This is a genomic window from Xaviernesmea rhizosphaerae, from assembly GCF_001938945.1.
GTDB classification, from domain to species: domain Bacteria; phylum Pseudomonadota; class Alphaproteobacteria; order Rhizobiales; family Rhizobiaceae; genus Xaviernesmea; species Xaviernesmea rhizosphaerae.
The window spans coordinates 227,974-284,879 of the sequence record NZ_MKIO01000031.1; the positions used below are offsets into that span (position 1 = coordinate 227,974).

Annotated in this window: 54 protein-coding genes and 1 tRNA gene (2 of these 55 only partly in view); 34 read left to right on the forward strand and 21 right to left on the reverse strand. The window is 61.4% G+C overall.

Annotated features, from left to right (window positions below):
- The 7 genes from BJF92_RS14325 to BJF92_RS14355 form a co-directional block, all read left to right on the forward strand.
- A protein-coding gene (locus BJF92_RS14325; RefSeq protein WP_075635417.1) for a uracil-DNA glycosylase crosses the window boundary here: on the forward strand, positions 1–520 show its 3' portion. Its footprint begins 107 nt before the window's first position; the window shows 520 of its 627 coding nt (coding positions 108–627); the start codon falls outside the window, past its left edge; its stop codon occupies positions 518–520.
- Between the two features lie 18 nt (positions 521–538).
- The gene (locus tag BJF92_RS14330) at positions 539–1,726 is read left to right on the forward strand and encodes a TDT family transporter (RefSeq protein ID WP_280938384.1); all 1,188 of its coding nucleotides are present in this window, start codon (positions 539–541) and stop codon (positions 1,724–1,726) included.
- A gap of 65 nt (positions 1,727–1,791) precedes the next feature.
- Complete coding sequence (locus tag BJF92_RS14335) at positions 1,792–2,409, forward strand: DsbA family protein (protein WP_078058030.1); 618 nt, start codon at positions 1,792–1,794, stop codon at positions 2,407–2,409.
- Between the two features lie 125 nt (positions 2,410–2,534).
- Entirely contained in the window at positions 2,535–2,957 is a 423-nt protein-coding gene (locus BJF92_RS14340) for a DUF305 domain-containing protein (RefSeq protein WP_075635420.1), read from the forward strand.
- Positions 2,954–4,330 (forward strand): YncE family protein, encoded by a 1,377-nt coding sequence (locus BJF92_RS14345; protein ID WP_075635421.1) that lies wholly within the window; start codon positions 2,954–2,956, stop codon positions 4,328–4,330. Before BJF92_RS14340 ends, BJF92_RS14345 begins: the two co-directional genes overlap by 4 nt.
- 544 nt (positions 4,331–4,874) lie before the next feature.
- Positions 4,875–5,621: a S46 family peptidase gene (locus BJF92_RS14350; protein WP_143524032.1), complete on the forward strand. Its 747-nt coding sequence runs from the start codon at positions 4,875–4,877 to the stop codon at positions 5,619–5,621.
- 25 nt (positions 5,622–5,646) lie between these two features.
- Complete coding sequence (locus BJF92_RS14355) at positions 5,647–6,231, forward strand: hypothetical protein (RefSeq protein ID WP_075635423.1); 585 nt, start codon at positions 5,647–5,649, stop codon at positions 6,229–6,231.
- A gap of 24 nt (positions 6,232–6,255) precedes the next feature.
- Here the strand turns inward: BJF92_RS14355 and BJF92_RS14360 are convergent, their stop codons facing one another.
- The 4 genes from BJF92_RS14360 to BJF92_RS14375 form a co-directional block, all read right to left on the reverse strand.
- Entirely contained in the window at positions 6,256–9,021 is a 2,766-nt protein-coding gene (locus tag BJF92_RS14360) for a UvrD-helicase domain-containing protein (protein ID WP_245294759.1), read from the reverse strand.
- Between the two features lie 178 nt (positions 9,022–9,199).
- Positions 9,200–11,449, reverse strand: coding sequence for a hypothetical protein (locus tag BJF92_RS14365; protein WP_245294760.1), 2,250 nt, complete (start codon positions 11,447–11,449; stop codon positions 9,200–9,202).
- Positions 11,450–11,683: 234 nt separating this feature from the next.
- Positions 11,684–12,484 (reverse strand): NYN domain-containing protein, encoded by an 801-nt coding sequence (locus tag BJF92_RS14370; protein WP_075635424.1) that lies wholly within the window; start codon positions 12,482–12,484, stop codon positions 11,684–11,686.
- Positions 12,485–12,539: 55 nt separating this feature from the next.
- A complete protein-coding gene (locus BJF92_RS14375; RefSeq protein ID WP_075635425.1) occupies positions 12,540–13,622 on the reverse strand; it encodes a COG3904 family protein in 1,083 nt (360 codons plus the stop codon).
- Between the two features lie 114 nt (positions 13,623–13,736).
- Between BJF92_RS14375 and BJF92_RS14380 the strand changes: the two genes are divergently transcribed.
- The 4 genes from BJF92_RS14380 (at position 13,737) to BJF92_RS14395 (ending at position 18,025) form a co-directional block, all read left to right on the forward strand.
- Positions 13,737–14,642 carry a COG3904 family protein gene (locus BJF92_RS14380; protein WP_075635426.1) on the forward strand — a complete coding sequence of 302 codons (906 nt, stop codon included), beginning with the start codon at positions 13,737–13,739 and terminating at the stop codon, positions 14,640–14,642.
- A gap of 4 nt (positions 14,643–14,646) precedes the next feature.
- A complete protein-coding gene (locus tag BJF92_RS14385; protein ID WP_245294761.1) occupies positions 14,647–15,606 on the forward strand; it encodes a PD-(D/E)XK nuclease family protein in 960 nt (319 codons plus the stop codon).
- 375 nt (positions 15,607–15,981) lie between these two features.
- Positions 15,982–17,322, forward strand: coding sequence for a DNA cytosine methyltransferase (locus BJF92_RS14390; RefSeq protein WP_075635427.1), 1,341 nt, complete (start codon positions 15,982–15,984; stop codon positions 17,320–17,322).
- A 154-nt stretch (positions 17,323–17,476) separates the two neighbouring features.
- A complete protein-coding gene (locus tag BJF92_RS14395; protein ID WP_075635428.1) occupies positions 17,477–18,025 on the forward strand; it encodes a hypothetical protein in 549 nt (182 codons plus the stop codon).
- A gap of 9 nt (positions 18,026–18,034) precedes the next feature.
- Here BJF92_RS14395 and BJF92_RS25590 read toward each other — a convergent pair whose 3' ends face one another.
- The 9 genes from BJF92_RS25590 to BJF92_RS14435 form a co-directional block, all read right to left on the reverse strand.
- Positions 18,035–18,190, reverse strand: a complete 156-nt coding sequence (locus BJF92_RS25590) for a hypothetical protein (protein WP_158032228.1) — start codon at positions 18,188–18,190, stop codon at positions 18,035–18,037.
- Complete coding sequence (locus BJF92_RS14400; RefSeq protein ID WP_075635429.1) at positions 18,187–18,510, reverse strand: hypothetical protein; 324 nt, start codon at positions 18,508–18,510, stop codon at positions 18,187–18,189. Before BJF92_RS14400 ends, BJF92_RS25590 begins: the two co-directional genes overlap by 4 nt.
- Positions 18,511–18,605: 95 nt before the next feature.
- Complete coding sequence (locus BJF92_RS14405) at positions 18,606–19,403, reverse strand: metallophosphoesterase (protein ID WP_075635430.1); 798 nt, start codon at positions 19,401–19,403, stop codon at positions 18,606–18,608.
- A gap of 85 nt (positions 19,404–19,488) precedes the next feature.
- Positions 19,489–19,776, reverse strand: a complete 288-nt coding sequence (locus tag BJF92_RS14410) for a hypothetical protein (RefSeq protein WP_143524033.1) — start codon at positions 19,774–19,776, stop codon at positions 19,489–19,491.
- 18 nt (positions 19,777–19,794) lie between these two features.
- Complete coding sequence (locus BJF92_RS14415) at positions 19,795–21,072, reverse strand: Y-family DNA polymerase (RefSeq protein WP_075635432.1); 1,278 nt, start codon at positions 21,070–21,072, stop codon at positions 19,795–19,797.
- 7 nt (positions 21,073–21,079) lie between these two features.
- Positions 21,080–21,502 (reverse strand): LexA family protein, encoded by a 423-nt coding sequence (locus tag BJF92_RS14420; RefSeq protein ID WP_075635433.1) that lies wholly within the window; start codon positions 21,500–21,502, stop codon positions 21,080–21,082.
- A 57-nt stretch (positions 21,503–21,559) separates the two neighbouring features.
- Positions 21,560–22,246 carry a DUF2971 domain-containing protein gene (locus BJF92_RS14425; RefSeq protein WP_075635434.1) on the reverse strand — a complete coding sequence of 229 codons (687 nt, stop codon included), beginning with the start codon at positions 22,244–22,246 and terminating at the stop codon, positions 21,560–21,562.
- Positions 22,246–23,037 (reverse strand): hypothetical protein, encoded by a 792-nt coding sequence (locus BJF92_RS14430; RefSeq protein ID WP_143524034.1) that lies wholly within the window; start codon positions 23,035–23,037, stop codon positions 22,246–22,248. Before BJF92_RS14430 ends, BJF92_RS14425 begins: the two co-directional genes overlap by 1 nt.
- Positions 23,038–23,095: 58 nt before the next feature.
- Positions 23,096–23,548: a hypothetical protein gene (locus BJF92_RS14435; RefSeq protein ID WP_075635436.1), complete on the reverse strand. Its 453-nt coding sequence runs from the start codon at positions 23,546–23,548 to the stop codon at positions 23,096–23,098.
- 209 nt (positions 23,549–23,757) lie between these two features.
- Here BJF92_RS14435 and BJF92_RS14440 point away from each other — a divergent pair, with 209 nt between their 5' ends.
- The gene (locus BJF92_RS14440; protein WP_075635437.1) at positions 23,758–24,357 is read left to right on the forward strand and encodes a GIY-YIG nuclease family protein; all 600 of its coding nucleotides are present in this window, start codon (positions 23,758–23,760) and stop codon (positions 24,355–24,357) included.
- A 329-nt stretch (positions 24,358–24,686) separates the two neighbouring features.
- Here BJF92_RS14440 and BJF92_RS14445 read toward each other — a convergent pair.
- Positions 24,687–24,763, reverse strand: a tRNA-Pro gene (locus BJF92_RS14445).
- 231 nt (positions 24,764–24,994) lie between these two features.
- Here BJF92_RS14445 and BJF92_RS14450 point away from each other — a divergent pair.
- The 6 genes from BJF92_RS14450 (at position 24,995) to BJF92_RS14480 (ending at position 31,026) form a co-directional block, all read left to right on the forward strand.
- Entirely contained in the window at positions 24,995–25,375 is a 381-nt protein-coding gene (locus BJF92_RS14450) for a hypothetical protein (protein WP_075635438.1), read from the forward strand.
- Between the two features lie 202 nt (positions 25,376–25,577).
- The gene (locus BJF92_RS14455; RefSeq protein WP_075635439.1) at positions 25,578–26,312 is read left to right on the forward strand and encodes a BPL-N domain-containing protein; all 735 of its coding nucleotides are present in this window, start codon (positions 25,578–25,580) and stop codon (positions 26,310–26,312) included.
- Positions 26,313–26,940: 628 nt separating this feature from the next.
- Positions 26,941–27,201, forward strand: a complete 261-nt coding sequence (locus BJF92_RS14460) for a hypothetical protein (RefSeq protein WP_075635440.1) — start codon at positions 26,941–26,943, stop codon at positions 27,199–27,201.
- A 662-nt stretch (positions 27,202–27,863) separates the two neighbouring features.
- Positions 27,864–29,087, forward strand: a complete 1,224-nt coding sequence (zigA, locus tag BJF92_RS14465) for a zinc metallochaperone GTPase ZigA (RefSeq protein WP_075635441.1) — start codon at positions 27,864–27,866, stop codon at positions 29,085–29,087.
- Between the two features lie 247 nt (positions 29,088–29,334).
- Positions 29,335–29,745 carry a DUF2177 family protein gene (locus BJF92_RS14475; RefSeq protein WP_075635443.1) on the forward strand — a complete coding sequence of 137 codons (411 nt, stop codon included), beginning with the start codon at positions 29,335–29,337 and terminating at the stop codon, positions 29,743–29,745.
- A gap of 165 nt (positions 29,746–29,910) precedes the next feature.
- Positions 29,911–31,026: a pyridoxal phosphate-dependent aminotransferase gene (locus BJF92_RS14480; protein ID WP_075635444.1), complete on the forward strand. Its 1,116-nt coding sequence runs from the start codon at positions 29,911–29,913 to the stop codon at positions 31,024–31,026.
- Between the two features lie 37 nt (positions 31,027–31,063).
- Here the strand turns inward: BJF92_RS14480 and BJF92_RS14485 are convergent, their stop codons facing one another.
- Positions 31,064–31,330: an SEL1-like repeat protein gene (locus BJF92_RS14485; protein WP_075635445.1), complete on the reverse strand. Its 267-nt coding sequence runs from the start codon at positions 31,328–31,330 to the stop codon at positions 31,064–31,066.
- Between the two features lie 481 nt (positions 31,331–31,811).
- On the opposite strand from BJF92_RS14485, the gene BJF92_RS14490 reads away from it, so the two are divergent.
- The 5 genes from BJF92_RS14490 (at position 31,812) to BJF92_RS14505 (ending at position 35,693) form a co-directional block, all read left to right on the forward strand.
- Complete coding sequence (locus tag BJF92_RS14490; RefSeq protein WP_245294762.1) at positions 31,812–32,192, forward strand: DUF2147 domain-containing protein; 381 nt, start codon at positions 31,812–31,814, stop codon at positions 32,190–32,192.
- A gap of 506 nt (positions 32,193–32,698) precedes the next feature.
- A complete protein-coding gene (locus tag BJF92_RS26320; RefSeq protein WP_075635447.1) occupies positions 32,699–32,890 on the forward strand; it encodes a hypothetical protein in 192 nt (63 codons plus the stop codon).
- 120 nt (positions 32,891–33,010) lie between these two features.
- Positions 33,011–33,178: a hypothetical protein gene (locus BJF92_RS25770; RefSeq protein ID WP_176218698.1), complete on the forward strand. Its 168-nt coding sequence runs from the start codon at positions 33,011–33,013 to the stop codon at positions 33,176–33,178.
- A 127-nt stretch (positions 33,179–33,305) separates the two neighbouring features.
- Positions 33,306–34,808 (forward strand): AMP nucleosidase, encoded by a 1,503-nt coding sequence (locus BJF92_RS14500; protein ID WP_075635448.1) that lies wholly within the window; start codon positions 33,306–33,308, stop codon positions 34,806–34,808.
- 108 nt (positions 34,809–34,916) lie between these two features.
- A complete protein-coding gene (locus BJF92_RS14505) occupies positions 34,917–35,693 on the forward strand; it encodes a peptidoglycan-binding protein (RefSeq protein ID WP_075635449.1) in 777 nt (258 codons plus the stop codon).
- An 18-nt stretch (positions 35,694–35,711) separates the two neighbouring features.
- Here BJF92_RS14505 and BJF92_RS14510 read toward each other — a convergent pair whose 3' ends face one another.
- Positions 35,712–36,629, reverse strand: coding sequence for a diacylglycerol/lipid kinase family protein (locus tag BJF92_RS14510; protein WP_075635450.1), 918 nt, complete (start codon positions 36,627–36,629; stop codon positions 35,712–35,714).
- Positions 36,630–36,753: 124 nt separating this feature from the next.
- Positions 36,754–37,737, reverse strand: coding sequence for a lysylphosphatidylglycerol synthase domain-containing protein (locus BJF92_RS14515; RefSeq protein ID WP_075635550.1), 984 nt, complete (start codon positions 37,735–37,737; stop codon positions 36,754–36,756).
- 143 nt (positions 37,738–37,880) lie between these two features.
- Between BJF92_RS14515 and BJF92_RS14520 the strand changes: the two genes are divergently transcribed.
- The gene (locus tag BJF92_RS14520; RefSeq protein WP_425356471.1) at positions 37,881–38,879 is read left to right on the forward strand and encodes a glycosyltransferase family 2 protein; all 999 of its coding nucleotides are present in this window, start codon (positions 37,881–37,883) and stop codon (positions 38,877–38,879) included.
- 2 nt (positions 38,880–38,881) lie between these two features.
- The gene (locus BJF92_RS14525) at positions 38,882–40,405 is read left to right on the forward strand and encodes a glycosyltransferase family 39 protein (RefSeq protein WP_075635452.1); all 1,524 of its coding nucleotides are present in this window, start codon (positions 38,882–38,884) and stop codon (positions 40,403–40,405) included.
- A 21-nt stretch (positions 40,406–40,426) separates the two neighbouring features.
- Here BJF92_RS14525 and BJF92_RS14530 read toward each other — a convergent pair whose 3' ends face one another.
- Entirely contained in the window at positions 40,427–41,089 is a 663-nt protein-coding gene (locus tag BJF92_RS14530) for a L,D-transpeptidase (RefSeq protein ID WP_075635453.1), read from the reverse strand.
- Positions 41,090–41,379: 290 nt separating this feature from the next.
- Complete coding sequence (locus BJF92_RS14535) at positions 41,380–43,041, reverse strand: electron transfer flavoprotein-ubiquinone oxidoreductase (RefSeq protein WP_075635454.1); 1,662 nt, start codon at positions 43,039–43,041, stop codon at positions 41,380–41,382.
- A 237-nt stretch (positions 43,042–43,278) separates the two neighbouring features.
- On the opposite strand from BJF92_RS14535, the gene BJF92_RS14540 reads away from it, so the two are divergent.
- The 7 genes from BJF92_RS14540 (at position 43,279) to BJF92_RS14565 (ending at position 50,103) form a co-directional block, all read left to right on the forward strand.
- A complete protein-coding gene (locus tag BJF92_RS14540) occupies positions 43,279–43,758 on the forward strand; it encodes a GNAT family N-acetyltransferase (RefSeq protein ID WP_075635455.1) in 480 nt (159 codons plus the stop codon).
- Positions 43,759–43,910: 152 nt separating this feature from the next.
- Entirely contained in the window at positions 43,911–45,212 is a 1,302-nt protein-coding gene (locus BJF92_RS14545) for an Hsp70 family protein (RefSeq protein WP_075635456.1), read from the forward strand.
- A 68-nt stretch (positions 45,213–45,280) separates the two neighbouring features.
- Positions 45,281–46,165, forward strand: coding sequence for a uracil-DNA glycosylase (locus BJF92_RS14550; protein WP_075635457.1), 885 nt, complete (start codon positions 45,281–45,283; stop codon positions 46,163–46,165).
- Positions 46,166–46,415: 250 nt separating this feature from the next.
- The gene (locus BJF92_RS25775; protein ID WP_176218700.1) at positions 46,416–46,592 is read left to right on the forward strand and encodes a hypothetical protein; all 177 of its coding nucleotides are present in this window, start codon (positions 46,416–46,418) and stop codon (positions 46,590–46,592) included.
- Positions 46,593–46,685: 93 nt separating this feature from the next.
- The gene (locus BJF92_RS25595) at positions 46,686–46,835 is read left to right on the forward strand and encodes a hypothetical protein (protein WP_158032229.1); all 150 of its coding nucleotides are present in this window, start codon (positions 46,686–46,688) and stop codon (positions 46,833–46,835) included.
- Between the two features lie 881 nt (positions 46,836–47,716).
- On the forward strand, positions 47,717–48,400 hold the full coding sequence (gene bluB, locus BJF92_RS14560) for a 5,6-dimethylbenzimidazole synthase (RefSeq protein ID WP_075635459.1): 684 nt from the start codon (positions 47,717–47,719) through the stop codon (positions 48,398–48,400).
- Between the two features lie 425 nt (positions 48,401–48,825).
- The gene (locus tag BJF92_RS14565; RefSeq protein ID WP_075635460.1) at positions 48,826–50,103 is read left to right on the forward strand and encodes an MFS transporter; all 1,278 of its coding nucleotides are present in this window, start codon (positions 48,826–48,828) and stop codon (positions 50,101–50,103) included.
- Positions 50,104–50,151: 48 nt separating this feature from the next.
- Here the strand turns inward: BJF92_RS14565 and BJF92_RS14570 are convergent, their stop codons facing one another.
- Positions 50,152–51,075, reverse strand: a complete 924-nt coding sequence (locus BJF92_RS14570) for a DMT family transporter (protein ID WP_075635461.1) — start codon at positions 51,073–51,075, stop codon at positions 50,152–50,154.
- Between the two features lie 406 nt (positions 51,076–51,481).
- Between BJF92_RS14570 and pepN the strand changes: the two genes are divergently transcribed.
- Both pepN and BJF92_RS14580 read left to right on the forward strand, forming a co-directional pair.
- Positions 51,482–54,130 carry an aminopeptidase N gene (gene pepN / locus BJF92_RS14575; RefSeq protein WP_075635462.1) on the forward strand — a complete coding sequence of 883 codons (2,649 nt, stop codon included), beginning with the start codon at positions 51,482–51,484 and terminating at the stop codon, positions 54,128–54,130.
- Positions 54,131–54,337: 207 nt separating this feature from the next.
- Complete coding sequence (locus BJF92_RS14580; RefSeq protein ID WP_075635463.1) at positions 54,338–56,665, forward strand: PAS domain-containing sensor histidine kinase; 2,328 nt, start codon at positions 54,338–54,340, stop codon at positions 56,663–56,665.
- A 74-nt stretch (positions 56,666–56,739) separates the two neighbouring features.
- On the opposite strand, the gene BJF92_RS14585 is transcribed toward BJF92_RS14580, so the two are convergent.
- Positions 56,740–56,906, reverse strand: the 3' portion of a protein-coding gene (locus tag BJF92_RS14585; RefSeq protein WP_075635464.1) for a bifunctional [glutamine synthetase] adenylyltransferase/[glutamine synthetase]-adenylyl-L-tyrosine phosphorylase. Its footprint extends 2,800 nt past the window's final position; the window shows 167 of its 2,967 coding nt (coding positions 2,801–2,967); its start codon lies beyond the right edge, outside the window — the gene reads right to left on this strand; the stop codon is at positions 56,740–56,742.

The window sequence follows — 56,906 nt, forward strand, 5'->3', positions numbered from 1 at the left end:
CCTTCAGCTTGCATCCGGCCGGGATGTGCCGAACTTCGATCCATTCGATGGCGGCGTCCACGCGAGACTGCTGATCCTCCTCGAGACACCCGGGCCAAGTGAGGTCGAATGCCACCGCCGCTTCGTCTCAATCGATAACCCGACCGGCACGGCGAAGAACCTGCGACAGGCGCTGGCTGAGACCGGCATATCGAGAGATAACATCGTTCTGTGGAATGCAGTCCCGTGGGTCCGTGCGACGAGAAAGTCGATCACGGCCAGCGAACGGCGCGACGGCAAGGAGAAACTTTCTGGCCTCTTACCGCTGCTGCCGGACGTCGAGGTTGCCATTCTCGCTGGATCGGTGGCGAGTGCAGCGAGGGAACTGCTCGAGAATTTCGGTATCAAGGTGATCCTGTCGCCTCATCCGAGCCCGACGCTGATCAATACCTCGACGACGCAGCGTCACCGTCTGCAAGAGGCCCTCGAAACGTCGTCCGCAATCCTCAATCAATCGAAAATGTCGATAGAAACATCCTGAACTATGCGTTGGAACTGATTGACGTGGTCACGTATTTTCTCCTCAATGATCAGGAGAGAAGCCATGCAACAGGTTGTTGCCACCAATAAGCCCATCACACACGTCGCAGATGTGCCTATGCAGGGTAATATCATCCGCAACTTTACCCCGAACTGGTTCGCCACCACGATGGGCACCGGCATCCTTTCGGTCGCTCTCGCCCAGTTCCCGGGGCATTCGTGGCTATTCGCCACGGGTCAGGCGCTCTGGCTGTTCAACATCCTGCTGTTCGCCACCTGCACGGCGCTCTACGCTGCAAGGTGGACGCGCTATTTCCATGAGGCAAGCCGGGTCTTTTCCCATTCGGTCGTATCGATGTTCTTCGGCTGCATCCCTATGGGCCTCGCCACGATCATCAATGGCTTTCTGATTTACGGCATCCCGCATATCGGCGACACGGCGGTAGCGATCGCAACGACGCTGTGGTGGATTGACGTCTTGATGTCGCTTGCCTGCGGCCTCGCCATCCCGTTCATGATGTTCACCCGCCAGTCGCATTCGATCGACCAGATGACCGCAGTCTGGCTGCTGCCGATCGTGGCCAGCGAGGTGGCGGCCGTCAGCGGTGGTCTGCTTCTGCCCCATATCGCCGACGCCCAGACACAGTTGACGGTGCTGATGACCAGCCTGGTTTTGTGGGCCTGTTCGGTCCCGCTCGCCATGAGCGTCTTGGTCATCCTTTTCTTGCGCATGGCCGTCCACAAGCTTCCGCATGTCAACATGGCCGCCTCCAGCTGGCTGGCGCTTGGCCCGATCGGAACCGGAGCTCTCGGCCTTCTCGTCATGAGCCAAACCGGCCCCGCTGTTCTCTCGGCCAATGGATTGGCAGGCGTTGCTTCGGCCTTCGGCGGAGCCAGTTTCCTCGGCGCGATCCTTCTGTGGGGATATGGCATCTGGTGGCTGGCCACCGCGGTTCTGATCACCCTGCGCTACCTTCGCGAAGGCCTGCCATTCAACATCGGCTGGTGGGGCTACACCTTCCCGCTTGGCGTGTTTTCCGTGGCGACGCTTCGTCTGTCGACGATGGTGCCAATGTCGGCCATCGCAGTCTTCGGAGCGGTTCTGGTCGCTGGCCTTGCCTGCATGTGGCTGCTGGTTGCGGCCAAGACGATCAAGGGTGCCGTCGACCGCTCGCTCTTTGTCTCGCCCTGCCTCAAGGCCGACTGAATATCCAAGGCACTCGGGCATCCGACGATGCCGAAGTGCTCTTACTTAACCGAACAGGAGAAGACATGACGTTTCGTATGATGGCCGTGATCGTCAGTGGTATTGCGTTGGGATGTATAGGGTCCGCCAAGGCTGCGCCCGTGCAGGGCTTGATGAACCCGACCGTATTCCAGGACAGTTTCGTCGGAAAGAACACGGCTCCGGTTACGCTGGTCGTCTATTCCTCCCCGACCTGCAGCCACTGCATCGATTTCCATGAAAATGACTTGCCGAAGTTGCAGGAAACCTATGTCGCATCGGGCAAGCTGAAGATCGCCTATCGGCCCTTCGTGCGAAACTCCGTGGATGCCGTCATCTTCATGCTCGCGAACGCGCGGGGGCAGGACAAATTCGATGAGACGGTATCGACCTTCATGTCGAAGTTCGACGAGATCGCTGCCGCCTCCAACGCCGAGGATGTGCTGCGCGAGATCGCCGCCAGCATGGGGGTCGACCGTGCGGGCTTCGATCGCGCTATTGCCGATCAGACCTACCTGGACAAGCTGAATGCCGCGACGACCGAGGCCAGTCAGAAGTTTGGTGTGGCGGGCACGCCATCGTTCTTTGTCAACGGGGAGCGGGTCGAAGTGAAGCGCAGTTTCGACGAAGTCTCCGATGCTATCGCCGCCGCACAAGACGGCTGATCAGAAATGCCGGATGCAGAGCACTTGGAGCTCAGTAACGGGAACGTGAGCACGGATTGCCCGTCACGTGGGAATGAATCGCGCCTCCAGGGGTTCTAACCCACTCTTGTCGAAAGGAAGACCTTATGCGCGCCAGGATCACCGTTCTCATCGCGACGGCGTTCGGGATAGGCCTCGGTTCCCTTAGCCCCGCCTTGTCCGAGCAGCAGCACCAGCACCAGCATCACCAGCCCGAGCCGGCTGGCAAGAGCGAAGAAGCAAAGGCGTTCTCGGGAAGCATGAAGGCTGCAATGGAAAAGATGCATGCCGGCATGATGTCGGTTCCGGAGAGCGGAAATCCGGACAGGGATTTCCTGGCACAGATGATCCCGCATCATCAGGGCGCTGTCGATATGGCCAAGGCGGTTCTGGTCAGCACAAAGGACCAGCAAATTCGAAACCTCGCTCAATCGATCATCACCGAGCAGACCTACGAGATTCAACTGATGCACGCGATGCTCGACCAGTCGGGCAATCAACCTGCCGCAACTCCGGAGACCGTAAAATGAAACGTTCCATCCTGGTTCTGATGTCCGCACTCGCAGCATCCCCCGCCCTGGCTCTTCCAGAAGCCAAAGACCGGGTCTACGCCGCCGACCAGAACAGCAACACGGTCTCCGTTATCGATCCCTCGACGAACACGCTTCTGGGTTTGATCAAGCTGGGTGATCCAAGGCCGAACGTCCTGAGCCCTCTCTACAAGGGCGAGGTCAATGTTCACGGTCTCGGCTTCTCGCCGGACCATAAAACCATCGTGGCTGTCTCCACCGTCACAAATTCGGTGACCTTCATCGACACCGCGACCAACAAGGTGAAGGGGGTGACCTATATCGGCCGCAACCCGCATGAAGCCTTCTTCACGCCTGATGGCAAGCATGTCTGGGTGACGGTGCGCGGAGAAGACTACCTGTCGGTCATCGACGCCAGCACCTTTAAGGAAACCGATCGGATCAAGACGGAGAGCGGCCCGGGGATGACGATCTTCGCGCCCGACGGCAAGCGCGCCTTTGTCGCCAACAGCTTCAATCCCGTCGTTCAGGTCTTCGACGTGGCGTCGAAAAAGCTGTTGGCGGCCATCCCGGTCGTGTCACCCTTCTCACCGTTCATACAGGTCACGCCCGACGGTAAGGAGGCCTGGCTGACCCACAAGGACGTCGGCAAGGTAACGCGGATCGATACCAAAACGCTAAAGGTGAAGGGTGTCATCGATAGCGGCCCGATCACAAACCATTTGGCCTTTGCCAAGACACCCGCTGGCACCCTCGCTTACGTGACCATTGGCGGCGAGAATGTCGTGAAAGTCTATACGCTCGACGATGACGCCAAACTGGTCTCGACCATACCGGTCGGTGCGCTTCCGCATGGCATCTGGGCCTCCGGAGACGGCAGCCGCGTCTATGTCGGACTGGAGAACGGCGACGCGGTCGACGTCATCGACACCGAAAAGCAGGCGAAGATCGCCCATATCCCGTCTGGCCAAGCCCCACAGGCGCTGATCTATGTTCCCAACGCAGTCGCAAGCGGCGATGGCCGCCAGAACCTCGAGCCGCGGAAGGATATGCCCGAGAACGTCACCCTCATGCTCAAGCCCGCAGAGAATATGGAGGGCAGCGGCATGATCGTTTCGCGCAATCTCGGTTTGATCGATATCGTCGACGTCAGCGTTTCCAAGCTGAAGCCGGACACCACCTACACGCTGCTCTTCGAAGGCCAGCCGGAACCGATCGTCGCCTTCAAGACCGATGCCAAGGGGGCCGCGATGGCATCCGCAACCAGCCCCACACGCGCGATCGTCAAGGCGGGCGAAGCGTCAGCCTCTCCAGACGTCATCCTAGTCGAAGGTGCCGAAGCTTCCATGGATGCCGTTTTGAAGTCTCGATAGAATTGTCGGTTGGATAGCCGCAGGCGTAGTGCTGTTTCGTTAAACGCGCTGCGCCTGCCATTACTTGCTCAAGCAGACGTCCGCTTTGGGCCGATAGCGGTTCTCAAGCATTTAATGACAAACAAAATCTCGACGGCCCTTTGCCCAAAAAAGCTAACGATTGCTCGTCACGTAAACACATGACGGCGTCGTTGAAGTGGAGTGGCAATAACTACCAATCTCATTGATTACCGAAAACCGGCCTGACTACCGATAACATTCCTTATCGGAAACTAGCAATTTTCCCGCAGCTGGATTGCTACCTTCACCACTTTTGCGGCCACGATGCGCAGGGAAGCCGACATCACGTGCACTCTATCGCAGTGCGAACTGCCGTGGGCGAATAATCAGAAAGGTGTTGACGCGATGACAGCAGACCGCGCTGCATAACCCAAGGTGTAAACGACATTGGATTATTATCGCTAACGTGTCGCCGAAGCCGACGAAACACGCTAGAAACTCAGTGAGTATAATGCGCTGGAGTCCATTGCGAATGCGTCGATGCTTGCTTTCTGTACCTATCTTGTTCGCCCTTTCATCAGTAGCTTACGCTTTGACCGGCAGCGTCGATGGTAGTTCGAAGGAAAATTACGAAAAATCCTTGAAAGCCATGGCTGACCAGTTATCATCTGCCGACAAAGAAGTCTTCTCAAAAGGCCTCATCAATCTCATGATCACCCGCTACCCACCGGCAGCCGGGGCCGAGGGCCTGATGCTCTTGCAATTCATGCCGCAGGCCATTGAGGCTGCACCGGTCAACATGAATGGAGTGACGGCTGACGAAATCATGGCGCGTGGTCGGGAGCTGGTGGCGCAAGCCCGAGCAGCAGGGGCACTCACCACCCCCCCTGACGCTAACGGAACTTTGGCATGTGTTCGCAAAAAAGTGGCGATCGCTTCGGCGACCTTCGAGAAAGGTGACTATAGCTTAGGGTCTCGGTTCAGCGTAACCAACAACCTGCCGTATGCAATTGCCGGAATCTGGATCGACTACAAGATCAAGTCTGACAATCGCTCTGTGCCATGGGCCGAAGAAGACTTCGTCATGGCAATTTCCGGCGGCATCGAACCTGGTGAGACACGTCAGCTTAGCACCAGCTTCAGCTTGCTGTCGAGAGAGACGCCGATGACGGCGAAAGTCTTCATGACTGTTCGGGACGTCGCTGACCCCGATAAGAAGCTGGTAGTGAAGGCCGCCGGTGGTGTGTCAGGCTGGCCAACCGACCGCTCGCCGAAGGGCTGCCAACTCTAACCTTATTATCATGTAAGAGTTTCACATGTTCCTCTCTCGCAAGCCGAACTACGACAAAATCTTCTCGTCTACATCTTCCATCTTCGATCATCTCTATTCCGACCGTTCGAAAACGGCTTCGATCTTGGCCGACAAGGACTTCCTAGACGCTTGGCTCGAAAGCGCGCATGTTGGACAAATCACAGGCGTCATCCGTGGTGAAGCAGTTAAAGGTGATTTGCCATCGATCAAGCAGATGATTTGGGTGACTGACCTTTATTTCCAGAATGCGGACAGCTTTTCTAGCAATCCTGACGAACGCAAGAAGATGAAGACCCACTTTTTGCAAGAGCGAGTATTGTTCGCAGAGAAGGCCGTTTCCCTTGGTCTGAGAGATCGCTCTTATCAGGCTATGGTCGCGAGCGTTAATCTGTATCGCCTAATTTCCAGTCCGAGTTCGAAGCCAACGGACGTTGACATTCGAACTGCACTGAACGGGATTATCACTAACGCAAATACTTATCTTTCGTTGAAAGATGATGACGAAGGCATGAATGAAGATGCCAGGAACGTGCTTGAGGAATTCGGCAAGTATGTCGATATTATCAACGCATTTAATCGGTATAGCTAGTCTTCGAGTGGATTGCACTCAAACCTAGTGCAATTGAGCGACCTCGCCAGTTGAGGTTGTCTCCCGGCAAGACGGGAACCGGCTGCATCCGAGGAACTTGTTGTCGTTTTGCCCGCGGCGCTCGACCATGAACCCGGTTTCGCAACGCTTGCATTTTTGCAGCATCACACCATCGACGGTTTCGTAGCGTAGCCCGCCCGTGGCGACTTTCTCCAACTCTCCGATATAACGGGAAGGATTACCTTTGGAACTCAGGATGAATACGCCGCGGCTCGCGCGCGTCAACGCGACGTAAAACAACCGACGCTCTTCGGCGTAAGGGAAGATTTCCGGTCGTGGAACTACGAGATGGAGCAGCTCGTCGTCCTGAATCATGCTAGGCACACCGTACTCCCCCTCCGTGACATCAAGGAGTAAGGTGTAGTCCGCTTCAAGACCCTTGGACCTATGAAAGGTCAGCCCCTTTACTTCTATGTGGGAGAACTTCCAATCATCTATGATCCGGGGTATCGTCCTGTTGTAGCGAGCCAACAAGAGCACGGTCAGTTTCGGCTTCTCATTCGTCTGCCAATCTGCCGATCTCAGTTCGGCGAACTCATTCAACCGCGACAGCATCGTCAGACAGGCGTTCTGCAGGTCCGGCTTGTCGCGTCGAATGGTGATCGGGACGACCCTGATGGATTGCGGCAAAGCCGGGCGTGACGAGTGCACCGTCTTCTTCAATTGCGCTGGATTCTGCTGCACGAACCTGGCAGCAGCCTCCGCGATGAACTGATTGCTCCGATAGGTCTGTTCAAGTCTACCTACCCAGCTCGTGCCAAAGTTCTTCTCGAATTCGGTGAAGATCGTGACATCCGATCCCGAGAAGCGGTAGATCGACTGCCAGTCGTCTCCAACTGCAAAAACCTTCGTATGCTGCTTTTGATACCTCAGCGCCTTAATCAGCTTCGATCTGGATTCCGAGATGTCCTGAAACTCGTCAACGAGAATAAGCGAGTACGGACTCCTGTACCGTCCTAACTCGATGTCGGCGACGGCGTCCGCGATCATCGAGTCAAAATCGATGCGACCGGCCGCATCCAGGTCTCTCGAATAGCATTCCGTTATGTGCCAGATTACCTTAGCGAAGCGCTTCGCTCGATTTGGATCACGAAGGGTCTTTGCGCGTTCAAGGAGCATTTCGAGTGTGAGACCGCTTGCACGAATGTGCTTAATGCAGATTGAAACGATGTTGTGGTAGCGCTGAATCACCGTTGGTTCTAGCGCCTTTGCAATCTCCGCGTAGTCGCGCGGTCGCGGCTCCACGCCCCGACGGGTCAGCTGGTTTTCCAGCTCGTCCAACAGGATATCTTGGCTCTCCATAGCGGATGACGTCTCGAAGAATTTGGCCTGGGCTTCTTCCATCGCCTTTCGTTTTGCCACTGCAAGATCGACATATCCCTCAAACGGTGATGTCCCATCCTGATTGATCGCAAAGTGTTCGTGATAAGTGTCGATAGACGGATAGTAGAAGTCGGGGGTTAAGTATTTTGCCTCTTCGTTCTCATCGAGGTATTCAAACTGCTTCTCGTATTCGAAATCGATGGAATGCACCCATAGCCAGTTGGCGATCTTTCGCTCTTGAAGCGACCTCACCGTCTTCTTTGAAAGGCTTTGAAGTGTCGCTTTCGCACCACTGGCTCGCGCCTCCCGGTACCGTTGCTCGTCCTCGGCGGCGTCTATGATCTCGTCGCCAGAAGACGCTGTAGGAAACAGAGTGAGCATCTCGATCCACAGGCGTCTAAACTCTTCATCCTTCTCGATCTCGGCTTTTATCAGGGTATCCAGGAAGCGAGCCTCGGCCGATGCATTTTCGATCCATTCAGCAAGTTGCGGTGGTTTCCCGCGCACTTCCTTGATGATACTCAGTCCAAGGGCATGGAATGTTGTGACACGGCACCTCAGTTCACCCACCCCCACACCAAGCTGGCGTGCAAGCCTCTGGCGAAGCTCGGCCGCAGCATTGGCGTTGAAGGCGAGGACCAGAATTTCTTCGGGCGCATGTATTCGCTTGTCGAGGACATATGCGACCTTAGCCACCATTGTCGCCGTCTTGCCGGAACCGGCCGATGCCACAAGAAGGTTGCTGTCTTCAAGCCGAATGCAGGCTTCTCGTTGTTGCAGTGACAGTGATAGGCCAGCAAGCTCGCTGAAGAAGCGATCATAACCTGCCAGCTCCTTGACGACAAAATCCTCGTTGTACTGACGCCGCTTGTTGGGATCAGTCAACATTGACAGGTTCTTCGGAAGCAAGGCGGCGAGCTTCGGAGGAACTCTCGCTGGGTCAAATAGCGGATGCGCCAACGCATTTGCCGCAGGACCCGCCACCCGGTTGATTGCTGCGCCGATATCGGAGTGAGCGAGATACTGACGTGCTTCTGATGTCACGGCTGCAATGGCCTGGTCGACGGCAGATAATCGCTCTCGGTCTCCCTCGATTGTCGCTCCAAGATGTTTGTTTACGAAATCCAACAGACGGTTCGAAAGATCATCCGCCCCTCCTGCGGTGAGCCCTTCTAGCCTATGAGTCCGCGTCTTCGAACGCACTTCTATAGTATGCCAGAGCAGGCCTCTCGAGGTATGGATGCTCGTGAGATCGAAGCAGGGCAGGAGAACATCGATTTCGGTGGTTAGCTTGACAGCATCAGGGCGGGAAGCATCGATAACGAGACGCCATTGTGTTCGCAGAAAAAGACGCGCAAATAGATTGGGTCTGTATGTCTTTCCTCGCCCAAACACGCCGATCTCCAAAGTCTTTTCCAAAGCGAGATTGGGAGATACGGATTGATTATTCGTTACTTATCTGACGGTGCCGAGATTCCCGCGATCCAACAATGTGGCTAGCCAAATCTACCAATGATTCAGGGCGCAATGCAGAACGGCATCGACGGGCTCAATTTGGAACGGCACCACCTACTAAATTTAGCCGTCACGAACCGAAAGGCAGTTTAGCCTTCGCAGAAGTCCACGCCTTCTCCGCTCTCTTCCCCGCAGATTTCGCCTTGGGTGGCTCTGACGTCATGATCTCCAGCAGGTCGTGCAACTCCGCCTCCACGGCGAGAGGATGGACCTTGGCGGCGTCCATGGCGGAAAGATATGCCCTCGCGCGCTCGGGCTGGCGGAGGCCTGGGAGGACGACCTCGAGGTCGTATGCCACCTCCCGTAGGAAGAGTATGTCATCCGCAAAACGGGCATCAAGCCAGCCTCTAACGGTCGGTGCTGTATCAGGGACCTGAGCGCGCTTTCCCTCGAGCATCTCGATCTTCGACTGGATCGCCGCAATCGTCACAGTACGGAAACGTGCGGCAGCAGCGTCGAGGTCGGCAAGCCATTCCGAGGATAGTAGCCTGCTTGCCTGCTCACGAGCCCAGCCAGCGCCCGCCAACGCACCGACACCTCCTACGCCGCCAAGCACGAGCGCTCCAGCGGGTCCGAAGGCCATCAGGCCGATAAGCTTTCCCGACATGCCTCCGATCGCGGACAAGCCGCCCTTGACGGAGACATCCATTGCCACAGACAGCGGAAGGTCGGACATCGGCAACCGACCGCGCCAGACGCGATAGAGTGTTCGTGCCGATGACGCCGCGACGGCGAAATACGGAACGTTCATGTCGCCGAGTGCCTCTCCGGCTTCCACCGAGGTCGTCATGATCAGGTCGGCGATCTCGCGGTCGAATCCATCCACATAGAAAACCATCTTCTCCCAAGGCGCACCAATCTCCATGACCGTATCGGCGAGTTCCGAGTTGGCGTAGACGGGCATGTTGGGATACTTCTCGAAGTGCCTCCGTAAGCCATCTACGCTCATCAGGCACTTAACCTGGAACGGCATCCCGTCCACCAGCAGGTCGAACCCCGGGTTGTTTGCCGTCTCGGGAAACGAAACGACGTGACCGCTTCCGACCAGTCGCGCCGCAACGAGCTGCTCCGACACATACCCCCTGAGATTGTTCTCCGCTCCTGCCGCCGCCGTCGCTGCCATCGAGCCGACACGATCGGCGAAAGCACCGAACTGGAAGATCGTGCCGATATCTTCTGCACGTGAGAAGTCAGCCGCCGATACCACCATGGGATCAATGGAGGCCGCATTGTAAATGATATCGCCAGCGGTCAATGTGGCGACGGTAGCGATTTCCGCCGCGTCACCCTTGCTCCGGGACAGAACACCTTCGAGCAAAATGCGCCGTCGGTCGGCCGTAGAGTTGGAGACCGCGAGATCGCCGAAAGCAATCGGCATGCTGCCGCCCATTGTCTTCGCCACCTCGCGTTTCCGCGATAGCGCGGCAGCCACTAACCCGGACGGAAGCGAAGCGAAGTCGGCCTCTGTCGCTGTCCTGAAATCGTTGAGAACTACTGCCAGCCCTTCCCGCTCGGATGACAGGCCGCGCAGGGCCAGCTGGACGGCGACGACGCCCGCCAGCTTTGCGGCCTGCCCGCCGTTCACATGACGGTTAGCGAGATAGCCAATGCCCACGACAGCGGGAATACTGAACAGCGGGTTCGCGAGCATGAATAACGTCGAAACCACTGCTGGTCCGCTCATGAACGGGATGAATGCCGACGCCTGAGCGGCGAGGATGTAGGCGCTGAAGCCCGCGAGGTTCACGCCGACGCCGATGGAAAATGCTGTCGTCCCTGTCGCCAGCAGAGCGAGCGTCGCCTTGTCCGCCGATGTCAGGGCCTTCTGCATGGCCTCATCGCGAAGTTCAGGCGGCAGGCTCCTGATGTGATCGCGGATGCGCTCGTCGAGTGCGCTTTGCAGTTCCTCGGACATCTCGCCAGACTTCGCTGCCTCGGCGAGCTCCCTGGCAACCATCTCGGCCTGGTCAGCGACAAGAGCTGAGAAATCCTGATACTGTCGACCTCGGATCGCCTTGACTGTCTTCAATGCTCGCTGGAACGCGGTCTGCTCTGCGCTTTCTGTATCCTCCGCGATTGGGACGGCCATGATCGCCGCCGCCTTGAAAGCCGCGCCCGCGCCGACCGCGCTGGCCTTCCTCGTGGAAAGCGGGAGAACCGTATCGATATCGAGGGCGTCGGCCATTCTCGTCCACAGTCGAACGCGAAGCGCTCGATCCGTCGAGGTGGACGAGAACAAGGCGTCGGCAGTCTCCTCCAGGCGGCGAGCGAAGGCTTTGGTCTCGGTCTCCCGTGCGTCCTTCTGGAAACGGGCGACCATGTCGGAAACCCGAGCCATGGACATCGATAGCAGGGTCGTTGCCTCGAAGCTGGCGATGAGGTTGCAGAGCTCACGGCGATCTAAAGCCCCGAGACCCGCGAAAATCGTCCATGACGGTACGTACAACTCGATCCCCCATCCAGCACAGCAGGACACATGCCGCATAATCCGGTGTGTGTCGAACCTTTTCCATAGCTTGCGCGGTATGCTCGCATCAAAAGCGAATAGGCTCGATTAAAGGCTCTTGAGCTTTACGGTAACAACTTTGCTCTGCTCGCCGGCACGCTCTACCAGGAGAATGCCCGAGGCTTCAGCCAGATCGCTCAACCTGGCGTAACCATAATTTCGCGCATCGAAGTCAGCAGACTGTTTCGCGAGATGCGCGCCCACACGGGCGAGGTTAGCGCGGCCATCCTCTTCCTCGGACGCCTCCACGGCCTTGCGCAACATCACGAGTGCCGCTTGATCCAGCTTTCCGCTTGCCGCTCCCCCTTGGGTCGCCTGGCCTTTCTCCGGCTCAAGCTTAAACGTTTCCACGACAGTTTCCGCTTGTGACTTTCCCTTGGACGGAGAGGCCAGCGTCGTCTGGTCTGCTTCTTTCACGCCGCCCAGTACATCCACGTAAATGAATTTATCGCAGGCCGTGATAAATGGACGCGGAGTTTTCCGCTCTCCGAACCCGTAGACCGTGATGCCTTGTTCCCTGATGCGGGACGCCAGCCTGGCAAAGTCGCTGTCGCTGGAAACAATGCAGAACCCCGAGAACCGACCTGTATAAAGCAGGTCCATTGCGTCAATGATCATCGCACCGTCGGTAGCGTTTTTACCCGTTGTATACGCGAATTGCTGAACTGGCTGGATCGAGTGTTCGAGAAGGCATTCCTTCCAGCCGGCGAGATTTGGCTTCGTCCAATCACCGTAAATGCGACGTACACTGGCGGTTCCGTAGTTCGCGATCTCGGCAAGAAGGCCCGCGATGTTCTTGGGCGATGCGTTGTCACCGTCGATAAGGAGCGCAAGCGTATCCGTTGCCATATCTCAATCCCTCCCAATTACTTCTGTCTGACGTTTTCGACGCCATAAGACCGTATTATTGAAGACCCGATGCGACCCGCATGAAATCCGCGATCGCGGCGCGCGATCCAGCTAAACTGTACCGACCGACCTCGGCACCGAAGCTGTTGAAAATAGTCAACTGCGTCCCTGCGTTGAAAGCCGCCCAGAATGTCTTGGCTTCGACAGGATCGACAGGTAAATCGAACGCATAGGCGTTGGATTCGATGTCGGCGTTCACGTAAATGCTGAAGGGCTGATCTTTCCCATGCGCGAACCGAAGTTCCAGTTTCGTTGTTTTCCCCGAGATGCTCCCCTCGGGGACCATGATCTCTACGAAAGTCTGGGAGCGATGCGGGTAATGCGCGATGCGCAACAGAGGCTCCATGTTGCTGCTTTCCAAGGCTACGAAGGGCTGGTTCGTGTGAGTGTTAATGAAGACGCCGACGAGCCAACTCTGGCGCAACCACGTTTCGACAGCGAGAAGGTGGGGTATCCCGATGGCTTTGCTTGCGTCCCGGATGTTGATGGAGTTGCGCTCCAGTTCCTCCGGAGAGAAGACGTACATGTCGCTCGGAGGCGTTCGCAACATGCGAGATACGAGATAGCTCGGTGCATTGAAGGTCACCAGGTCTTCGTAGATGCGCCCGATCGCCGTCTGAGTGAGCGATGGATCGTTGACCCCTGACACCTGATGAACCCCAAGTTTCCCCTGTGCCACTCGCTCCTTGCCCGCCAAAAATATCAACGCGCAGGCGGAGTAGCATTCTTCTCCCGACGGTACCGAAGTCATCAGGCCGCTGGCATTGATCGTTCGCGCGATCTCTAGCGCCGGGAATACTCTTCCGCCTGGACTGTTCAGGCTAACGGTTTTCAGTTCGGGATGGCTCTTCATAAGCGCAGCGAACAGGTTCGCGGAATCCGAGGTGATTCCTCCGTCGATCCTTATTGCTGTGTCTGCGACAGTGACCGACGTGGATGATGCGTCCTGCGCTTCGGCCGCCGCCGCGGTGAAGAAAAGAGAAAACGCCAGAACCGTAGAAAGGCCGGCGAACGTTAATCGCCACCTCCTCAAGCAGCTGCCTGTCCAAGTCGATGCCTGCAAGATTACCCCCGTCATCACATTGTCTACTATGCCCACCGGGCGACACTACCATCTAACCAAGTATTTGCACGCGCGGACTTGCATCGAAATCGAGCTGATGCTCAAACGGACTGCGTTTGAGGGTCGACGATGCGGCACACTATTTTCGTAGCAGCCATGCTCTTATCGCTCCCCGCGAAAGCCGCCGATATCAGGCGGGACAGCGGCTCCGGAGGAATCGACCTGATTTCCGTCAGCGGAACTTTCACCGAAGGTGACGACAGCGCGTTTCGCAAACTGGCCGCCGCCACTGATCGCGCGGTGGTCGTATTGAACAGTGGCGGGGGAAACCTCCAAGCAGGACTGGAAATTGGGAAGGCGATCCGGTTACGAGGGTTCGCTACAGCCGTGCCACCCGACGCCCTATGCGCCTCGGCATGTGCCCTTACATGGCTGGCGGGGACACCGCGCCTGATGGATGCACGATCGAAACTTGGCTTCCACGCAGCCTATCGCCTCGTCAACGGCAGGGCCTCCGAGTCAGGAGCGGCCAACGCACTCGTCGGTGCATACCTCAATCAACTAGGCCTTAGCGACAAGGCCGTTGTCTATGTCACGTCGGCTCCTCCTGAGGGCGTCGAATGGCTGACCTCACAGACAGCGGCATCAGTCGGGATTGGATACGAGACCATTACCGTTAAAGCGCCTCGCGCCGTGGAAACTGAAAAATCCGTCCCCTACGACCCGATCTTTGCCGCCACGGCGTTCTATACAGCTTTGTCCGCCGCCGATGGAGAGGCTGCCGCCTCTCTCGTCGTGCCGGAGAAGCGAGGCAAGGGTCCGTTCAACGAGCAGTCGATCCACACGTTCTACGGAGCGATGTCTGCAAAACTGAAGCTCACGGGGACATCTCTGTCAGGTAAGGACACGGTGCGCGTCTCGTACGAATACAGAACGGACCAGGGACGACAATGCCGTGGGCGGGCGGACGTTCAGACCGTTTACACTTACGGCCGCACCTTGATTTCAAGGATCAAGGCGCTGGACGGGTGTTGAGATCATGAAGCCACACATAACCTACCTTACATTCGACACCATAACTCGCGTCGACGAGATCGTCACCGATGTCCTGGCGATGGACCTCCTCCACAGCTCCCGCGATTTTTTGGAGTTGGTTCTAAAGGTTACCGGAGAAGCAGAGAATGCTACCCCCGTCGCGATCCGGCGATCCGTTGCCGAAACCTCGCTCGGCGAGACTGATATCGAATTGGTGGTGGAAAGCGATGGAGGAAAATGCGGCATCCTTATCGAAAACAAGGTTCGCTCGCCATTGATGGACCGTCAGTTCGCCCGCTATCGCATGCGCGGCGAGGCAGGCGTCCGCAATGGCCAGTGGCAGTGGTTTAAGGTCATCCTCATGTCGCCACGGTCATACTTCGATACATTGGCGGTCGAGCATTCCTCCCATATCGACGCTAACCTGTCCTATGAGGCTGTAGTCGAGTTCCTAGCGGACCGCCCCGAGTTTGCCTTCAAGCGCCATGTCTTCGAAAGCGCAATAGCCGATTTCAGGAAGGGATACGTGAAGTCGCCAGATGTCGCGATGATGGAGTTCTACCAAAACTACTGGGCAGTCGCCTCGTCTCAGTTCCCGCAACTCCGCTTACTCAAACCGGACGTCGTCGGGAAGGACGGAAGCTGGATTTACTTCCCTCCCCTATATGGCGGCAACAGCGTCAAGCTGATCCACAAGTTCAAGGGCATCGGCTGCGAGCTTGCAGTCACGACCAAGAAACCGGAGGAGCTGGCTGAATCGTTGGGACCACTCCTGCAACCCGACATGATAGTTCGACCGATGAAATCTGTGGCGTTCATCAATGTGCAGACCCCTGCGATCAACCACCTTATCGACTTCGACTCGATTAAAAGCAACGTCGTGGCCAGCCTCCACACTCTCGAGCGCCTTCGGAAGTTTGCAATGGATGAGCAGGTGAGAAAAATTATTATGGCAGTATTTTAGAGCCTTACTGCGATGACGAGTTTCATATTCAGTTCAAGTTCCGGCTTGCCAACACGACAACGCCGATTGACGGCACTGAGATCGTATATCTTCATCAGGGTAAGATGTATCCACTGGCTGGAGTGGGGTCGCGGGCTTGCGATATGCTCAACCTGAGCCGGTCACAAGAACGTGCTTTGACCAAGCTCCTGAGGCTCAAGCTGGCGTCGATGCCTTTTCCGACGGGAGACGAGCCGGCTCAGACCTGGTCCTGAAACTGATGCAGGTGCGTAGGATCAACCTGATGTAGATTTTCTGTTTACCCACATCCTTATGTTTTCTCTCACAACTTGCCTGTTACCACATCACGTGAATTTAAGTGATCTGGGGGCTTTAATGCGGGTTGTTGAACTATTCTGTGGCGCGGGCGGCATGTCACTAGGCTTGTCGAGGTCTGGCATGAACGTTGTCGGCGCATTCGACTGGATGAAAGACGCGGTCAACACCTATCGTGCAAACCTGGGTGATCACGTTCAGAAGTTTGACTTGTCGGACGTGCTCGCAATCGTGCCTAAAGTAAGGTCTATGTCTCCCGATTTGATCGCCGGAGGTCCACCATGCCAAGACTATTCGGCGGCTGGTCAACGAATTGAAGGAAAGAATGCGAGACTTACACTCGCATTTGCAATGGTAATCGTGGGTGTCCGCCCAGAATGGCTCGTTATGGAAAATGTTGTGCAAGCAGCAACTTCCGACACGTGGGCAGAAGCAAAAGCGATTTTGAAGCATGCCGGTTACGGAATTTCTGAGAACAAGCTTTCATTCGACCAGTGGGGCGTTCCTCAAGCTAGGAGACGTCTCGTCGTCGTAGGCAGACTTGGCGAACGCGATAATTTCCTCAACAGTTCCTTAGCTGCAAAGGCTGGTGGGAGCATGCCGTTGAGAGAAACCTTTACTATTAGAAATGCAGGCAACATTGCCGGCTCCGAAATATGGTCGCCTGAAATCGCAAAGCTCATATCTGGCAGATTTGTCTTTTCGCGCCCACAGCGCGCCGGACGAGCCGTGCGTACGGTCGACGAACCATACACAACAATCGTTCGAACATCTGGTGAAAAGCCTTCCCCGAAGTTCCGAGCTAAGTATCAGGCGCATGCGCGAGACCCCGCAACTTTGGATGAAGCTAGCGTTCTCTCCCCGAAAATCCTTTCGATGATCCAGGGCTTCCCTGCCAGATGGAAGTGGGTTACGAGAAATAAACGTCAGAAGATGATCATGATCGCAAACGCAGTTCCCCCGCCAGCGGCGAAGCGGATAGGCGAGGTTATACTTGCACGGGCGAAGGGGCGCACGGCTCCGGCCATAGAAGGAAACTTCCGGACGTGGCTCCTGCGAGGCGGTGGTCGTAGCCGAGAAACAGCCAACAACATCGTTTCGAACGCCCGCCGAGCAAGAAAACTCCTTGGCGGACGTACATTTTCTGATCCAGCGATCGAAATGGCAACACTTCTCGCCAATCCGATTGTTGAAGCGATGCGGTCCAACACCAGGTCCGACCTTTGCCAAGCGCTGCGCCACTACGAGGCCTATCTTGATTACAAAAACAGCCTCAAGAAGAACCCCGATTGTGTTAAGGTGCGGCGCATCGTGATCGAACGGCCGCCGACGATCGATCTCGCCGAGCTCATGGCTAGACTTCCCGCACGACAGTCCGAGGCTGTTGAAGAATTGTATTGAGTAATTTCACGTGAGTTGCGGTCAGATCGATCCGCAACTTATTGTCACGCCGCATACGATAGGGTGAAGCAGCAGCGGCCAAACCCTATCGTCTTTTGTGGCTTGCTTTGCCCTGGCGAATGATCGACCTGCGACAACAACCGCGGGAACGAACATGAAGGGAATACTTGCCGCCATCGCGCGGGCTTTCCAGCTTATTGGGAAAGGAGCCGACTGGCTCATCGACCTGCCATTCGCCGCCGTGCGTAGCATCGCGGGAACGCCTCGATACGCGCCTGGACATACACTGCCGGATTTCACGCCCAAGACCGACTTCGCCGATCTCGAGGGGGTCTATGCTCAGACCAAAAAGAGCGCGGATGTCGTCGCACTCAACAAGTTCGCATTCGACACCGTGAAGGGCTACGTCAAAGCCGCCGAGCATGCGCGTCCCGACATCGACCTTTCGGCATTGCCGGATGAGGTGCGGATCACGCTCCTCTCGATGGATGACAACGAGTGCAAGGCGCTGCGGGACGCAGGTGACGCCGCGCTCCACAAGTTCGCGGGCGGACGCGACCACCGCGTCCATGGCGTGCCCGCCGTCGGCTCAGTCAGGCCGACACTCAAGTCCAAGGTTCGCCGCGAGAGGACAAATCACCATGCATGGCTCGAAGAGGCCAGGGCCTTGAAGCCTACACAATCGAGAGCCTTCGGTCTTTGACCGAGGGCTTCAATGCACCCGCAATTTGCGGACGATCTCGACCAGATGCTGGCAAATTTCGGGGGTTTCGAAAACGATATCCCCGAACCGATCCCTCAGTTCTCTGAACTCGTAGTCGGAGATCGTGGCCAATACCTTCGGGGGCTTGCTCTCAGACGTCTTCATGCCATCCGGCTCCGCAGGACCTGAATGACCTCCTGCCGCTGCGCGCATGCCGCCTGCAGGCTCGCAACCTTTGCCTCTAGCTCGGCGCAGTAGCGAACGGCCTCGACAGCGATCTCGCCCATACGGTCGGCATGATCTGTGGCCGCCGCCAGCGCATCTGCGTAGCGGTCGATCATCCGACCTTCGCGTGCTGCCGCAATGCCATCCAGACTGTCATTGATTGCCGTCATGAGACCGACAGCGCCGCCGGCGATAAGCATCATGCCGCCGAGATTTCCGAGCGCCGCGCTCATTGCCGGGTTGCTATTCGGATACGCCATGCCAACCTCCATCGTTCTCAGACACGAGGTATGCCGGGCTCAATCTATCCCGGCAAGCGGGCAGACGCGGATATCGCGATCGGATCGTTAACGCGTCAGATTTCAACGATTTTGCACATGTCGAATGCCGGATTTTCAACCGACCTGCCGCGATCGAAATTATCTCGGACATAGCCCCTCGGATTACAGACGACCCTCGTCTTGGTGTCCGGCACGACGTAATCGAAGCCGACGTGCGTGTGACCATGGACCCAGAGTTCTGGCTGGAACTCCTGGATTTCCGCGTCGAGGTCCGACGCGAAGGACGGCGTCAGGTCATCGTCGCGATACTTGTCCGCAACGGAGAGATGATGCGGACAGTGATGTGTTACCACGACCGTCGGGCCGTCGTGGGTCCGGCACAATGCCCCTCGGAGCCACGCTCGGCTCTCGTGGTGCAGCGAGCGTGTTCGCTCGGGCTTCCATGGCTGTAGATGACCGACCGCGTTCATGTCGCGGATATGAACGAAATCATTCATAGAATGATGCGCCACGTCCATCGCACGCTTCATGTCGCCGTAGAGTTCGTAATCCGTCCACAGGGTCGCGCCGAGGAACCGGACGCCGTCGATGACGACCTCGTCGTTTTCGAGAAAATGGATGTGGGGAAACTCTTCGGCAGCGCGGCGACCGCTTTCCATGCTCTCCGAATAGATTTGGCTGTAGTAGTCATGATTTCCGGCGACGTAGATCGTCGGCACCCCGGGAAACCGCTTGTGCAGCCATGCCATGCTTTTGCCGACGGGCGCACTGACATCGCCCGCGACGATCAGGACGTCGGTCCCGTCCGGCAGGTCGACCGGATCGGGAAAGCTGAATCCCAGGTGGAGATCGGAAAATACCACAGCTCTCATGTCCACCCTCCGACCTTAAAAGCCATGTATGCCGGGCTCGATCTTCGCCATCAAGCCAACGGACGCGGATATCGCGATCGGATCGTTAACGTCCCATCATCAGGAACGCGATGACCAGGACGACCGGTGCGCCGAGGACGAGGCCACACGTGCACCAAAACTGGTGAGCGCGATGGACAGCGTTGACGACAGCGATGTCCTTGGGCGTCTTGGCCTTCGCGATCTCGTAACGCATCCACCAGTAGTACCAGGGCCAGACGACCCTCGCGAGCGATCCCATTTGACTTGAGCCGAAGATCGCCTCGAATTCCTTCTGTGTCGGCTTCCGACCCTTTTGCGCTGCCATGCCTGCCTGCCTTTCGTCGGCAGCCATATACCGAGATTCGGGCGATCAGGCGATCGCTACAGGCAGTTCGTCGATCCTCGTCGTATAGCGCGGCGTCCTGTGATCGAACTTGGTCTCATGCTTCCGACGAAAACCCTCTGACGCGATAACCATGGTCTTCTTCCCGAACTTGTCGTTGACGGCGTCGAGCGCGGCCGACAGACGACCTTCCTTCACCAGCTCCTCGGCGAACAGGTCTTTGGGTGCCAACTCTTCGGCGACAAGGTCTTCGAGGATGACCCCAGCCTTCGTGTACGCGAACCCGTTCCCGGTGCGGGGTCCGCGATATCCCCGTTCGGCGGCCGACAGGGCGGCGCGTACCAAAGCGAACGTCGAGTTAGAGGGCGGCGACAGCGTGGCCGCTCGGGAGACGGAACTCTTGGCCGATCCGTTATGCGGGTTGGTATGGTAGAAGACCGACATGTGGCCAGCGACAAGGCCATGGTCGCGCAGCTTCTGCGCAGCGCGCGTTGCATGCGCCGTGAGCGCTGCCGTCAGCGTATCGAGATCGGTCATCGGCGTTCCCGAAGACCTCGTCACCGCGATCCCCTTGCGCTGAGGCTCGACGTCTTCGATTTCCATACACCTGACGCCCTGAAGTTCGGCGACCGTCCTTTCGAGGACAACGGTCCCTAACTCCCTCGCTAGTTCCCGCGGCATGTCGCGGAGCTGGGCGACCGTATTGATGCCGAGCGCCCTGACTTTGGCCTGTGTCGCGCTGCCGACGCGCCAGACTTCACCGACGTCGATCCGATCCATGCACCATTTGGCGATATCGGAATCCATGAAGTCAGCGACACCCGAGAACAGCGGGTTCTTTTTCGCGGCATGGTTCGCCAATTTCGCCAACGTCTTGGTCGGCGCAATCCCCACACATGTGGGAATGCCGGTGGCCTCTCTCACGGCAGCGCGCATGGCCGTCGCATGGCCGACCATTCGATCGCCGAAACCGCTGAGATCGACGAACGTCTCGTCAATACTGTAGACCTCAATCGAGGGGCTGAAGTCGTTGATCGTCGAGACGACGCGCCGCGACATGTCTCCGTACAAGCAGTAATTCGACGACAGGACGCGAACGCCCATGTCCTTCACCCTCGACCTGAAGAAGTGCGCCGGCTCGCCCATCTTGATCCCGAGAAGCTTGGCCTCCTCGCTCCTCGCCACCGCGCAGCCGTCATTGTTTGACAGGACGACCACGGGCTTGCCGACGAGCCGCGCGTCGAACGACCTCTCGCAGGATACGTAGAAATTGTTGCAGTCGATGAGCGCGATGGGGTCAGGCATGCCGACCTCAATCGATATCGGTTTTCCTGGCGACGCCCGCGAGGACGCCCCAGATTTCGGTGGCCTCGGTGCATACGATCGGAGGGTATTCTCGGAACGACCGGGCTTCCAGAATGAAGCGGCCGTCCTGTCGCTTTCCGAGAACCTTCAGCGTCACCTGGCCATCGTGCAGTGCGAGGACAACACGACCGAGCCTCTTCTTGGCCGTCCTGTCAATGGCGACCAGGTCACCGTCGAGGATGCCGATACCGGTGAGGCTGTCACCGCTGACCCGCCACCAGAACGTGGCCGCCTCATGCCTGACAATCCATGCGACCGGATCGATGACGTCCTCAAGGTCGTCACCTGCCGGGCTGGGAAAGCCGGCGGGGACTGGACAGGGCGCAAGGCGGACCTCGCGGCCGCTATAGACGACCTCGACATATTGCATCAGAGAACCTTTTTGGTTTTTGTTCTCTAATTGTTCTCATCTGGGCGGAGAGTCAAGTCACATTGCGTGTTCGGGGTCGAGGTCTTCAGTCTTCTTCCACATCGATTCTTGGTGTTGCTTCACGACCGCAAACCTCTGGAACGCGAGCCTCGCCTTCGTCAACTCGACATTCTGGAGGTCACCAATAGCCGCCGTCACCTGGTCTCGAGTGATGTCGCTCTCGGCTCCGACGACGACCTCCGCCAAGCGTAGAGCAGGTTCGAATCGGTGGAAATAGAGCCCGTTCTCCACTTCTTCCTGGTCGAGTTGAAACACCATCCTCTTCTCAGCCTCATACGCCCAGGAATCGAACTTAACGAACCAGGTCCGCATGTAGTCGAGGGTGTCGATGTCGTCGATCTGCTGGACTTTGAAGTCCTTCTCGGCGAGTAGGTGCGGTGTGTACTCGATCGGGATAATCGGACGGGCGCTAACGACATCGAACCCGAGACACACCCCGCGGTGCCGGTCCGCATAATGCGACCACATCATCGGATGCTCCCAGCTCGAAGTGAAGCACACGATCCCGTACTCGGAGTCCGCAAGTCGCTTCATCTCCCGCATGCCTTTACGCAGAGCCCGATCCCCCATGAGCGGTATAAACTCATAGGGGTCATTCAGGTCTTTGATGCGTGCGATCTTGATCCGACGGCGGCGGATATTCTCGAGACCGTGTTCGGGTTTTGTGAAATAGTAAAGCCGCATCAGTTCCTGATCGCCTTGAGCGCTGCCGACTGCTCGTCGAGGCAGTGTGACATCATCACCCAATCGGTCCGATCAGCCTTGTCCTTCCACTGCATCGAACACTGCGCCCAGATGACAGTGTTGTCCTTCGACTTCATAGTGTCGAACTTCTGCGCCTTGTTTCGAGCAACGTTATTCTCGTCGATGCAATGCTTCTGCATCACGAAGTCCGTTGGCCACTGGCCGGCACAGAAGTCCTTGATCTCCGAGCGTTGATTGGCGTGGAAGTCGCCCATGATCGCATCGACGGCCTTCGATCCCGATTTTTCGTTGTCTTCCTTTGGCCGATATCCCGGAGCCGAGACCTGAGCGAAACACCAAACCTTCGGATAGCTCGACAGAACGATGCGGTTCCCTTGCTTGGTATTCGCCCACACGTAGTTGCTGCTGCCAGTCTTCTCGTCCTTGCCTTCAGGCTTTCCATGCTCGGCGGTCAGGGCTTTGCGAACAGCTTGGCAGTCGCCAGTTCTCGGGAAGTCCAGCTTGACGGTGTCGAGCTTCGAATCCTTGGAGAAGTTGAATTTTGCCGTTCCCTTGATCTTGCCTATCGCGGCCGGTGCGCTCAGCAGATGGCGTATGTTCGCATTGTCATAAGTATCGGCCTTGGCGGGTTTCTTGGCACTGCCCTTGGAAGCCGTGCCGACCTGATCGGGCGACATGCCCCAGTCCGTATATTCCCATCCCGCACTAGCGGTGGTTGCTAGCAGAAGGGAAACGGCGACGCCCGCCGTGAGAGCGATGACTGACTTCATGATGCAACCCTCGTGACGTCCTCATATAGCGTCACGGGGTTGTGGTTCGTCAATCTGACTATCGCATGCTGTTAGCTGGTGAAAAGTCCTTCTCGCCTGGCCGCCGAACCCAGACATCGAGCCAGGCGTTCCGTGAGGTGCCGTCGGCGACGTGTTTCACCCATTGCGAAACGGAGCCATAGGCCCCTTCGCCTGACGTCACCATGTCATGGACGATACGGGCATATGCCGTCTTTGCCTTATACTGCATCCGCAACTCGGTCCCGTTGCGAAGGAAGAGCGGGTTCCAGAGGTGTCCCTTGTCGGGATCGCCGTAGTCGGCCGCAATCTCCGGCTCCTCGTCCGCGAAGGCACCGAGACCTTCGTCAGTCCAGAAATTGGGGTCGTGGCGATTGCGATCCACGAACTGCTCCACCTGCGAGACGGCCAGAGCCACGGGGTCGAGGCGGCCGCCGGAACGGATGACGATCATGTCGTAGAGGTCTTTCGGGAAGGGTATCGAGATATCCATGCGACGTCTCCTTGGTGAACCTTAGAGGCCATAGACACAAATCTACTATATAGTAGTCAATAGGTCTTTGCAGGCTATATGCACTATTTCGAGGCTACCTTGTCGTCCCAACCTGGCGACGTTAGAAATCGACAACTGCATCAGGGGCGACAAACGTGATCCGAAAGACATTCGAAGATGTAACGCAAGGCCTGGAGACAAAGTCAGATATGATCCGTGCTTTGGCTCGTGCCGGCTATCTGAGAACCGAGATCGCGTCGCTTATGGGCATCCGATACCAGCATGTAAGGAAGGTTCTAGTCGACGCCGGGATTACCGAAGGCTTCAAGCCGCGGGAAGAGGTAAGGCTTGAGCGCGAACCCGTCGTCGTCGAAGTCGGGGACGAGGACGACCAAGAAGGATCGTCGGACACTTCTTGGGAGGTGCTGCTGCGCGCCGGCTTCCGTTTCCTCGGGGAGTGGAAGGGTGAGAATGAGGACTTCCAGATCGACGCCAAGGCACCTGCAGATGCAGGCGTCTATGCCTTCGTAGTGGACGATGTCGTTATGTACGTGGGCTTGACGCAGCGCGGACTGCGGGCGCGCCTCGACGGATATCGCCGAGGCTACGAAAGGCAAAAGACGAATGCCCGTGTCAAAGCGTTGATCCTGGAGGCCTTGGCGTCCGGGAAGCGGGTGAAGGTGTTGGTCGCAGTCCCCGAGCCGGGTGAATGGAACGGTCTGCCCGTCAACACATCCGCTGGGCTCGAAGCTGGCCTTATTTCGATGATCCAGCCCACCTGGAACATACTCGGCGTTTCTGGGGGCTGAGTCTCTGCCGGCTCTTCTGTCTCGCGTCCGATCCCGGCATCGTGAAGGTGCCAGCTAGTTCCTAAGCGGCAAGCAGGCCTTTTGGCGGGGCGCTATTCCCTGCCTTCGCGGTTCGACGTCGAGATAGCTCTCGGCTCCGGAGCGCGGTTGCGCCGTGGTGTAACGGTAGCAATCCGAAGACATTCGGCAGTCCGGTTCGATTCCGGCGGCGCAACGAGGGTAACGACGCGTCTCAAGACAGGCGTTTCTGTCAGAGTATCTGTCAGAAGGCTTGATTTTGGGGTTGGAAACGCTTCGAAAAATTCGGGAAAAAGCGTTTAAAATCAAGCTGGTCGGAGTGGCAAGATTCGAACTTGCGACCCCCACGTCCCGAACGTGGTGCGCTACCAGACTGCGCTACACTCCGTGACCAGTGGCGTCTCTATAGAACAGCTGATTTTGCGCTGCAAGCACCTTTTTTGAAAAATTTCACAAGGCTGTCACGGCCTGTGGACAGCGAAATTTCGTTGGAATTTTCGGGCGATGCTGTAGAGCCTTCAGGTCAAGCGACAGCCCTGCAACAGCTCGCCGGGTCATGGTCGCGGCACCAGTTCCCGTTTCCGTCCGGCGTGGCCGGACCCTTGCCAAGGACCGCCCGATGATTGCCCGTCTGATTGCCTTTTCCGCGCTCGCCGCCATGCTGGCCGGCTGCGCCACCACCACCACGGCGCCGGTGTCCATTGCCCGGAGCAATGCGGTGGAAGCCCGCTGGAAGGGGCAGTCGGCCGGGCCGTTCTTCGCCCAGTTCGGCCCGCCGGCCTCCGACACGGTCAGCGGCGACCAGACGCTCTATACCTGGCGCGGCGGCCGGCGCGAAAGTCTCGGCAATGGCAAGCGCGGCCCCTGGCAGAGCTGCAGCGTTCAGCTGACGGTCTCGTCCGACTACACGATCCGCGCCGTGCGCATCCTCGGCGACCGCCCGACGAGCAAGGGCCGCACCTTCTGCGAGGACTTCCTCGCCCCGCAACAGCAGGGCTGAGCCTCGCCCGGCGGCCACCGGCAGCGCGCCGTCGCGCTACCGCCACGTCTTCAGCATGACCGGGCTTTCCGCGGCAAGGCGCCCTGCCCGCCCGACAAACCGCGGCCGGAAACCCGCACGCACCCTATGCGCAGGCGCGCCTGTAGGACGCGCCAGGCGGGGGGCCCGCGACCCCTTGTTGTCGACCATGGAGCCTTCACCCGTGACCATCCTGATCTATCAGGACAATGTCAGCGCCAATGGCGCGCTCTATACGGCGCTGTGCCGCCTGTTCGGCAAGGCGAGCGTGCATCTGGTTAATGCGCATGAGGTGATCGGCGGGGCTCTGGACGGGGAGGTGTCGCTCTTCGTTATGCCGGGCGGCGCCGCACGCTACAAGGCAGCCAAGCTTCAGGGCGCGGGGCATGCGCGCATCCTCGACTATGTCGCCAGGGGCGGGGCCTATCTCGGCATCTGCGCCGGGGCCTATTACGCCTGCACGTCGATCGAATGGGCCCGCGGCACCCCTTACGAAATCCGCACCGCCGACACGCTCGCCCTCTTCAATGGCCGCGCCATCGGGCCGATCGATGCCTTCTCGCCGGCCGGCAGCTATAATGGCAGCGCCCCGCGCCTCATCACGCTCGACATGAACGGCAAGCGGTCGCGCACGCTCTATTGGGGCGGTTGCCACTTCCAGGCCGAGCCGGGCAGCACGGCCGAGATCGTCGCCCGCTTCGCCGACCTGCCGGATGCGCCCGCCGCGATCGTCGCCGGCGGGCATGGCAAAGGGCGGTGGCTGCTCTCCTCCCCGCATATCGAATATGATGCGCAGGCACTCGACCTGATCGACTTCGACGTGACAGCCAATGATTACGCCGAGATCCGCACACTTGGCGACTGGAGCGACCTGACGCTGCACACCTTCGAGACGCTGCTCGCACGCTATCTCTTGTAACCCGAATCGAGCGGCAAAGGCGTCGCGGCAAGCCTGGCGCCGCACCGACAAGGACGGCGTGGCCTTGCCCTCGCATCCCTGCGGCAAGAGACCGAAATCCGTATCCTTAGACTTACCTATTGGGCGCCGCGAAGCGGCTGGCGGCGGGGCGGGCATTAACCCTTTGGAAACCAAAAACGGGCCTGATCTTGACCACGGACGTCTTGCGATCCAGAAATTTAGGCGCTAGACGGCGCTTCCTTCGGCAGGCTGTCCAGAAATTGGCCAGGATTGGCCGGCAGGGGAAATGTGCTGCGGCTTTTTTGCGGTTGCAATGATGCACCGCACAGGGCCTCGGCCCCGTGGCACATGCCCGCGACCGGCGGCAACGGCCGGCGCGGTTTAGTCAGCTCAGGTTCATCTTGGGCATCATAGATTGGCGCATCGGACCCGGACGGCCATCGGCTTTCCCGGTTCATCCGATGAACTGACGATAGCTGGAGCGTCGAGCCGAGAACAATTTTCGGGTCGAGGATCCAAAGGCAAGGCCGGAGTGCGGGGGCAGATCCGGCGTGAACCAGAACCCCTGTCCACGAGACCGCGCGGGATGCTTCCCGGCGTCTTGGCGGGCGGAACAGGAGAAAACACCATGTATGGGGCATCCGCTGCCAATAACGGCATCCATTATATCAGCACCTTCGACTTCTACCGGCTGGTGGACGAGAAGATGCGGGCCAAGGGGTGGGACGGCCGTCTCTATGACGAGAGCCTGAACCAGAGCGTCATGGAAACGCTGCTGGTCGACTACAAGATCTGGCCCGAATGCTGGAAGTCGCTGCTGGACGACGAGCAGCGCGACAGCCTGATGAAGGAAGCCGCCGCCGCGCGCAGCCAGCGCCGCGCGAGCTGATCGGACCTTTTCCTCAGGCGTCAGCGCCCGGCCCGGTGTCTGCCCGGGCGGGGCATCATCCATTGGGCGCAATGCCGACTGCCTTTGTGCGCAGCGTGGCGGCATAAGCGGGCAGCCTGTCGCGCATGCCGGCTGCGGGTCTTGCGTTCACGCCCTGCGCCGCGACCGGGATTTGAAGCGGGCACGCCAATCCGAAAAGCGCGATGCGCTGACAGCGCCCTTCGACCTGACGGCTGAGATCGGCGCTCCAGGCTCTTTCTCTGGGGTGCTGCACGGCCGCCCGTTTGCGGACCGGCGGGTGAGCGCCCGGCCGGCGCCACTGGTCATCGACGGACCCGTTCCAGCGCAGCAAACTCTGCCACAGCCCCCCGCGCGCGCCGGCATGCTGCAACTGGCCTCCGTGGCGCGGCTGCCCTAATGACCTTCGTCGCTTGCCGGTGCACAGGACAATTCGGGTCTGTGCAAAATCACGTGGTTTGTGCGCATGTCGTGAGTGAGACGAAGCGAGACCGTCGGATCACGCGCGTCCGATCGGCTGCGAAGCGACGCAGTGCCCGACCGCATCCCCAACGCCGGACCTACGTCTTCCACCGCCCCGCTTGACAGGCTAACCCTCTCTCTTCTACTAAACGTAACGTTATAACGTTTTTTTGGAGATTGCGATGCCATCCTCCCCCGCCGACAGGCGCCTGCCCGTCACCGTGCTCTCGGGCTTTCTCGGCGCCGGCAAGACCTCGCTTCTGAACCATGTGCTGCACAACCGTGAAAACCGCCGCGTCGCGCTGATCGTGAACGACATGAGCGAGGTCAATATCGATGCCGACCTCGTGCGCGAGGGCGGCGCGGGCCTGTCACGCACGGAGGAGAAGCTGGTGGAGCTGTCCAATGGCTGCATCTGCTGCACGCTGCGCGACGATCTCCTGGCCGAGGTGCGCAACCTGGCAGAAGATGGCCGCTTCGACTATCTCCTGATCGAGAGCTCCGGCATTTCCGAGCCGCTGCCGGTCGCCGGCACCTTCTCCTTCCGCGACGAGAGCGGCCAGAGCCTGTCGGATGTCGCCCGACTGGACACCATGGTCACCGTGGTCGATGCCGTCAGCCTGCTGCACGATTACGGCTCGCATGAGCTTCTGGCCGATCGCGGCGAGGTCGCCGGCGAAGGCGACGAACGCAGCATCGTCGATCTCCTGGTCGAGCAGATCGAATTTGCCGATGTCGTCGTCATCAATAAGGTGTCCGAGGTCTCGCCGGTCGAGCGCGGCCAGGTGCGCGCCATCATTCGCGGGCTGAACGCCGATTGCCGCATCGTCGAGACCGATTTCGGCCGCGCGCCGCTGTCGGACATTCTCGACACCGGCCTGTTCGACGAGGACAAGGCCGAGCGCCATCCCATGTGGTTCAAGGAGCTCTATGGCTACAAAGATCACGTGCCGGAAACGGAAGAATACGGCATTTCCAGCTTCGTCTACCGTGCCCGCGCGCCCTTCGATCCCACGCGCTTTGCCGCCTTCATCCAGTCGACCTGGCCGGGGCTGATCCGCGCCAAGGGTCATTTCTGGCTGGCGACGCGGCCGGACTGGGTGGGCGAATTCTCGCTGGCCGGCTCGATCGCCCGCACCACGCCGCTGGGCCGCTGGTGGGCCTCCATCGACAAGCGCGAATGGCCCGACCATCCCGAATGGCACCGCCATCTGATGAAGCGCTGGGACGAAAGCTGGGGCGACCGCCGCCAGGAACTGGTGTTCATCGGCCATGGCATGGACGAAACCGCGCTGCGCGCCGCGCTCGACAGCTGTCTTGTCGAGAACGCGCAGGACTTCCGCCCCGCCGCCTGGGCCCGCCTCCCGGACCCCTTCCCGCGCTGGGGGCGCAGCGAGGCGGCGTAAGATCACGGCTTGAAGACAGGGCGGAAGGCCGGGGACGCTTGGCGTTGCCGGCCGCTGTGACGGGAGGATTGCCCCTTTGCGATGTCGCCCGCCTGCCGCAGCCGAGCCTTCCGGCTCCCGCTTCCGGTCTGAGCGGCGGCCTGGACCAAGCAGGAATCGCGCGCCTCGCGCGATCCGGTGTTCGCCATGGCGCGTAAGGGGCCATGCCTCTTGCCTCCCGAAGGGGTCTCACGCCCGGAGCCCGCCGATGAAAGCCGCCCTCACCGCCTACGCCGCCACGCTCGTCACCTTCCTTGCCATCGATGCCGTGTGGCTCGGGCTGGTCGCGCGCACCTTCTATCGCGACCAGCTGGGCGAACTGATGCTGCCGCAGCCGAACTTCGTCGCAGCCGCCGTGTTCTACCTTTTCTTTGCCGTCGCCGTGGTCATTCTCGCGGTCATGCCGGGCCTGCGCGCCGGCTCGATCCTTGTCGCCATGGGCTATGGCGCGGTGCTCGGCCTTGCCGCTTACGGCACCTATGACATGACCAACCTCTCTACTCTCAAGGGCTGGCCGACGCTGATGTCCTTCGTCGACATGGGCTGGGGAACGATCCTGACCGCGGTTTCGGCCGGCGCCGGCGCCTATGCCGTACGTCTGTTTGCCGCCAACGGCTGAGATCGGGAGCGCCGGGCCGGCCGAGGCCGGCGCGTGCCTGCTCGTTGGGAAATGCGGCAGGACGCGGCTCGCCGCCGATTGCTCCTCCGGGCAAAATGCCCGATAAGGCAGTCCCGCCCGGAGGATCACCGCTCCGGACACTGTCTTTCGGAGTCGCCGAGCCTCATGTCTGCCTTCCCGCGCCTGACCCTGCTGGCCCATAGCCTGCCCGCCACCGTTCCCTTTGTCGGGCCGGAAGCGCTGGAGCGGCGCATTGGCCGGGCGGTGGTGGCGCGAATCGGCGCCAATGAGAGCGGATTCGGCCCCGCCCCTTCCGTGCTTTCGGCGATGCGGGCGGCGGCGGACGGCATCTGGCAGTATAATGATCCCGAAAATTTCGCGCTGAAGCAGGCGCTTGGCCTGCATTACGGCATCGCGCCGGAGCACATCGCCATTGGCGAGGGCATCGATGCCCTGCTCGGGCAGATCGTGCGGCTGGTGGTCGATCCCGGGCAGGCGGTCGTCACCTCGCTCGGCGCCTACCCGACCTTCAACTATCATGTTGCCGGCCATGGCGGGCGGCTGGTCACCGTGCCCTATCGCGATGACCGAGAGGATCTCGACGGCCTGCTCGACGCCGTCAGGCGCGAGACGGCGCCGCTGGTCTATCTCGCCAACCCCGACAATCCCATGGGCAGCTGGTGGCCGGCAGAGGCGGTGGCGGCTTTTGCCGAGGCGCTGCCGGAGACGACGCTCTTGGTTCTGGACGAGGCCTATGGCGAGACGGCGCCGGCGGGCACGCTGCCCGAGATCGATAGGCTGATCGCGCGACCGAATGTCATGCGCACGCGCACCTTTTCCAAGGCCTATGGCCTGGCGGGCGCGAGGGTCGGCTATGTCTTATCGACGCCGGAGAATGCGAGCGCCTTCGACAAGATCCGCAATCATTTCGGCATGAACCGCATGGCCACGGCCGGCGCGCTCGCGGCGCTGGCGGATCAGGCCTATCTGCAGGATGTGCTTGCGCGGATCGCGGCTGCGCGCGCCCGCATCGGGCAGATCGCCGCGGCCTCAGGCCTTGCTGCCCTGCCGTCGGCCACAAATTTCGTGGCGGTGGATACCGGGCGCGATGCGGCTTTCGCCCGCGCCATCGTCGATCGGCTGATGGCCGATCACGGGGTCTTCATCCGCATGCCGGGTGTGGCGCCGCTCAATCGCTGCATCCGCATCAGCACCGGGCCCCAGGCCGAGATGCAGCGGCTTGAAGAGGCGCTGCCGCAGGTGCTGGCCGCGCTCGGCTGACCTCTTTTGCCCGGACGGTGCACGTGGCGCGCCTGCGTCAGTGCGTGGTCATCCATTCGCGGGCTTCGCGCAGCGCCTTGGCCAGTTCCATCTTGGACATGGACGAGGACAGTTCGGCCCGAAGCAGCGCGGCACGCTCGGAGCCCCTGATGGCGGCAATGTTCAGCCACTTGTGCGCCGAGACCAGATCGATGTCACAGCCGCGACCGGTGGCATACATCAGCCCCATTTCGCAGAAGACCTCGGCGCGGTTGTCGCCGCCAGCCGGTGCGTTGAAGACGGTATCGAGATCGAAGCGTGCCATGGTCCTGTCCCTTGTTTGAACGCGCTATTGCCTGAAATATCCCTGTTTGCGGCCCTTCATGAGCCCCTTCCCCGCTCGCCGTCTCTGCGGCTTCGGCGGACAAGGCCCGGCAGGTTTGGCCTGCTCCGTGGATGTCCCGACCCTAGCCGGCGCCCTTCAATGCGCGCTTAAAATGCGTCCTTAATTTGCGACAAACAAAGCGCAAATTGTTCGTAAACGGCTGATTTTGTTAAGCATGCAAGGTCCGGTCTCCATTGGGAAATCGGTACCAGGGAAAGGCCTTGCGCAACTCAAAGCTTCAACCAAACGCTAACCATCCCGGCGAAGCGCTGAAAATGGCGGCCTCCTGGCCTGCCCGACACACGGCGCATCTTGATTTACGTTTACGTGCGCGTAAACTCTTCACGCCGCGACCGGGAGGACGCTCGCGGCGTGGAACGCCGGCCGGCCTATCGCCGTCGGCACGAGGAGGAGAGACAGCATGACCGCGAAAGCACGGATGGGCCTGGCCGCTTTTGGCAGCGCCTTGTTGATCAGCACGGGCCTGATCGCCACAAGCCTGACAGCCGCAGATGCGCGCGCCGCCGAGCCGATCGTCGGCAACTGGAAGACGGCAAGCGGCGAGACGGCCGCAATCGCGCCCTGCGGCGGCAATTTCTGCATCACGCTGAAAACGGGCAAGCATGCCGGCAAGAAGATCGGCACGCTGACCGGCAGCGGCGCGGCCTATACCGGCGAGATTACCGATCCCGCCAATGACAAGACCTATAGCGGCTCGGCCGCCGTCGGGCCCGGTTCGATGAAATTGCAGGGCTGCGTGATGAAGGTGCTGTGCCGCTCGCAGAGCTGGACGAAGCTGTGACGCAGTGACAGGCCGGCGCGCCGGGCAGAAATGCCCTGCGCCCGGAATCAAGAGGGCGATCACGCGGTCACTGGCGGGTTACCTCGCCCACGAAGATGAACGCCTTCGTTCAGAAACCTCGGGCTTTTTCCATAGGACGATCATTCGCCGAGGTCTCGCAGGCCGAGCGCAGCAGGGGTGCGCCTGCATCTTGAGGCGGTTGTCGCGCGTGGCGGATTGACGCAGCGTCGGGGCGCCCCTTGCCGGGCAGGAATTTTTGCAAATGCGAAGAAAGACTTAGCCTCGCGCCCCGCCCTCCGGCCTGCGCCAGACACAACCTGTGGAGGAACCCCCTCGGTCAAATGCAGGAGGCTCGCCGTCCCAAAGATGCTCCACGCTTTTCCACAGCTGAAGCCGAAGATGAACGGGAGATGAACCGATGTCTCAGGACGCGTTCAGTTTGGTCCCGCTAAAACGTCATTATCGATTTCAACCGGTTCAAAACGAACCAATTCGGGACATCAGCAATGGATATGCTCGCGCGCCGCCTCACCATCATCAGCATGCTCATGGTTGCTTTCGCCATGTCGCTGGCCGTCGCCGTCAGCGCCGATACCGAACGCCGCCGTGAAGCTGGCAATGGTCTGGCCGACTGCACCGCACACACTGCCCAGTTTTGCCAGGCCCGCCTTCACATGATTGACGAAGCCAAGCTGTAAAGCAGGAGCATCGCCCGTCCCGGGCAGGGCCGAATCACCCTCGGCAGTGCCCGGGTCGATGTCTGCATCGGATGGAAACGGCAACCGGCGTTTCATCCGATGCGCCAGAGGAGCCCGGCCATGACCTACATGCCCTCGTTCGCAAATGCCATGCGCGCCCTCGTGCTCGCCGCATTGATCGGCGGACCCTTGGGCCTGCTGGCGGTCACGGGCGGCGACGCCAACAAGCTCGGCAATGGCGCCGGGCTCGTCCTCTTCGTCACGCTGCAGCGTCAGGCGATGAGCTGACGCCGCTGCCGGCGGTCTGCCTTGGCCGGATGTCGCCAGCAAGCCAACTTCCGTTCACATCAGATTAGGGCGGCCAGCGGGACATCTTGTCGTTTGCTTGTCAAAGGCGCCATCCTATACTGCGCGCATGAACGCACGAATCCTTCCCCTCGCCTCGCTCGCGCTCTCCACGCCCGAGCCCTTCGCAGCCCAGACCTTCGACGATCCGGTCGCCGCCGTCGATGCGCTCGAAGCGCTTTATGCGCGCAACACCGGCTTTCTGACCGATGCCTTCGTGGCGCTGGGCAAGAGCGGAAAAGCGAACACGCGCTACCGCGCCTGCTACCCCCAGGTCAGCATCGAGACGACGAGCTACGGCCACGTCGATTCGCGCCTGTCCTATGGCTATGTCAGCGCGCCGGGCGTCTATACGACCACGATCACACGGCCGCAGCTGTTCCGCCATTATCTGAAGGAGCAGCTCGGCCATCTGATCCGCAACCACAATGTCGCGATCACGGTCTCCGAATCGGCTACGCCGATCCCGCTGCACTTCGCCTTTGGCGAAGGCGCGCATGTGGAGGCGACGCTGGCCGAGAACATCGAGGTGCCGCTGCGCGATCTGTTCGACGCGCCGGACCTGACCACGACCGATGACGAGATCGCCAATGGCTCCTATGAGCCCGGCCCGGGCGAGCCCTTCCCGCTGGCGCCCTTCACCGCCCAGCGCATCGACTATTCGCTGGCGCGGCTCGCGCATTATACGGCCACCAGCGCCACGCATTTCCAGAACTTCGTGCTGTTCACCAACTACCAGTTCTATATCGACGAATTCTGCGCCTGGGCGCGCCAGCAGATGGCCGAGGGCGGCCATGGCTATACCGCTTTCGTCGAGCCGGGCAACATCATCACCCACGCCGGCGCCGACAAGCCGGAGACCGATCTGGCGCTCGCCCGCCTGCCGCAGATGCCGGCCTATCACCTGAAGCGCAAGGGCCATGGCGGCATCACCGTCGTCAATATCGGCGTCGGCCCCTCCAATGCCAAGACGATCACCGACCATATCGCCGTGCTGCGCCCGCATGCCTGGCTGATGCTCGGCCATTGCGCCGGCCTGCGCAACAGCCAGGCGCTGGGCGACTACGTGCTGGCCCATGCCTATGTGCGCGAGGATCACGTGCTGGATGACGACCTGCCCGTCTGGGTGCCGATCCCGGCGCTTGCCGAGGTGCAGGTGGCGCTGCAGGACGCGGTGGCCGAGATGACCGGTTATGAGGGCTACGACCTCAAGCGGATCATGCGCACAGGCACGGTGGCCACCATCGACAATCGGAACTGGGAACTGCGGGATCAGCGCGGGCCGGTCAAACGCCTGTCACAGTCGCGCGCCATCGCGCTCGACATGGAATCCGCCACCATCGCCGCCAATGGATTCCGCTTCCGCGTGCCTTATGGGACGCTGCTGTGCGTGTCAGACAAGCCGCTGCATGGCGAGCTGAAGCTTCCGGGCATGGCCACGGCGTTCTACAAGAACCAGGTGAGCCAGCATCTGCAGATCGGCATTCGCGCGCTGCAGAAGCTCGCGGCCATGCCGCCGGAAAAGCTGCATTCGCGCAAGCTCAGGAGTTTCTTCGAAACGGCGTTCCAGTGACAGGACCGTGACACGCGGCCTGCAACCCTTTCGTGAGTACGTTTTCTATTTATTAAGAATATGTTTCACTGCTCCTGCAGCATGAGGCTGCTTTGGAGAGGTGACGAAATGCCGAAATACTCTCTGACTACCCCGCTTGGCCCGAACCGGGCCAAGCTGAACGGTGCGCTGTCTGGCGCGCGCAACAAGACCATGCTTACGCTGATCGGCAATCCGCGTGGCAATTACTCCGACGACTGCCGCTGGCCTACCAACAAGAAGGTTCTGGATCTCATTATCCAGAAGAATGTCGGGCCTTTTAAGGTATCGGGACTGAAGCCGGCGGTCGAGACCCTTGAGCTGATCTTCGCCGATATCCGGGCGCATGAGCCGGAGATCTATGCCGTTCTCGGCACCGCCGGCATGCTTTGCTGCCGCTATGTGCGCGGCAGCACCACCTCGATCAGCAACCATTCCTGGGGGACGGCAATCGATCTGACGCTCGAAGGGGTGCTGGACAAGCGCGGCGACGAGCGCGCCCAGGTCGGCCTTCTGTCGATCTACAAATATTTCAACGCTCATTCCTTCTTCTGGGGTGCGGCCTTCCCCACCGAGGATGCGATGCATTTCGAAGCGTCGGAGCAACTGATCCGGACATGGTCGGCGCAAGGCCTGTTCGGCGCTCATCCGCCGCCGCTCTCCGACGAAATCTTCGAACTCGGCGACCGCGGCCCGAACGTCAAGGAACTGCAGGAACTGTTGAATCATAAGCTCGGCCTCGATCTCGATGCCGACGGCATTTTCGGCCCCGCCACACGCGCCGCGGTGATGGAGTTTCAGCGCGAACAGGGCCTGCCGATTACCGGCGCGCTCCTGCCGGCGCAATTGGACAGGCTCGCAGCCTGACGGTCCTCCCCCCGCCGCTCAAGGTGAGGGTTCAATCCCCTGGGGGCCGACCAACAGCTTCAGTTCTCCGGCATGGACGCGCAGATCGACATCGCCGCGCAGCGGCAGGAGCTCGCCGTCCATCACGCAATTGATCTTGTGATTGGCCTCCGGGAAATGCAGCGTCACATGGGTGACGCTCATTTGGGTAATCAGCGGGCTTTCGCGGAACTTGCCGCGCAGGATATCGAAGGTCAGCCGCGCCACGCCGGCCGATGTGAGCGGCGGCGCGGTGTAGAAGCCCAGATGCCCGCCATCAACGCTGTCGGCATACATCAGCGAGTTCGCGCCGAAGTGGTTGTTCGACACCGAAAGCGCCGAGACCTTGCGCCGTTCACGGACACCGTCCACCTCAAAATCGATCTTGAACTTCGGCGGATTCAGGATGACGCCGAAGGCAGCCCGCGCGCTGGCCGAAATCTTGCCGAGCCTTGAGGCGAAACTGTAAGATTCCCTGTAACGCACCATGCGTGCATGCAGGCCCATGGAGAACTGGTGCACGAAAGCGCGCCCATTGGCGCTGCCGATATCGGCAGCCATCACATGGCCATCGGCCAGCACGTCGAGCACGCGCCAGATGTCCAGCGGCAGTTTCAGCGTGCGGGCAAAGAGATTCATGGTGCCGGCCGGCACCACGCCGAGCGGCATGCCGTTTTTCCAGGCAAGGGCCGCGGCCGCCGAAATCGTGCCGTCGCCGCCACCGGCGATCATGGCGTCCAGATCGTCGCGGGCGGAGGTGCGCTCCAGCGCCGCCTCGATCTCCTTGCCGGAGATCACCGACACCTCGATCTGGTGTCCGGCTTGCGTGAAGATGCGCTCCATCTCCTGCGTGTAGCGGTCCATGTCGGTGGTGCGAAACGTGCCCCCGTCGCGGTTGAGAATGGCCTTGATCTTCATCCGTCGCCTCACACGTGCTGTCGCCGTCCTCATATAAGTCGGCACGCGGCAAAATCATCGCCGGATTGCGCAAGAAAAGAAGAAGAAGATCAGGCCGGCAGGCCCCTGCTTTTCGCGATGCGTTTCAGGATGCCGTGGGACGGGCCGGCGCGGCGCGCGGTGCGAGAAGCAGGCTGAGGAGCGTGCCGGCGGCAGCCGAGACCAGAACCATAAGATGGGCGTTGACCGCCGCCTGACTCAGGGCGGACAGCGCAGGCTCGCCGGCCGGAGCGCCAAAGGCGAGCGCGCCCGCAACGATGCCGGCCGGATAGGTGCCGACCCCGCCCGGCGCATGCGCCGGCAGAACAGAGGAGAGTTCGCCCCCCAACGCGCCCCCAAGCGCGGCCGCGAGCCCCGGCGCCCCCAGAAGCGTCAGGATCCAGGCGATGGTCGCCACCTTCACCGACCAGTTGACCACCGTCATGGCCCAGGCGCGGAAGAACGGCGCCCAGGATTGCGGCAGGCCGGACAGCACGCTTTCGGCCAGCCGGGCGACCTTGCCGGGAAACCGGCGGCTGACGACGGAAAACAACGGCCGCTGAAAGGCAAAGCCGGCGATCGGCAGCAGGCAATAGGCCACCCACGCCGCCCAGGCGAGGAGCGGAAAGGGCGCGGCGGCCACCAGCCCGATCAGGCCGACGGCGAGAAGCGCATGCAGGTCCAGCACCCGCATCCACAGGAGCGAGGCGGCGGAGCGCGCCATCGGCATGGAAAACTCGCTGCGCATCAGCACGAAGAAGGAGGCCTCGCCCGCGCGGAATGGCAGCAGGATATTGGCGAGATTGTGCACCTGCGTGACCCGGAACAGCCGCAGGAAGGCGCCGGAGAGATCCTGACGGAAATAGTCAAAGACTCTGAGGCAGCGCACCAGATGGGTGACGATCATCAGCCCGAGCGCCAGCGCGACCGGCCCGGCGCCGATCGCGCCCCAGGCGGCGAGAATGCGGCCCCAGCCCCACATCCACTCGATGAAGGCGCAATAGGCCAGCACGGCCGAAAGGCTGATCAGCGCTGCCGCATGGCGGCGCAGGAAAGAAGCCATGCCCCGTGTTTCCTCGTCCGTTCCAATCTGTTGCGTCACCGGCCGCTTGCCTTTCGCGCTGTCATGCCCGGAGCCCCTTCGCAGGCGGCTGGCAGGATTCGAGTGCTTGTCGTCCTCATCGTGCCATGCGATAGGAGGCCCGCATCTTTTTAAGACGGGATTAAGGCATCGTGGACGTGACCGCAATCGCAGGGCCGTACGACACGCCGGTGGAACTTTCGCTGGTCGTGCCCTTGTTCAACGAGGAAGAAAGCGTCGGCCCGCTGATCGCAAGGATCATCGAAGGCATGAGCGCCTATACCGGCCGCTGGAATCTGGTGCTGGTGGATGATGGCAGCACGGACGCCACGCTTCTGCGCGCGCGCGAGGCGATCAGCCGGCCCGATCTGGAGGCTGTCGTCGTCGAATTGCAACGCAATTTCGGCCAGACCGCAGCCATGCAGGCCGGCATCGACGCCGCCGACGGGCGGCTGATCGCCACGCTCGACGGCGATCTGCAGAATGACCCGGCCGACATTCCCCGCATGGCGGCAGAGCTGGAGGCGCGCGATCTCGATCTGCTGGTCGGCTGGCGCAAGAACCGCAAGGACGGCCTGTTCCTGCGCAAGGTGCCCTCCTGGTGCGCCAACAAGCTGATCGGCCGCATCACCGGCGTGAAGCTGCATGATTACGGCTGCAGCCTGAAGCTCTACCGCAGCTCCGTCATCAAGCAGGTCAAGCTTCTGGGCGAGATGCACCGCTTCATTCCGGCCTGGGTGGCGGCCGTGGTGCCCAGCTCGCGCATCGGCGAGATGGCCGTCAACCATTCGGCACGCGCCTATGGCACCTCGAAATACGGGATCTCGCGCACCTTCCGCGTCATTCTCGATCTGCTCTCGGTTCTGTTCTTCATGCGCTACCGCGCGCGGCCGGGCCATTTCTTCGGCTCGCTGGGGCTGGGCATCGGCGCGATCAGCCTGCTGATCCTCTTCTTTCTCGCGGTGGAAAAATACGGCTTCGGCGAGGACATCGGCACGCGCCCGCTTCTGATTATCGGCGTCATGCTGTTCCTGTCCTCGGTGCAGCTGATCACCACGGGCATTCTCTCGGAAATGATCGCCCGCACCTATTTCCAGAACAAGGACACCGGCAGCTATACGGTGCGCCAGGTCTTCCGGCGGGCGGAGTAGCGATGTTTGCCCGCCTGGCCGAGGCGCTCGAACAGAGGCCGGGGCGCATTCTGGTCCTGATCCTCGCCTATCTGCTGATCAATATCGCCGTGCGCCTGTCGCTGCCGACCTCGCTGGAAATGGACGAGGCGCAGCAGGCATTGCTGACGCAATGGCTGGCCGCCGGCTATGACAGCCAGCCACCACTCTACAACTGGGTGCAATATGGCGTCAGCGCACTCGCCGGCCTGTCGCTCAGCACGCTTGCAGGGGTCAAGGCCGGCTTTCTGCTGGCGATCTATGGCGGCTATGCCATGCTGGCGCGCGAATGCCTCGAGGATCGCGCGCTGGCCGCGCTGGCGCCGCTCGGCCTTCTGACCATTCCGCATATCGCCTGGGAATCGCAGCGCGATCTCACCCATTCGGTGGCGCTCAGCGCCGTCTCCATCCTGTTCCTCTGGGCGGTGATGCGCACGCTGAAGCGGCCGAGCCTCTTGAGCTTCACTCTGGTGGGGGTGACGGCCGGGCTCGGCCTGCTGGCGAAATATAATTTCGTGCTGCTGCCCTTCTGCTGCCTTGTGGCCATGGCGAGTCTGCCCGAGACGCGCCGCCGGCTCGCGGACTGGCGCATTCTTGTCGCCGCGGCCTTCGCGGTGCTGGTCTTCCTGCCGCATGGGCTCTGGCTCTGGCAGAATTCCGGTATCGCCGCCGCCGAGACACTGGGCAAGCTGGAGGATGACGGCGCGCCCGTCAGCATGCTGGCGGATCTCGCCGGCGGCGTGCTGTCGCTTGCCGGCGCCACGCTCGGCTTCACCGGCCTGACGCTGCTCGTCTTCGCGCTCGCCGCCGGCAAGGCGGACGGCGCCAGCGCTTTGCGGGCGCAATCGCTGCCGACGCGGCTGATCGGCCGGATGATGCTGGTCTTTATCGCCATCCTGCTGATCACGACGCTGGCCACCGATGCCGACAGTTTCAAGGAGCGCTGGCTCTCGCCGGTGCTGATTTTCCTGCCGCTCTATCTCTGCCTGAAGGCCGAGGCCGCCGGGCTGAACGGGCGCAGGCTGCTGGCGCGCATCCTGCCGGTCGCCCTCGTCATCGCGGTGCTCGTGCCCTCGATCCTGTTGCTGCGGGTGACGGCGGCCGGCTGGACCGGAAAATACAACAAGCAGAACGTGCCCTATGCGGCGCTGTCGCGCCTGATCGCCGAGGCCGTGCCGGAGGCCCCGGGGGCGGTCATCCTCAGCGCAGACCGTCAGCTTGCCGGAAATCTGCGGCTGAACTTCCCCGCCGCTGCGGTGGTGACGCCGGACTATGAGCGCTTCGAGCGCGCGGCCTTCGACACCGCCAACCGCCCGGTTCTCGTCGTCTGGCGCGGAAACGCGCCGATCGACCCTGCGCTGCGCCAGCTGGCCCTGCGGCAGGGATCGGAGCAGGAGGGCGTGAAACGCGAGGCGACGCCGGTCGGCGGCATCGTCTCGCTCGGCTATCTCTATGGCCGGCCTGGTGACCGTGTCACCTTCAGCTACCAGCTCTTCGCCAACCCGTAAGCAAACTCTGAACGGCGCCCATTACAGGGCGGCGAAGCTTTCCGCCGGATGGCTGCCCTGGATGACGATGACCTGCCCGCCGACCTTGGCGCGCTCATAGAGGTCGATCACATCATGGTTGAGCATGCGCACGCAGCCCGACGACATGGCCTGGCCGATCGACCAGGGCTGGTTGGTGCCATGGATGCGGAACATCGTGTCATTGCCGCCGCGATAGAGATACATGGCGCGCGCGCCAAGCGGATTGTTGAGACCGCCCGGCACACCGGCGGCATAGCGCAGGTTCTTGTGCGGATCGCGGCGGATCATGTTCGGCGTCGGCGTCCAGGACGGCCATTCCGCCTTGCGGCCGATATAGGCATTGCCCGAAAGCGCATAGCCGGCCCGGCCGACGCCGATGCCATAGCGCATCGCCCGGCCTTCTCCCAGAATGTAATAGAGCCGGCGCGCGCCTGTATCGACCACGATCGTCCCGGCCTTGTAGGGCGCGGGATAGGCCACCTCCTGCCGGCGCAGCTCCGGGGCGATCTTGTCCAGCGGCATGGCCGGCAGCGGAAACTTCTCGTCCGCGATCGGACCGTAATTCAGCGCAGAGGTCTGGATGAACGGGCTGGGCGTGGTCTGGCTGCAGCCGGCCACAAGACCGGTGGCGCCGAGAAGAAACGCGCGGCGGGAGAATGTCATGAAATGGCCTCGGATCGGGTGATTCTGTGGCCATGAGCATGCGGAATTTATGGTTAACGGCGGGTAAAGACAGGCCCTCGCGGGTCAGGATCCGTTAACCATGATCAGGGCATGGAGCCGAGGTTTTTGCGCAACCACACTCACCCTGGCCTCTCCCTGATGGGGAAAGGAGGCCAGTGGCGATGGCTCAGCCCTTGTCCAGCGAAACGTTTGAGAATGCGAGCGAGCGCTTGACGCGAAGTCGCTTCTCCCCGTCCAGGCCCCGATGAAGGGGCCAGACGGAGACGCTCTCACATGTTCGGATAGACCGGCCCTTCGCCGCCCTGCGGGGGGACCCAGGTGATGTTGCCGTTCGGGTCCTTGATGTCGCAGGTCTTGCAGTGGACGCAGTTCTGCGCGTTGATGACGAAGGTCGGCTGGCCGTCCTTTTCCACCCATTCATAGACCCCGGCGGGACAGTAGCGCGAGGACGGGCCGGCGAAGACGTCGTGCTCAGAGCGCTTCTGCAGGCTCATGTCCTTGACCTTCAGATGAACCGGCTGGTCCTCTTCGTGATTGGTGTTGGACAGGAAGACCGAGGAGAGCCGGTCGAAGGTCAGCACGCCGTCCGGCTTGGGATAGGCGATCTTCTGGTGCTTTTCGGCGGGCTCCAGCGATTGCGCATCATTTTTGCCGTGCTTCATCGTGCCGAAGAAGGAGAAGCCGAAGAGCTGGTTGGTCCACATATCCAGCCCGCCCAGGCCGACGCCGAGCACCGTGCCGAAGCGCGACCAGAGCGGCTTGACGTTGCGCACGCGCTTCAGGTCCGTGCCGATGGCGCCGTCGCGCCAGTCGCTTTCCAGCTCGACGATCTCGTCATTGGCGCGGCCCGCAGCGATCGCGGCCGCCACGCGGTCAGCCGTCAGGAGGCCGGAGAGAACGGCATTGTGGCTGCCCTTGATGCGCGGCACGTTGACGAAGCCGGCGGAACAGCCGATCAGCGCGCCGCCGGGGAAGCTGACCTTCGGCACCGACTGATAGCCGCCCTCGGTGATGGCGCGCGCGCCATAAGAAAGGCGTTTGCCACCCTCGAAGGTGCCGCGGATGCTGGGATGCGTCTTGAAGCGCTGGAATTCCTCGAACGGCGAGAGATAAGGGTTCTTGTAGTTCAGGTGGACGACGAAGCCGACGGCGACCAGATTGTCCTCCAGATGGTAGAGGAAGGAACCGCCGCCCGTCGACAGGTCCAGCGGCCAGCCGAAGGAGTGCTGCACGAGGCCCTGCTTATGGTTCTCCGGCTTCACCTGCCAGAGTTCCTTGATGCCGATGCCGAATTTCTGCGGCTCGCGATCCTTCTGCAGGTCGTATCTGGCGATCAGTTGCTTGGCGAGCGAGCCGCGAACGCCCTCGCCGATCAGCACATATTTGCCCATCAGCGCCATGCCGCGCGCGTAATTCGGCCCGGGCTCGCCGTTCTTCTCGATGCCCATGTCGCCGGTGGCGACACCGATCACGGCGCCGGCCTCGTCATAGAGCACTTCCGCGGCGGCGAAGCCCGGATAGATCTCGACGCCCAGCGCCTCGGCCTTCTCGGCCAGCCAGCGACAGACCAGGCCGAGCGAGACGATGTAATTGCCGTGATTGTTCATCAGCTTCGGCATCAGCGCGTTGGGCAGGCGCAGCGACTTGGTCTCGTTGAGAACGAGGAAATGATCGTCGGTCACGGCGGTCTTGAAGGGGTGGCCCTCCTCCTCGCGCCAGCCAGGCAGAAGCTTGTCGATGCCAGAGGGATCGACGACGGCGCCGGAGAGGATATGCGCGCCCACCTCGGCGCCCTTTTCCAAGACGACAACCGAGAGATCGGGATTGATCTGCTTCAGCCGGATTGCCGCAGACAGGCCCGCAGGCCCCGCACCGACGATCACGACGTCGAACTCCATCGACTCGCGTTCGGGCAGCTCCATCTCGCTCATTCTTTCTCGCTCCGCTCGGGCCTGGTCCCTCCGGCCATCGGACGACTATGGCCGTCTGTCCGATCCCATAGGGCTTTCAATCCCTTCCTTCTCAAAACAAACCCGGCTTGTCGAGCCAAGTTGCGACAGGCGCTGGCTCATTCTCCCGGCATGATGAGACAGACTATATGACGTTTACGTTCACGTCAAATTTCGGCTGTCATATCCCTTTTCCACCATCGGGATAAACCTTGCCGAATGGGACAGGCAAGACCGCGCACCACCGACATCCGACAGGCGACAGATCAGGACATCGAGGCCCTGCGCGCCATCGACCCCCTGCTCCTGCGCGAGGGCGACCGGTCTCGTCATCTCGTGCACGCCGTGGCCGCGGGCCAGTGCCACATCCTGCAGGAGGGCAGCGCGGCCTGCGCCTATGGCGTTCTGACCGATCAGTTCTTCCATCAGCGCTTCATCGCGCTTCTGATCGTTGCGGACGAGCGCCGGAACCGAGGGCTTGGAACGATCATGCTCCGGCATCTGCGTGCCCTGTGCCCGACCGCGAAGCTCTTCACATCGACCAATCTCTCCAATGTCGGCATGCAGCGGCTCCTCCTGCGCGAGGGCTTTATCCAGAGCGGTGTCATTCTCCATCTCGACGAGAACGACCCGGAGCTGGTGTTCCATTCCCCGGCCTGCAGCGCAGGTCCCTTCAAGGCGCCGGAAGACGGTTTTTGATTATGCGTGCCCTTGCCTTCTCGGCGTCGGCATGTCATCAGCGCCGTCCGCATTTCACCGCCCTTGCAGATCCTCCTGCCCAAGGGCCGCATTTTTTTCCGGAGCATGGCTCCGCTTCTCGTCATCGCGATAGTTAAACAGGGAGCACGATCATGACGCGCGCGCTCGGGCTCGATTTCGGCACGACCAACACCGTCCTCGCTCTGACCGATCCGGCCAGCGGGGCCAATGCCACCCGCTCGATGGCCTTCAACAGCAGCGCCGGCACCACCGACAGCATGCGCACCGCGCTGTCCTTCATGAAGGAGCCGGGGCTGGGCGCGCAGGCGCTGAAGGTGGAAGCCGGGCAGGCGGCGATCCGCATGTTCATCGACAATCCCGGCGATTGCCGCTTCCTACAGTCGATCAAGACCTTCGCCGCCAGCGCCGCCTTCCAGGCCACCCAGGTCTTTGCCCGGCGCCAGAGCTTCGAGGATCTGATGGAGATCTTCCTGCGGCGTCTCAAGGCCTACGCCGGCGAAGGCTGGCCGGGAGAAGTCTCCAGCCTCGTGGTCGGCCGTCCGGTGCAGTTTGCCGGCGCCAATCCGGACGAGGCGCTGGCGCTGAAGCGCTATCAGGCCGCGCTCGAACGCTTCGGCTTTCCGGCGGTGCATTATGTCTATGAGCCGGTTGCGGCCGCCTACTATTTCGCCCAGTCGCTGACCGCAGATGCCAATGTGCTGGTGGCCGACTTCGGCGGCGGCACGACCGACTACTCGCTGATCCGCTTCGAGCGCCATGCCGGCCGGCTCAATGCGATTCCTGTTGGCCATTCCGGCGTCGGCATCGCCGGCGATCATTTCGATTTCCGGCTGATCGACAATCTGGTCTCGCCCGAGATCGGCAAGGGCAGCCATTTCAAGAGCTTCGACAAGCTCCTGGAAATCCCGAGCGGCTATTACGCCAATTTCGGCCGCTGGAACCAGCTGTCGATCTTCAAGACCACGCGCGAATTCGCCGATCTGCAATCGCTGGTGCGCTCTGCCACCGAGCCGGAAAAGCTCGAACTCTTCGTCGATCTGATCGAGCATGACGAAGGCTATCCGCTCTATCAGGCGGTCTCGGCCACCAAGATGGCGCTGTCGGCGCAGGACGAGGCGGAGTTCAACTTCGCGCCGCTCGGCGCCGCCGGCCGCAAGACCGTGCGCCGCGCCGATTTCGAGCGCTGGATCGCGCCCGATCTCGCCCGCATCGAGGCGGCGCTGGACGAGGTGCTGGAAAAGACCAACACGCCGGCATCGCAGGTGGACAAGGTGTTCCTGACCGGCGGCACCTCCTTCGTACCCGCCGTGCGCCGCCTGTTCACCGAACGCTTTGCCGCCGACCGGGTGGAAAGCGGCGGCGAGCTTCTCTCCATCGCCCATGGTCTGGCCCTGATCGGCGAGAGCGGCGAGGCCGAGCGCTGGGCCGCGTGAGGAAAGAGAGGACGCGGGGGACGCAGGGAAGAGTCGCACCCCCTCTGCAATTGCTCTAAGGTCGTTCCATGATCCCAGCCGACAGCCTCGCCCCCGCGGAACTTGCCGCCCTCCTGCATTTCCATGCGGATGCCGGAGTGGAGTGGCTGGTTTCGGATGAACCTGCCAATCGCTTCGCGGAGTTCCAGGCGCAGCTCGCCGCCCGCCGGGCGCTCGCACAGCCGGCCTCGGCACGCGACGAGACCCCCGCGCCGGCAACGACACAGGAAGCTGGGACGGCGCGCAGAGCCCAGCGGCCGGACAAGGCGACGCCGCCGCCGCGCCCGGCAGCACCGGTCGCCATTCCCGACGAACAGGCGATTGCCGAGGCGCAGAGCGCGGCCAGATCCGCGTCCTCGCTGGCGGAGCTGAAGGTGGCCATGGAGGCCTTCACCGGCTGCAATCTGAAGAACAGCGCCCGCAATCTCGTCTTTGTCGAGGGTTCGCCCTCGCGCGGCCTTCTGGTGGTCGGGCCGATGCCGAATGGCGACGACGACCGCGACGGCCTGCCCTTTTCCGGCCGCAACGGCGCGATGCTCGACCGGATGCTGGGCGCCATCGGGCTTGACCGGGCCGAGATCATGCTGGGCAATGTCATCGGCTGGCGCCCCCCGGGAAACCGCGTGCCCTCACCGCGCGAAACCGAGATCTGCCGGCCCTTTATCGAACGTCAGGTCGAACTGATCGCGCCGCGCCACCTGCTCGTGCTCGGCAATTTCGCCGCCCGATTCTTCTTCGGCGGTACGGACACCATCCATCATCTGCGCGGCAGCTGGCGGGAGATCAGGGTCGGGAACCATGCCGTTCAGGCCCTCGCCACGCTGCATCCGCAGGACCTCTTTGCCGCGCCGGTCTGCAAAAAGCTGGCCTGGGAAGATCTCCTGACCTTCCGCAAGGCGCTCGACCGCGGCTGACGTCAAGGCGCAGCGGCGCGGAACACGACACCGTCGGCGCAGCTTACGCTTCTGTTTTCACGATGGTTTTGGCGAGAACGGCGGGAATTGCCGAAAGTTGGCGCTGACCGACCGCGTCAGCCCAAATGAACAAACCATGAAAAAAGCCATGCGAATTGCGCATAGCAGGCTCCTGACGGCCCGCCTTGCTGAAAAGCTGTTGCATTGCAATATAGCGTTAACGGGAGGAATGGATACAAGGACTTGAATCATGACCGCCCGTTTTCGCCCTCTGCATAGCGGCTTTGAAACGCTCCGCATCGCCAGCGCACCGCGCAATGGCGGCGCCCGTGGCCGTCCCACAGCGGCAAGCGAACAGCTCACGGCCATCGCCTATTCCCAGTTCGGCCGGCCGAGCCAGATCTTTTCCGACTTCGTTCAGCGCTGAGACCGGCGGTTTCGCCTGTGGCTCAAAAAGCCGGACCTGATGGGCCCGGAGTGCCCGGGCAACTGTCGCCTGCTTGAATTTCAGGAGATGAACATGTCGAAGAACATGATCCGCACCGTCCGCGACGTTTTTACCACCATCGGCGTTGCTGTCGATGCTTCGGTGGCCTATCGGCACCTGTCGCGGCGCCGGATGGCCGGAGCGGAAGGCATGGACCTCCTCTCGGGGATTGGCCAGCGCTGATTGCGTCAGGTCTGATTGCGCGATGTCTGATTACGGCAGGCACGCGCTCGTTCTGGGCCTGGCGGCAGGCAGCGCATGCGTCGAGCAGGCCGCTGATGCCGTGGTGCGTAACAGGGTGAGCAAGCCGGCCCGCGACGGCATAATCCGTTCCAAGTGAAACGACGATCGATCAGGTTGTGCATCAAGCAAATTGGGTCTGAGCGCCGATCTGATTCAAGTCATATCGGATAGCGCTGTAAAAAGCCGGATCGCCCGTCGGCTACATCACCCATCGGCAACAGTGGCTTGTCCGCGATCGAACTCCGTCCAATCCTCTCTTAATTTTACAGAAAAATCTAATCCGATGTTCGTGCGGACGAAGTAACGTCAGGCTCGTGGTGTCGGAGCCGACACTTGCGGGACCAATTGCCTGGGGCGAGCCGGCAACTGGGGCCTCAAGAGTAGCCGTGCTCCGAAAATGGCCGCCCCCTGACAAACGCCACAAAGTGATCGCATCAACCCGGCCGCCATGGCCCGGACAGAACTCCATGATCGACAGAGAACGTTAAACCGTGACGTTGTGACATCCCATCATTGCTGCAGCCTCGCCGGCGCAAGCGGCGAGGCGCCGCCAAGACCGATGGGCTTGCGGCGCAGGCGCCCCCGCCATGCGTCTTTGTCGACCGTCGGATGGAAAATCCGGAAGCGGATTTTGGAAAATGCCGATGCAAAAACAAAAGCCTAGAGCATCAAGCTGCAGATGATTTCCACTCCGATGGTCAAGGCACCATCCCGTTGTACCACCCTGAAAGTGCCGCCAAGCCGGATCGGCCTGCGGCCGTTTGCCCCTGCGCCTTTCCCAAACCAGGGTCCGGCACTTTCCCTCTCAAGGACGTGAACCCATGAAAACCGTCAGTGCCCATGATCTTGCCGATGCGACCCCCGTGCCGCAGGGCGTTCAGTTTGAAGATGGCTTCCAGCAAGAGCTGCAGACCCTGTTCCGCTGGCGGCGCGATGTCCGCCGCTTCCAGCGCCAGCCCCTGCCGGCCGGCCTGTTCGAGGAGCTGATCGCCATTGCCGCCCAGGCGCCCTCGGTCGGCCTCAGCCAGCCCTGGCGCTTTGTCGAGGTCGAAAGCCCCGTTCGCCGCGCTATGGTACGCGCCTCCTTCGCCCGCTGCAACGAGACGGCGCTGGCCGCGCAGGAGGGGCAGCGGGCGGAACTCTATGCCCGGCTGAAGCTTGAGGGGTTGAGCGAGGCGCCCTGCCAGTTCGCGCTCTTTGCCGATCGCGCCACGCAGCAGGGCCATCGCCTGGGCCGGCAGACCATGCCGGAAACAATCGATTATTCCGCCGTCATCGCCCTGCATACGCTCTGGCTTGCCGCCCGTGCCCGCGGGATTGGCCTTGGCTGGGTCTCGATCCTGGAGCCCGAGGTCGTCACCGCCGCGCTCGACGTGCCGCAGGACTGGCATTTCCTCGGCTATTTCTGCCTTGGCTATCCCGCCAGCGAGGATGACGTGCCGGCGCTGGAGAGTGCCGGCTGGGAAGCGCGCGCCGAGCCCCAGTCCATGATCGTGCGCCGCTGATCGACCAGCCCGATCCGGACTCGATGAGGCCGGAGTCGTGCCGTAAACGTCATGCGAGGTCGCAATCGACCGCGCATGACGCCTGCAAATGGGAGGATGCTGAGCCTGTTCATGCCCTTGCCTAAGGGCAGCGGGGCCATGGATTTCGGTGCATGGCGGCGGTTTCGCCTTTGAGCCGGCCGAGGCCTGTGGGATGCATGGACCTTTCCCTGACGGCGGCGCATCGGCCGCGGTCACCTTGAACAGGTTGCCGGCATGTCGCGATCACAGCATTGGCCCGAGGCATCGCCTCTTTTGCATCGGACGGAAAACCGCCCTCGGTCCGGTGCGCCGGCTTTTGGTTCCGGCATCGGCTGCGTTCGGAAGCCGGCTTGCGGCTCCCGGTCCGGCGCTCTGGCAGGCCGCGCCATGCAGGGAATCGCGTGATGTCGTCAGGCTTTCTCTCCGTGCTGCCCTTGATGCTCTCGGTCTTCCTGATGATGACCGGCTTTGGCCTGGCGGGCTATGTCATCCCCGTGCGTTCACTGGCGGAAGGCTGGTCGACACTGACCATTTCCGTGATCGCCACGGGCTACACGCTCGGCTTCACGCTCTCCTGCATCATTACCCCGATCTTCGTGCGCCGGGTCGGCCATATCCGCGTCTTCTCCGCGCTCGTCACCCTGCTCAGCATCGCCATCCTGCTCTGCGGGCTGGTCGTGGACTGGCGGGCCTGGATCTTCTTCCGCGCCACGCTCGGCTTTGCCATGTCCGGCAGCTATCTGGTGATCGAGAGCTGGCTCAACGAGCGGGTGACCAACGAGAATCGCGGCATGCTGTTCTCGCTCTATCTGATCACCACCATGATTGGCACGGTCGCCGGGCAATATCTTGTGCCGCTGGGCGATCCCAAGACCTCCGCTCTGTTCATGCTCTGCGGCATCATCTTCTCGCTGGCGCTGCTGCCCACGGCTTTGTCCACCTCGCCCTCGCCCGCGCCGCCGTCACGCGCCAATTTCAATCTGCCCGCTCTGTTCCGCCGTTCGCCGGTGGCGGTGGTCGGCAGCCTGCTTGCCGGCGCCATGGCCGGGGCCTGGTTCAATCTCGGCGGCGTCTTCACCCAGAAGATCGGCCTGACGACGGCGCAGGGCGCGACCCTGCTCGCCTCGCTGCTGATCGGCAGCGCGATCTCGCAGATCCCGATCGGCCGCGCCTCGGACCGGATCGACCGGCGCAAGGTCATGGTTGCCTGCGGCGCGCTGGGCGTGCTGTCCTGCCTGGCCATGCTGGCCTTCTCCTCGGCTGGCGCGCCGACGGTCTATGTCCTCGGCGCCTGCGTCGGCGCCATGGTCTTCCCGATCTATGCGCTTAACGTCGCCCATGCCAATGATCTCGCCGATCCGGACGATTACGTCTCGGTCTCCTCGGGCATGATGATCACCTATGGCCTGGGAACGGTGAGCGGGCCGCTGATGGTGGGCCCTGTCATGGACCGCTTCGGGCCGAATGCGCTGTTCTTCATGCTGGGGCTCTACTTCCTCGCCTATGCCGGCTATGCCGGCTGGCGCATCCTGCGCCGACGCGAGGAGGTAGGCCTGGTCTCCAAGACCGAATTTCAGGCCAACACCGTGCCCACCCCGGGCCTCGATGTCGCCACCGCCATGAGCCAGCCGGCGCCTGTTCTGGAGACATCGGAGGAGCCCGACAGGTCGCCGGGCGTCTGACGGGAGCGGACCGATCCATCGGCCGAGGGTTGAGGCGGCTTTATGCCCTCACCCCTGCGGCGTCATCAGCTTGCGCGCGCCGCGCCGCTTCAGCCCCAGCCGGTGCTCACGCAGGATGATGACAATACCAGCGGAGATGACGAGCGCTGTGCCGGCCAGCATGGTCGGCGTGGGAACGTCGCCGAAGAGCGCATAGCCGAAGCCGAGCCCGAGCACGATCGAGGTATATTCAAACGGCGCGATGGTGGACATATCGGCGAAGCGGTAGCTTTCCGTCAGCAGCAATTGGGCGATGCCGCCGCAAATGCCGGCTGCCATCAAGAGAAGGAAGGCGCGCATCGAAAGCGGCTCCCAGCCGAACGGCAGGCTGACCAGCGAGAAGACCGAGGCCGACAGCGAGAAATAGAGCACGATCGTCTGGGTGCGCTCGGCATGGACGAGCTTGCGCACCAGGATCATCGCGATGGCGCCAAGACAGGCCGAAAGGATGACCGCCAGCGCACCGGCGGCCTCGCCCGCGCCCATGTCGCCGGAACGCAGCAGCGTCAGGCGCGGCCAGGAAATGACGATGACGCCGACAAGGCCGATGCCGACCGCGGTCCATCGGAACAGCCGCACCGTCTCCTTCAGGAACACGGCGGCAAAGATCACCGCGAAGATCGGCATGGCATAGCCAATCGCGATCGCTTCAGGCAGCGGCAGGTGCTGCAGCCCGTAGAAGCCGCAGCTCATGGCCAGAATGCCGACAAAGCCGCGCAGCAGATGGCCAATCGGATCGCGGGTGTGGAGCGCGGTGCGCAACTGCCCCCGCCAGACCAGGAAAATCACGATGGGAATAATGGCGAAGACCGAGCGGTAGAAGGTGATCTGCCCCGTCGGGATCTCGTTTCCCGCCGCCTTGATGAAGGTCGACATGCAGACGAAGACCAGCACGGAAAGGACCTTGAGGCCGATGCCGCGCAAGGGGCGCATCTGGCTGGTGTCGGTCACGGTTCATTCCTTTCATGCCGTGGAAGAGGCCGGCAGGGGCTTCTGCGGCGCTGGCGCAGCAGCGCAGGTTTCCTCAAGCGCACTGGGAGAGAGCGCTTGAGGCGGGGCCGGCGCCCGCCTCATAGCGGAGATTCGCGCTTGCGTAGGATCACATTTCGTGATGCGGCGTGTTTTTTGTGTGATCAAATGATCGTTCATTCTGTCCATGCACTGGATCTTTACGACCGTTCGAAGAAGAATAGCCTCCTGTGCAGCGCCGTTCTGTCCTGAAAAGACACAGGATTCAATGATTGTTAGGGGCGACTGCTTAACTGTGTGACGATTTCCACCGGCAGCCGTTCACGCACGGGGAGCGTGTAGAGGTATAGCCGCAGTCCATGAGGCGATAATGCGCACTGACACCGGCGAGACTATTCGCCTCGAAGATTATCGTCCCACCGACTTCGTGCTGGAGCGCGTCGATCTGACCTTCGAGCTGGACCCGGCCGAGACCAAGGTCGAGGCGCGGCTGATCTTCCATCGCCGCGAGGGCGTGGATCTTGCAGCGCCGCTGGTGCTGGATGGCGACGAGCTGTCGCTGACGGCGCTGCATCTCGACCAGAACGAACTCGACGCCGCGCTTTATGACGCGACCGATGAGCAGCTGGTGATCCGCGGCCTGCCGGAAAGCGCGCCGTTCGAGATCATGATCGGCACGGTGATTGCGCCCGAAAGCAACACCACGCTGATGGGCCTTTACCGCACCAGCAATGTCTATTGCACCCAGTGCGAGGCTGAGGGTTTCCGCCGCATCACCTATTTCCCCGACCGGCCGGATGTTCTGGCGCCCTATACGGTGACGATCGTCGCCGACAAGGCCGCCAATCCACTCCTGCTCTCCAACGGCAATTTCCTCGGCAGCGGCAATTACGACGGCACGAGGCACTTCGCCGCCTGGTTCGACCCGCATCCCAAGCCCAGCTATCTCTTCGCCCTGGTCGCCGGCGATCTCGGCGTGGTGGAGGACAGCTTTACCACGGCGTCGGGCCGCGAGGTGGCGCTGAAGATCTATGTCGAGCATGGCAAGGAGCCGCGCGCGGCCTATGCCATGGATGCGCTGAAGCGCTCCATGCGCTGGGACGAAGAGCGCTTCGGCCGCGAATATGATCTCGATATCTTCATGATCGTCGCCGTGTCCGATTTCAACATGGGCGCGATGGAGAATAAGGGCCTCAATGTCTTCAACGACAAATATGTGCTGGCCGATCCGGAAACCGCGACCGATCAGGACTATGCCAATATCGAGGCGATCATCGCCCACGAATATTTCCACAACTGGACGGGCAACCGCATCACCTGCCGTGACTGGTTCCAGCTCTGCCTGAAGGAAGGGCTGACGGTCTATCGCGACCATGAATTCTCCGCCGACGAGCGCTCCCGCCCGGTCAAGCGCGTGGCCGAGGTGCGCCACCTGAAGGCAGAGCAGTTTCCCGAGGATGGTGGTCCGCTGGCCCATCCGGTGCGGCCCACGCGCTATCGCGAGATAAACAACTTCTACACCACCACCGTCTACGAGAAGGGCTCGGAAGTCACCGGCATGATCGCCACGCTTCTGGGCCGCGAGGGCTTCAAAGCGGGGATGGATCTCTATTTCGAGCGGCATGACGGCCAAGCCGTGACGATCGAGGATTTCGTGCGCTGTTTCGCCGAGACCAGCGGGCGCGATTTCACGCAATTCTCGCTCTGGTATCATCAGGCCGGCACGCCGCTGGTCACCGCCTCCAGCGCCTATGACGCCGCCCGCCAATCCCTGACGCTGACGCTCGAACAGATGGTTCCGCCAACACCGGGCCAGAGCGAAAAGGCGCCGATGCACATTCCCCTGCGCTTCGCCCTGATCCTGCCGGATGGAACGGTGGCCACACCCTCTGAGGGGACGGGCACCGATGTCACCGGCGAGGTGCTGCATCTCACCGAACGGCAGCAGAGCGTGACCTTTACCGGCCTGCCCGCCAGGCCGATCGTCTCGCTCAACCGCGGCTTTTCCGCACCGATCAACCTGCATCTGCAGCAGAGCGCCGAAGACAAGGCGCTGATCGCCCGTTTCGATCCCGATCTCTTCGCCCGCTGGCAGGCGCTGACCGATCTGGCGCTGGCCGACCTGGTGGCTGCGACGGCGGCCGTCAAAGGCGGCACGGCGCATACGGTCAGTCCGCTCGTGGTGGAAGCATTGCTCTCGGCGATCGGCGACGACGCGCTCGAGCCCGCTTTCCGCGCGCAGATCCTGGCTCTGCCCAGCGAATCCGACATCGCCCGCGAAATCGGCAAGAGCAACGATCCCGATGCGATCTGGACCGCGCGGCTCGGCGTGCTGCACGCCATTGCCGAGGCCGGACGAGCGACCTTTGAAAAGCTGGTGGCCGAGATGGCGACCGACGGGCCCTTCTCGCCCGATGCGGCAAGCGCCGGACGGCGGGCGCTGCGCAACATCGCGCTGACCTATCTGGCCCATGCCGAACAGAGCCCCCTCAGGGCCAAGGCGGCCTTCGACGCCGCCGACAACATGACTGACCGCGCCCATGCGCTGGCGCTGCTTGCGCATGTCTTCCCGGATGCTGGCGAAACGCTGGTGGCGCTGCAGGCCTTCCGCACCCGCTTTGCCGACAATCCGCTGGTGCTGGACAAGTGGTTCTCGATTCAGGCGGCCGCCCCCGGCCATGGCGCTCTGGAGCGGATCAAGGCGCTGATGGGGGATCCGTCGTTCAATCCGCTCAACCCGAACCGCGTGCGGGCCCTTGTCGGCGCCTTCGCCTTCGGCAATCCGACCGGCTTCAACCGGCCGGATGGCGAGAGTTACCGTTTCCTGGCCGATCAGGTGCTTGAGATCGACCGGCGCAATCCGCAATTGGCCGCCCGATTGCTGACCGCGATGCGCTCCTGGCGCTCCCTGGAAGAGGGCCGCGCTGCGGCCGCACAGGCAGCCCTTGCCCGGATAAAGGAAGCCCCTGGCCTCTCGGCCGATGTCAGCGACATTGTCGAACGGACGCTGAAGGGCTAGGACGTAAACGCAAGCCATTGAACCAAAAGGAATTTTCTGACGGAGCAGTCGGGGAACCAAAAAGTTCCCTTCGGCAAGCTGCGACTTCCCACTGACAAGAATTGGTTAACGCCCGTTCATGCTTTTGGCTGGACAAGAAGGGGTGCAATTGATTCATTGAGGTCAGATTCGGGCGAGCGGCGTGCCGGGTCAGACGAGGTTCAGATAGTGGCGAAACTTGCGGAAGCGCAGCAGGCGGGCGCGGCCGGGGCGCGCATGCGTCCGGGACTCCCGATCTTTTCCAGCCTGGAAAAGATTGCCCTCTCGCAGGCCCGGCTTTTCGCCGCGCCGACCAGCCGCCGGCTGCAGCGCGCCGAGCCGATGCTCAAGCGCTCGATCCCCATCCTGATCACGGCCTTTCTCGTCATCGTCGCCATCTCGCGCATCAGCGGCCTGATGGGTGACTATATGCGCATGGACATGGCGCTGCGCCAGGCCACCATGCTGGCCGCCACCGCCGCGCGCGAGGCGATGACGGCCGATGCCGCCGATCTCTTCGACAATGCCCGGACCGACGAGGTGACGCGGCGGCTGCAGCGCGTGCTGACGCCGGACATGCTGCCGCAGGGCGCCTTTGCGCTTGCCGTGCGCAATGACGGGCGGATCTTCGCCACCACGCCGGAAGGCCGGCTCTATGCCATGCGCACGCTGTCCAGCATCGCGCCGGAGGCGGCTGCCTTCCAATATTTCGGCGAGCGCTTCACCGTTGTCAAAACCGAGATCGGCGGGCGCACGCATCTGATGACCTTGTCTCAGGTCGGCGACCGCGCCGGCACGCTGGTGGTCGCGGTGCCGCTCGACAAGTCCGAGAAGCGCTGGCGTGACGAAGTCTCGCTGAATGTCACGTTGTTTGCCGGCATCTCCGCCATCCTGCTGGTGGTGCTCTACGCCTATTACATCCAGGCCAAGCGCGCGCGCGATGCCGACCAGATCTTCGCCGAATCGAACATGCGCGTGGAAACCGCGCTCCTGCGCGGCCGCTGCGGCCTGTGGGATTTCGACCTGAACACCCGCCGGCTGTTCTGGTCGCGCTCCATGTATGAGATGCTGGGGATGACGCCGCAATCGAGCGTCCTGTCCTTCGGCGATGCGGCGCGGCTGATGCATCCCGACGACAAGAGCGTCTATCAGGTTGCCCGCCAGATCGCCCGCGGCTCCGAACGCCAGATCGACCATGTGTTTCGCATGCGCCATGCGGAGGGGCACTATGTCTGGCTGCGCGCCCGCGCGCAGATCATCGAGACAGGCAGCGACCGGCTGCATCTGATCGGCATCGCCATGGACGTGACCGAGCAGCACCGCCTGGCGCAGCGCTATGCCGAAGCGGACCAGCGCCTGGCCGACGCGATCGAAAGCACGTCCGAGGCCTTCGTGCTCTGGGACAAGGACGACCGTCTGGTCATGTGCAATTCGCACTACCAGCAGGCCTATAGTCTGCCGGCCCATGTGCTGGTGCCCGGCACCGAGCGCATCGTGGTGGCCGCCGCCGCCGCCCGGCCGATCGTCGAGCGGCGCATTGCCGATCCCGATGGCTCCAACCTGTCGCAGACGACCGAGGTGCAACTCGCCGACCAGCGCTGGCTGCAGATCAACGAGCGGCGCACTCATGATGGCGGGCTGGTTTCCGTCGGCACCGACATCACGCTGCTGAAGCGCCATCAGGTGCGCCTGCGCGAATCCGAGCGCCGGCTGATGGCCACAATCGGCGATCTCTCCGCCTCGCGCATGAAGCTGGAGCGGCAGAAGGCGGAGCTGTCGATCGCCAATGCCAATTATCAGGCGGAGAAGGAGCGTGCCGAGGCGGCGAATCGGGCGAAATCCGAATTCCTTGCCAATATGAGCCATGAGCTGCGCACGCCGCTCAATGCGATTCTCGGCTTTTCCGAGATCCTCAAGCACCGCATGTTCGGCCCGCTGGGCTCGGAAAAATACGAGGAATATACCAAGGACATTCACGATAGCGGCAAGCATCTGCTGAACGTCATCAACGACATTCTCGACATGTCGAAGATCGAGGCGGGGCAGATGAGCATCACTCGCGAGCGCATCGATCTGGCGCCCTTGGTGGAAGAGGCGCTGCGGCTGATCAAGGGACCGGCGCAGCAGAAGGACATCGTGGTGTGCCAGGAGATCGCCTCAGGCCTGACGCTGCATGCCGACCGCAGGGCGATGAAGCAGATCCTGCTCAATCTCCTCTCCAATGCCGCCAAATTCACCAACAAGGGCGGGCGCATCGCGCTGCGGGCGCGCAAGGTGGCCGGCGCCGTGACACTGACGATCGCCGACAGCGGCATCGGCATTCCGCGCACAGCGCTGGAAAAGATCGGCCAGCCCTTCGAGCAGGTGCAGAACCAATATGCCAAGAGCCAGGGCGGCTCCGGTCTCGGACTGGCGATCTCGCGCTCGCTGACGGCGCTGCATGACGGGCGGATGAAGATCCATTCCGTCGAGAATGTCGGCACGATCATCTCGGTGCGCATTCCCGACAACGGCTGAAACGCCGCGGAGGCGCGCCGGCACCGGATGCATCGGACCGATGCCGGTTTTTTCCTGTTCTCTGTTCTCTGGGATCAGCCCACTGGCTTGCCGATGGCACCGGTAAAGATCGCCCGCACCGTCGCCGCGCGCTCGCGCAGCTCTGCCTCCAGTACCGAAAGATCCGGCGCCGCCGTGGTCCGGCAGAGCCGATCGACGAGGCCGGCCGGTGCAGTCTTCGGATCGAACGGGCCATCAAGGC

Excerpts from the sequence above, each read along its gene's own strand:
- BJF92_RS14335 (WP_078058030.1), top strand. The coding sequence starts at position 1,792 with ATGACGTTTCGTATGATGGCCGTGATCGTCAGTGGTATTGCGTTGGGA.
- BJF92_RS14340 (WP_075635420.1), top strand. The coding sequence starts at position 2,535 with ATGCGCGCCAGGATCACCGTTCTCATCGCGACGGCGTTCGGGATAGGC.
- BJF92_RS14345 (WP_075635421.1), top strand. The coding sequence starts at position 2,954 with ATGAAACGTTCCATCCTGGTTCTGATGTCCGCACTCGCAGCATCCCCC.
- BJF92_RS14355 (WP_075635423.1), top strand. The coding sequence starts at position 5,647 with ATGTTCCTCTCTCGCAAGCCGAACTACGACAAAATCTTCTCGTCTACA.
- BJF92_RS14365 (WP_245294760.1), bottom strand. The coding sequence starts at position 11,449 with ATGGTCGCCCGTTTCCAGAAGGACGCACGGGAGACCGAGACCAAAGCC.
- BJF92_RS14370 (WP_075635424.1), bottom strand. The coding sequence starts at position 12,484 with ATGGCAACGGATACGCTTGCGCTCCTTATCGACGGTGACAACGCATCG.
- BJF92_RS14375 (WP_075635425.1), bottom strand. The coding sequence starts at position 13,622 with ATGACGGGGGTAATCTTGCAGGCATCGACTTGGACAGGCAGCTGCTTG.
- BJF92_RS14380 (WP_075635426.1), top strand. The coding sequence starts at position 13,737 with ATGCGGCACACTATTTTCGTAGCAGCCATGCTCTTATCGCTCCCCGCG.
- BJF92_RS14385 (WP_245294761.1), top strand. The coding sequence starts at position 14,647 with ATGAAGCCACACATAACCTACCTTACATTCGACACCATAACTCGCGTC.
- BJF92_RS14390 (WP_075635427.1), top strand. The coding sequence starts at position 15,982 with ATGCGGGTTGTTGAACTATTCTGTGGCGCGGGCGGCATGTCACTAGGC.
- BJF92_RS14395 (WP_075635428.1), top strand. The coding sequence starts at position 17,477 with ATGAAGGGAATACTTGCCGCCATCGCGCGGGCTTTCCAGCTTATTGGG.
- BJF92_RS25590 (WP_158032228.1), bottom strand. The coding sequence starts at position 18,190 with ATGAAGACGTCTGAGAGCAAGCCCCCGAAGGTATTGGCCACGATCTCC.
- BJF92_RS14400 (WP_075635429.1), bottom strand. The coding sequence starts at position 18,510 with ATGGCGTATCCGAATAGCAACCCGGCAATGAGCGCGGCGCTCGGAAAT.
- BJF92_RS14405 (WP_075635430.1), bottom strand. The coding sequence starts at position 19,403 with ATGAGAGCTGTGGTATTTTCCGATCTCCACCTGGGATTCAGCTTTCCC.
- BJF92_RS14410 (WP_143524033.1), bottom strand. The coding sequence starts at position 19,776 with ATGGCTGCCGACGAAAGGCAGGCAGGCATGGCAGCGCAAAAGGGTCGG.
- BJF92_RS14415 (WP_075635432.1), bottom strand. The coding sequence starts at position 21,072 with ATGCCTGACCCCATCGCGCTCATCGACTGCAACAATTTCTACGTATCC.
- BJF92_RS14420 (WP_075635433.1), bottom strand. The coding sequence starts at position 21,502 with ATGCAATATGTCGAGGTCGTCTATAGCGGCCGCGAGGTCCGCCTTGCG.
- BJF92_RS14425 (WP_075635434.1), bottom strand. The coding sequence starts at position 22,246 with ATGCGGCTTTACTATTTCACAAAACCCGAACACGGTCTCGAGAATATC.
- BJF92_RS14430 (WP_143524034.1), bottom strand. The coding sequence starts at position 23,037 with ATGAAGTCAGTCATCGCTCTCACGGCGGGCGTCGCCGTTTCCCTTCTG.
- BJF92_RS14435 (WP_075635436.1), bottom strand. The coding sequence starts at position 23,548 with ATGGATATCTCGATACCCTTCCCGAAAGACCTCTACGACATGATCGTC.
- BJF92_RS14440 (WP_075635437.1), top strand. The coding sequence starts at position 23,758 with ATGATCCGTGCTTTGGCTCGTGCCGGCTATCTGAGAACCGAGATCGCG.
- BJF92_RS14450 (WP_075635438.1), top strand. The coding sequence starts at position 24,995 with ATGATTGCCCGTCTGATTGCCTTTTCCGCGCTCGCCGCCATGCTGGCC.
- BJF92_RS14460 (WP_075635440.1), top strand. The coding sequence starts at position 26,941 with ATGTATGGGGCATCCGCTGCCAATAACGGCATCCATTATATCAGCACC.
- zigA (WP_075635441.1), top strand. The coding sequence starts at position 27,864 with ATGCCATCCTCCCCCGCCGACAGGCGCCTGCCCGTCACCGTGCTCTCG.
- BJF92_RS14475 (WP_075635443.1), top strand. The coding sequence starts at position 29,335 with ATGAAAGCCGCCCTCACCGCCTACGCCGCCACGCTCGTCACCTTCCTT.
- BJF92_RS14480 (WP_075635444.1), top strand. The coding sequence starts at position 29,911 with ATGTCTGCCTTCCCGCGCCTGACCCTGCTGGCCCATAGCCTGCCCGCC.
- BJF92_RS14485 (WP_075635445.1), bottom strand. The coding sequence starts at position 31,330 with ATGGCACGCTTCGATCTCGATACCGTCTTCAACGCACCGGCTGGCGGC.
- BJF92_RS14490 (WP_245294762.1), top strand. The coding sequence starts at position 31,812 with ATGACCGCGAAAGCACGGATGGGCCTGGCCGCTTTTGGCAGCGCCTTG.
- BJF92_RS26320 (WP_075635447.1), top strand. The coding sequence starts at position 32,699 with ATGGATATGCTCGCGCGCCGCCTCACCATCATCAGCATGCTCATGGTT.
- BJF92_RS25770 (WP_176218698.1), top strand. The coding sequence starts at position 33,011 with ATGACCTACATGCCCTCGTTCGCAAATGCCATGCGCGCCCTCGTGCTC.
- BJF92_RS14500 (WP_075635448.1), top strand. The coding sequence starts at position 33,306 with ATGAACGCACGAATCCTTCCCCTCGCCTCGCTCGCGCTCTCCACGCCC.
- BJF92_RS14505 (WP_075635449.1), top strand. The coding sequence starts at position 34,917 with ATGCCGAAATACTCTCTGACTACCCCGCTTGGCCCGAACCGGGCCAAG.
- BJF92_RS14510 (WP_075635450.1), bottom strand. The coding sequence starts at position 36,629 with ATGAAGATCAAGGCCATTCTCAACCGCGACGGGGGCACGTTTCGCACC.
- BJF92_RS14525 (WP_075635452.1), top strand. The coding sequence starts at position 38,882 with ATGTTTGCCCGCCTGGCCGAGGCGCTCGAACAGAGGCCGGGGCGCATT.
- BJF92_RS14530 (WP_075635453.1), bottom strand. The coding sequence starts at position 41,089 with ATGACATTCTCCCGCCGCGCGTTTCTTCTCGGCGCCACCGGTCTTGTG.
- BJF92_RS14535 (WP_075635454.1), bottom strand. The coding sequence starts at position 43,041 with ATGAGCGAGATGGAGCTGCCCGAACGCGAGTCGATGGAGTTCGACGTC.
- BJF92_RS14540 (WP_075635455.1), top strand. The coding sequence starts at position 43,279 with ATGGGACAGGCAAGACCGCGCACCACCGACATCCGACAGGCGACAGAT.
- BJF92_RS14545 (WP_075635456.1), top strand. The coding sequence starts at position 43,911 with ATGACGCGCGCGCTCGGGCTCGATTTCGGCACGACCAACACCGTCCTC.
- BJF92_RS14550 (WP_075635457.1), top strand. The coding sequence starts at position 45,281 with ATGATCCCAGCCGACAGCCTCGCCCCCGCGGAACTTGCCGCCCTCCTG.
- BJF92_RS25775 (WP_176218700.1), top strand. The coding sequence starts at position 46,416 with ATGACCGCCCGTTTTCGCCCTCTGCATAGCGGCTTTGAAACGCTCCGC.
- BJF92_RS25595 (WP_158032229.1), top strand. The coding sequence starts at position 46,686 with ATGTCGAAGAACATGATCCGCACCGTCCGCGACGTTTTTACCACCATC.
- bluB (WP_075635459.1), top strand. The coding sequence starts at position 47,717 with ATGAAAACCGTCAGTGCCCATGATCTTGCCGATGCGACCCCCGTGCCG.
- BJF92_RS14565 (WP_075635460.1), top strand. The coding sequence starts at position 48,826 with ATGTCGTCAGGCTTTCTCTCCGTGCTGCCCTTGATGCTCTCGGTCTTC.
- BJF92_RS14570 (WP_075635461.1), bottom strand. The coding sequence starts at position 51,075 with ATGCGCCCCTTGCGCGGCATCGGCCTCAAGGTCCTTTCCGTGCTGGTC.
- pepN (WP_075635462.1), top strand. The coding sequence starts at position 51,482 with ATGCGCACTGACACCGGCGAGACTATTCGCCTCGAAGATTATCGTCCC.